The following is a 55,309-nucleotide window of genomic DNA, read 5'->3' on the forward strand; positions in this document are numbered from 1 at the left end:
TTTAGACATTTGTTCGGTCACTGCTCAGGGTTTTCCAGGCGGCCGTAGAGCGTCGCCCGCGAGATTCCCAGCAGCCGCGCCGCCTTGAGCTTGTTGCCCGCCGTGTGGGCCATGGCCGCGTCGATGGCGCGACGCTCCAGCTGGGCAACTTGCTCGGCCAGCGGGCGCAGCAGCCCACTGCCAGGCGCATCGGCCGCGGCCTCCGCGGGTGAAGGCTCCGGCGCCGCCGCCGGTGCCACCTCGCCCACGCCGGCCTCGCGCAGGATGCGCGTGAGCTGCGCCGCATCCACCCGCTGCGCGTCGCTGCGCATCGCCACCTGCTCCAGCACGTTGCGCAGCTCACGGATGTTCCCGCGCCAGTGCTGGCCCGCCAGCAGGGCCAGGGCATCGGGCAGCAGCTCGGGCGGCGCATCGCCGGTGCGCTGGGCCACCTCGTCGCCCAGCGCCTCCACCAGCGCCGGGATGTCGCTGCGACGCGCACGCAGCGGCGGCACGCGGATGGGCAGGACGTTGAGGCGGTAGTACAGGTCCTCGCGAAAGCGCCCCTGCGCCACCAGCGCCGGCAGGTCGCGCGAGGTGGCGGCGATCACCCGCGCATCGAAGGCCACCAGCTTGTTGGAGCCCAGGGGCTCGATCTCGCCTTCCTGCAGCGCGCGCAGCAGCTTGGCCTGCAGCGTGAGCGGCATGTCGCCGATCTCGTCCAGGAACAGCGTGCCGCCGTCGGCGAACTTGAACTTGCCCTCGCGCCCGCGCCGATCCGCGCCGGTGAAGGCGCCGGGCGCGAAGCCGAAGAACTCGGCCTCCAGCAGCGTGTCGGGCACGGCCGCGATGTTGACGCTGACGAAGGGCCCCGCCGCGCGCGCCGAGGCGCCGTGGATGGCATGGGCCAGCAGTTCCTTGCCGGTGCCCGTCTCGCCCAGCAGCAGCACCGGGCTGCTGGATTGCGCAGCCCGCCGGGCATGGCGCTTGACCTCCACGGCCGCCGGGCTGCTGCCGATGAAGCTGGCGAAGCTGTACTTGGCCTGGCGCGGCAGCCCACCTTCGAGGCCGTTGCGCGCCGCGCGGCTGGCCTGGCTGGCCAGCTCGCGCCGGGCCTCGTCCAGGTCGCGCTGCAGCAGCGCGAACTTGGCCACCAGCGGCTGCAGCGTGGTCTGCGGATGGTCGAACAGCACGATGCCGATGGCGCCGATCACCGGGCCCGTGCCGTCGTCGTGCTCCTCGCGCAGCGGCAGGCGGCTGACGACGAAGGTGCCGGCCTTGTTGGTCAGCAGGTCCACCAGCACCGGCTCGCCGGTCTCCAGCACGCGGCGCATCTGGGTGTTGGGGATCACCTCCTCCACCATGTGGCCCACGAACTGGTCCACGCCATCGAAGCCCAGCGCCGGCAGGAAGCGGCGGTAGCCCTCGTTGACCCACACGATGCGGCCACTGCGGTCGATCAGGAACATGCCCTGGCTGATGCTGGAGAACAGCTGGAACATCGAGCGCGCCGCCAGCGCGAGGATGCCCTGGGCGTCCTGCGGCAGCGTGGGGTCGGAGGGAGCGGCAGACATGGCGCGCGATCGTAGCGGCGCGGGCGTTCAGTCTTCGGTACCGCCCGCGTCCTTCAGCTCGGCGAACTTGGCCGCCATGGTCGGGTTGCCGCGCGTGAGCTTCTTGATCGTCAGGTCCTCGGCCTTGTCGTTGGCCAGGCGCAGGTTGTTGGCCGACTTGTAGAGCGCGTCCTTGGTCTTCTCCAGGTCCTTGATCGCCTCGTCGATGCGCTTGACGGCCTCCTCGAAGCCATCGGACGCCAGTCGCCAGTTGCGGCCGAAGGCGGTCTTGAAGTCGTCCAGCTGGGTCTCGAAGCGGGTGATGTCCAGGTTCTGCGCCTTGACCAAGGCCAGCTCCGACTTGTACGCCAGCGCCTTGGTGGCCGCATTGCGCAGCAGCGTGACCATGGGCAGGAAGAACTGCGGTCGCACCACGTACATCTTGGGATAGCGGTGGAACACGTCCACGATGCCGGTGTTGTAGAGCTCGCTCTCGGGCTCCAGCAGCGACACCAGCACCGCGTATTCGCAGCCCTTCTCGGTGCGGTCCTTGTCGAGCTCGCGGAAGAAGTCCTCGTTCTTCTTGCGCGTGGCGGTGGCGTCGCTCTCGTTCTTCATCTCGAACATGATGGAGACGATCTCGGTGCCGTCCTCGTCATGGTCGCGGAAGATGTAGTCGCCCTTGCTGCCGCTGCGCGCGTCGTTGTCCTTCTCGAAATAGGCGCGCGGAAAGGCCGTGGCGCGGATGCGGTTGAACTCGGTCTCGCAGTGCTGCTCCAGCGTCTCGCCCACCATCTTGGTCGACAGGCGCGCCTTCATGTCGCGCAGGCGCTCGATGGCGTCGTCGCGGTCGCGGATCTGCGTCTCGTACTTGTCCTTGAGCATCTGCTCGGCCACCTGCTTCTCGAGCGCCACACGCTCCAGGTTGTTGCGCAGCGCGTCGCGCTCCTTCTCGACCACGCCGACGGCCTGCGTGACGGCCAGCTGCTGGGCCATGCTGCCGGCGTCCAGGCGGGACTTGAGCGCCTGGATCTCGGCGTCCTTCGCGGCCGCCGCCTTCTGCACTTCGCTTGCCAGCCGTGCCTCGGCCAGACGGGCAGCGGACTCCCGCTCCTGCCGGGCCTGCGCCAGTTCGTGGGCCAGTTGGTCGCGCTCGCGCTCGATGCTGCCCAGCGCCTCGTTCACCGCCAGCCGGCGCGCGACCTCGCCGGCGTCGAGCTTCGCCTTGAGCGCAAGGATCTCGGCCTCCCGAGCCGATGCCTTGCGCTCCAGCTCGCTGGCGAGCTGGGCCCGCGCCAGCTCGACCGCACTGCGCTTGTCCTGCTCGGCCAGTTCCAACCGCTCGTGCAGCTGGCGGTCGAAGTCGCTGTCGCGCACCTGCTTGAGGATGTCCGCATAGCCGGACTCGTCGATCTTGAAGGCTTTGCCGCAGTGGGGGCAGAGGATGTCTTGCATGCGCACGATCCTAGCGCGGCGTCGGACAAAGGCGCGATCGCCGCCCCGACTTTAATCATTCGTTTGATTTCCATGCTCTAATCCGCCGCGCATGACCACCGCCCTGCCCAAGCCGGCCCGGGGCGACGGGGCCGAGGCCCGCCAGCGCCTGCTGCTGGCGGCCCTCGCCCTGTTCGCCGACCAGGGCTTCGCCAAGACCTCCACCCGCGCCATCGCCGCTGCCGCAGACATGAACATCGGCGCCATCAGCTACTACTTCGGCGACAAGGCGGGGCTGTATGCCGCCTGCTTCACCGAGCCCATGGGCGGCAAGGCCGAGGAAACCACCGCCCTGTGGTCCGCGCCCGGCCTGCCGCTCGGCGAGGCGCTGGCCGTGTTCATGCAGGCCTACCTGGAGCCGCTCAAGCTCGGCGAACGCGTGCGCCAGTGCATGCGCCTGCACCTGCGCGAGATGCTGGAGCCCAGCAGCCAGTGGGCCACCGAGGTCGCAAACGAAGTCAAGGGCCCGCACCAGGCCATGGTGCGCCTGCTGGCCCGCCACCTGGGCGCGCGGGTGGACGACGACATCCACCGCCTGGCCTTCGCCGTCATCGGCCTGGCCATGCAGCCCTACGTGACGCGCGACTTCATCGACGCGATCCGCCCCGGCCTGCTGCGCAGCCCCCGCGCCGTGGACCAGTGGGCCGAACGGCTGGCCGGCATGGCCCTGGCCCTGGTGGCGGACGAACGCCGCCGCCGCGCGGCCGACGCTTCCGAGGAACCTTCCGCATGACATCGACAACCGCACCGCGTCGTCGGGCGCCCGGCCGCCTGCTGGCCGCGCTGCCGCTCGCGCTGGCCCTCGCCGCCTGCGGCGTGACCCGCCCACCGGCCTCCGTGCAGGCGCCCGCTCCCGCCCAGTGGCGCAGCCCGGTGCCTGCCGAGGCCGTGCCCCACCACGGCTCGACGGCAGACCTCGCCCACTGGTGGCGCCAGGCCGGCGATCCGCTGCTGGCCGACCTGATCGAGGCCGCTCAGGCCGCCAGCCCCACGGTCGCCAGCGCCGCCGCCCGCGTGACCGAGGCCCGCGGCGCGCGCACCCAGGCCGGCGCGGCCCTGGCGCCGCGGCTGGACGGCAACCTGTCGGCCACGCGCAGCGCCTCGCCGCTCAGCGGCACCAGCACGGGCACCACCACGACCACCGGGACCGGCAGCACCAGCGTGCCGCCGGCCACCATCCTGCAGGCCACGCTGCAGCCCAGCTGGGAGATCGACCTCTTCGGCGGCCTGCGCGCCAGCCGCGATGCCGCCGATGCCCGCCTGGCGGCCGGCGAAGCCCGCTGGCACGATGCCCGCATCGCCGTGGCGGCCGAGACGGCCAATGCCTACTTCGCCGAACGGGCCTGCGCCCGCCAGCTGGCCGTGGCCGAGGCCGACACGCGCTCGCGCAGCGAGACCGCCCGTCTCACCGGCCTGTCCGCCGACGCCGGCTTCACCGCGCCGGCCGATGCGGCCCTGGCGCGCGCCAGTGCGGCCGATGCCTCGGCCCGGCTCACGCAGCAGCGCGCCCAATGCCGCGTGCTGCGACACGGGCTGGTCGCGCTGACGGGCCTGCCGGCGGAGAACCTCGACCGGCGGCTCGATGCCCAGTCCGCCATCACCGCCCTGCCCACGCCCCCGGCCGTGGACGACGTGCCGGCTCAGACGCTCCTGCAGCGCCCCGACCTGTTCGCCGCCGAGCGCGCCGTGGCCGCCGCCAGTGCCGATGCCGGCGCGGCCCAGGCGCAGCGCTATCCGCGCCTGACGCTCAGCGGCAGCGTGGGCCGGCTGCAGCTGCGCACCCAGGGCTTCCGCGCCTCGGTGGACACCTGGAGCGTGGGCCCGGTCGCGCTGTCGGTGCCGCTGTTCGACGGCGGCGTGTCGGCCGCCAATGCCGAGTCGGCGCGCGCCCGCTACGACGAGGCCGTGGTGCAGTACCGCGCTAGCGTGCGGCAGGCCGTGCGCGAGGTGGAAGAGGCGTTGACCAATCTCGACAGCACCCGCCAGCGCGCCGCCGATGCCGACACCGCCGTGCGCGGCTACCAGGCCAACCTCGACGCTGCGCAGTCGCGCTACCAGACGGGTCTGGCCAGCCTGTTCGAGCTGGAGGACGCCCGCCGCACGCTGTTCGCCGCGCAGACGGCGCGCGTCTCGCTGCAGCGCGAGAGCAACGAAGCCTGGGTCGCGCTCTACCGCGCGGTGGGTGGCGGCTGGCAACGGCCCGACGCCGACACCGCAGCCACCGCTTCGGCCACCGCTGCCGGCAGGTCGAACGCCGCCGTCGCCGCCCCAGACCCCCAGGCCGCTTCGACGGCCCTCCCGACCACGACCGGCGCCACCGCGACGCCACGTCCCTGAACCCGCCCCGCGCCCGGAAAGATCACCATGCAACGCTCCCGACGCCCGCTCCTCATCGCGATCCTGGTCGTGGCCCTCCTGGCCGTGGCCGCCTTCTTCCTGCTGCGCGGCAAGCCCGCGGAGGGCGAGGCGGTCAAGAAGGCCGACAAGCCCGCCGCCATCGCCCGCCCTGCCCTCACCGTCACGGTGGTACAGCCGCAGCCCGCCGACCTGGTGGCCGGCCTGCCGGCCAACGGCAACATCGCCGCCTGGCAGGAGGCCATCATCGGCTCCGAATCGGCCGGCCTGCGCCTGGCCGACGTGCGGGTGAACGTGGGCGATGTGGTGAAGAAGGGCCAGGTGCTGGCCACCTTCTCGGGCGACACGGTGCAGGCCGAGGTCGCCCAGGCCCGCGCCAGCCTGGCCGAGGCCGAGGCCGCCGCGGCCGATGCAGCCGCCAATGCCGAGCGCGCACGGACGCTGTCGGCCACCGGCGCGCTGAGCCAGGCCCAGATCAACCAGTACCTCACCACCGGCCAGACCGCCAAGGCCCGCGTCGAGGCCGCCCGCGCCGCGCTGCAGGCGCAGCAGGTGCGCCAGCGCAACACGCAGGTGCTGGCACCGGACGACGGCGTCATCTCCTCGCGCACGGCCACCGTGGGCGCCGTCCTGGGCTCGGGCGCCGAGCTGTTCCGCCTGGTGCGGCGCGGCCGACTCGAATGGCGGGCCGAGGTCGCCTCCAACGAGCTGCCGAAGGTGCGCGTGGGCCAGAAGGCGCGCGTGACGGCGGCCAGCGGCGTCACCGTCGAGGGTACGGTGCGCGCCCTCGCGCCCACCGTCGACCCGCAGACGCGCAATGCGCTGGTCTACGTCGACCTGCCCGCCAACGGCGACGTACGCGCCGGCATGTATGCGCGCGGCGAATTCATGCTCGGCCGCATCGAGCAGCTCACCGTGCCGCAGTCGGCCGTGGTGGTGCGCGACGGCTTCGCCAGCGTGTTCGAGGTGGGCGCCGACGGCAAGGTGGCCATGCGCCGCGTGACGACCGGCCAGCGCGCGGGCGACCGCATCGCCATCGCCGAGGGTGTCAAGCCCGACATGAAGCTGGTCGAGCGCGGCGCGGCCTTCCTCAACGACGGCGACGTGGTGCAGGTGCAGGGCCAGCCCGCGCCGGCAGCGGCCGCGCCGGCGCCCAAGCAGTGACGCGGGAGCCACGCGCATGAACCTTTCCGCCTGGTCGATCCGCAACCCCATTCCGGCGGCGATGCTCTTCGTCCTGCTGACGCTGGCAGGGCTGCTGTCCTTCAAGTCCATGAAGGTGCAGAACTTTCCGGACATGGACCTGCCGGTGGTGGTCGTCACCGCCGCCCTGCCCGGCGCCGCGCCGGGGCAGCTCGAAAGCGATGTGGCGCGCAAGATCGAGAACTCGATCGCCACCATCCAGGGCGTCAAGCACATCACCTCCACGCTGGTCGATGGGCAGGCCACCATCGCCACCGAGTTCGAGCTGGAGAAGCCCGTGCAGGAAGCCGTGGACGACGTGCGCTCGGCCGTGAGCCGCGTGCGCGCCGACCTGCCGGCCGATCTGCGCGACCCCATCGTGGCCAAGCTGGAGCTGTCCTCGCAGCCGGTGCAGGCCTATGCCATCGCCTCCGCCAACTGGGACGACGAGCAGTTGTCGTGGTTCGTCGACGACACGCTGTCGCGCCGCATGCTGGCCGTGCCCGGCGTGGGCGCCATCACCCGCGTGGGCGGCGTCACGCGCGAGGTGCGCGTCGCGCTCGATCCGGCGCGCATGCAGTCGCTGGGCATCACCGCAGCCACGGTCTCGCGCACGCTGCGCCAGGTGCAGATGGAAAGCGCCGGCGGCCGGGCCGAGCTGGGCGGCGCCGAGCAGCCGCTGCGCACCCTGGCCACCGCCAAGACCGCCGCCGAGGTGGCGGCCATGCAGATCCCGCTGGGCAACGGACGCCATGCGCGCGTGGACGAGGTCGCCACCGTCACCGACACCGTGGCCGAGCCGCGCGCGCTGGCCCTGCTGGACGGCAAGCCGGTGATCGGCTTCGAGATCTCGCGCAGCCGCGGCGCCAGCGAGGTGGAAGTGGGCGACGGCGTGGAGAAGGCGCTGGACAAGCTCAAGGCCGACTATCCGCACCTGACGCTGCAGCGCACCTTCGACTTCGTGGACATCGCCAAGGGCGAGTACGACAGCTCGATGCGGCTGCTCTACGAAGGCGCCCTGCTGGCGGTGGTGGTGGTGTGGCTCTTTTTGCGCGACTGGCGGGCGACCATCGTCTCGGCCGTGGCGCTGCCGCTGTCGGTCATCCCGGCCTTCATCGGCATGTACCTGCTGGGCTTTTCCATCAACATCATCACGCTGCTGGCGCTGTCGCTGGTGGTGGGCATCCTGGTGGACGACGCCATCGTGGAGGTCGAGAACATCGTGCGCCACCTGCGCATGGGCAAATCGCCCTATCAGGCGGCGATGGAGGCGGCCGACGAGATCGGCCTGGCGGTGATCGCCACCACCTTCACGCTGATTGCGGTGTTCCTGCCCACGGCCTTCATGAGCGGCATTCCGGGCCGCTTCTTCAAGCAGTTCGGCTGGACGGCGGCGCTGGCGGTGTTCGCGTCTCTGGTAGTGGCGCGGCTGCTCACGCCCATGATGGCGGCCTACATCCTCAAGCCGCTGGTGGGCCACGACAAGGAGCCGGGCTGGATGCGCAGCTACATGCGCGCCTCGGCCTGGTGCCTGCGCCACCGCGGGCTTACGCTGCTGGGTGCCCTGGTGTTCTTCGTCAGTTCGCTGGCGCTGATTCCGCTGCTGCCCTCGGGCTTCATCCCGCCGGACAACAACGTGCAGACCCAGGTCACGCTCGAACTGCCGCCCGGCAGCAAGCTGGCCGACACGCGCCGCGCGGTCGAGGCCGCCAGCGAGCGCATCCGCACGGTCGGCCACATCGAGAGCATCTACGTGGCCATCGGCGGCGGGGCCGCGGGCGCCGACCCGATGTCCGGCGGTGCCGGCAGCGACCCGCGCAAGGCCACGATGACGCTGCGCCTCGCGCCGCGTGGCGAGCGGCCGGTCAAGCAGGTGATCGAGCGCGAGCTGCGGCAGGTGATGGCCGAGGTGCCGGGCGTGCGCGTCAAGGTGGGCCTGGGCGGCTCCAACGACAAGTACATCCTGGCGCTGTCCAGCGAGGACCCGCAGGCCCTGGCCACCGCCTCGCGCGACGTGGAACGCGACCTGCGCACCATCCCCGGCGTGGGCAATGTCAGCTCCAACGCCAGCCTGGTGCGGCCCGAGATCGCGGTACGGCCCGACTTCGCCCGCGCCGCCGACCTGGGCGTGACCAGCAGCGACATCGCCGAGACGCTACGCGTGGCCACGGTGGGCGACTACGAGCAGTACCTGCCCAAGCTCAACCTGGCGCAGCGGCAGGTGCCGATCGTGGTGCGGCTGGCCGACAGTGCGCGCGAAAACCTGTCGACGCTGGAGCGGCTGACCGTCCCCGGCACCCGCGGCCCGGTGCGGCTGGGCGAGGTGGCCACGCTGGAGGCAGCTGGAGGCCCGGCCGTCATCAGCCGCTACGACCGCGCGCGTAACGTCAACTTCGAGATCGAACTGGGCGAACGCGGCCTGGGCGAGGTGGCCGAGGCCATCCGAGCCCTGCCCGCCATCCAGGGCCTGCCGCCCAGCGTGCGCACCATCGACGTCGGCGACGCCGAGATGATGGGCGAGCTGTTCAGCAGTTTCGGCCTGGCCATGCTGACCGGCGTGCTGTGCATCTACATCGTGCTGGTGCTGCTGTTCAAGGATTTTCTGCAGCCGGCCACCATCCTGGCGGCGCTGCCGCTGTCGCTGGGCGGTGCCTTCGTGGCGCTGCTGCTCGCAGGCAAGAGCTTCTCGATGCCCTCGCTGATCGGACTGGTGATGCTGATGGGCATCGCCACCAAGAACTCGATCCTGCTGGTGGAGTACGCCATCGTGGCCCGGCGCGGGCACGACGGCAGCGACGGCCGGCCGGCCGTCGCGCCCATGAGCCGCTGGGACGCGCTGCTCGACGCCTGCCACAAGCGGGCCCGGCCGATCATCATGACCACGCTCGCCATGGGCGCCGGCATGATGCCCATCGCCCTGGCCTGGGGCGAGGCGGACATGAGCTTCCGCTCGCCCATGGCGGTGGCGGTGATCGGCGGGCTGGTCACGTCCACGGTGCTGAGCCTGCTCGTGATCCCGGCCACCTTCACCTATGTGGACGATCTGGAGCAGTGGCTCAAGCGGCTGTTCCGGCGAGGCCGGCCGGCCTCGCCGGACGACACCGCCGAAGGCCACGACCACCCGGCGGCTACAGCACGTCCACCGGAATCTTGAGGTAGCGCACGCCGTTGGCCTCGGCCGGCGGCAGCGCCCCGGCACGGATGTTGACCTGGATGGCCGGCAGGATCAGCACCGGCATGGCCAGCGTGGCGTCGCGCGCCTGCCGCATGGCGACGAAGCCGGCCTCGTCCACGCCCGCGTGCAGGTGGATGTTGGCGCGGCGCTGCTCGGCCACCGTGGTCTCCCAGGCCGGCGCGCGGCCCTCGGGCGGGTAGTCGTGGCACATGAAGAGGCGCGTGGCCGGCGGCAGCGCCAGCAGGCGTTCCACCGAGCGGTAGAGCTGGTGCGCATCGCCGCCGGGGAAGTCGCAGCGCGCGCTGCCCACGTCGGGCATGAAGAGCGTGTCGCCCACCAAGGCCAGCTGCGCGGTGCCGGCTTCGTCCTCCAGCACATAGGCCATGTCGGCCGGCGTGTGGCCGGGCACGTGCATGGCGCGCAACCGCAACGCGCCGACGTGGAAGAGCTCGTCGGGCTCGAACAGGTGGCCGAACTGCGAGCCATCGAGCGCGAAGCCCGGCTCCAGGTTGAACACCTTCTTGAACACGCCCTGCACCGTGCGGATGGCCGAGCCGATGGCGATGGTGCCGCCCAGCGCCTTCTTCAGATACGGCGCGGCCGAGAGGTGGTCGGCATGCGCATGCGTCTCCAGCAGCCACTGCACCGTGAGGCCGTTGGCGCGGACGAAGTCGATCAGGCGGTCGGCCGAATGCGTGGCGGTGCGGCCGGACTTGGGGTCGTAGTCCAGCACCGAATCGACGATGGCGCAGGCCCCGCCCTCGCGCTCGAAGAGCACGTAGCTGATGGTGAAGGTGGCCGGGTCGAAGAAGGGCTGGACCCGGGCGGCGACAGGCTGGTCGGTCATCGGTGGCTCCTGGAAATCAGGGGATGCGGAAAGGACTGGCCAACAGTTTATTGAAAGATAGTTTGTTTTTCAATAAACTGTTGGCCATGCCCACCGCCACCACGCCTTCTGCTTCCACCGACCTGCATCACGACGCCGCCCCTGGCCCCGCCGCACTGGCCCAGTTGCGTGCTTCCGCCGGCCGCGCCTGTGCCCTGCTCAAGGCCATGGCCAACGAAGACCGGCTGCTGCTGCTGTGCATGCTGGCCGAAGGCGAGCGCAACGTCGGCGAACTGCAGGCCGCCACCGGCATCGTGCAGCCCAGCCTGTCGCAGCAGCTCGGCGTACTGCGCGAGGAAGGCCTCGTGCAGACGCGGCGCGAGGGCAAGTTCATCTACTACGCGCTGGCCAGCACCGAGGTGCTGCGGCTGATGCAGGCGCTGCATGCGAGCTTCTGTGCGCCGCAGTGAGGCGTCTTTTCTTTTTCATCCAGGACCCTTCCCATGACCCTCGACTGGCTCCACTTCACGCCCTGGCGCTCGCTCGCCGGTGGCGTCCTCATCGGCCTCTCCGCCGCGCTGCTGGTGCTGTCCAACGGCCGCATCGCCGGCATCAGCGGCATCCTGGGCACGCTGGTCGGCCGCAGCCCCGCGGGCGAACGCCCCTGGCGGCTGGCCTTCCTCGTCGGGCTGCTCGCCGCGCCCATGGTCTGGCGGATCGGCGCCGCGCTGCCGGATGCGCACATCGCAGCCAGCCCGGGCCTGCTGATCGCGGCCGGCCTGCTCGTGGGCCTGGGCACGCGCTACGCAAGCGGCTGCACCAGCGGCCATGGCGTGTGCGGGCTCTCGCGCGGCTCGGTGCGCTCGCTGGCCGCCACGCTCGCCTTCATGGCCGCGGGCTTTGCCACGGTCCTCCTGCTTCGTCACCTGATCGGATGAACCCGCCATGCCTGCATTGACCGCCTTTCTCTCCGGACTCGTCTTCGGCCTCGGCCTGCTGCTCTCCGGCATGGCCGACCCGGCCAAGGTGCTGGGCTTCCTGGACCTGGCCGGCACCTGGGACCCGTCGCTCGCCTTCGTCATGGGTGGCGCCATCGCCGTGGCCGCGCCGGCCTTCGCGCTGGCCCGTCGCCGCAGCCATGGCCTGCTGGGCGCGGCCATGCAACTGCCCAAGGCCACGCACATCGACCGCCGGCTGGTGGTGGGCAGCCTGGTCTTCGGCGCAGGCTGGGGCCTGGCGGGCTTCTGTCCCGGGCCGGCGCTGGTCAGTGCCGCCGCGGGCTACCGCGAAGCCTGGCTCTTCGTGGCAGCCATGGTGGCGGGCATGGCCTTGTTCTCTTTGCTGGAAGGCGGCTGGCGCCGTCAGCCGCGGCCGGTCTGAATTCGGACGTCTTGCCTGAAGCGCCGTGGAAGACGGACCTTGGCGCCAGTACCTCTTGCCGGGTTCAGGCGAACACCACCTCGCAGCTCGACGCCATCAGTGCGGCCATGCCCGCGCGCTGTCGCGCACGCGCATCGGTGACCAGCGTGTGCACGCTGCCGATGGGCGCATAGGCGATGCGGCTGCGCTGGCCGATCTTGCTGTGGTCGGCCAGCACGATGCAGCGGCGCGCGGCGGCCACCATGGCGCGCGCCACCTCGGCCTCGGGCCGCTCGAAGCTGCTGGCGCCCTGCTCGGCACAGATGCCCACCGGTGAGAGCAGCGCCACATCGGCGCGGTAGCGCTGGATCTCCGCCACCGTCTGCGCGCCGCAGGTGGCGGGAACCTCGGTCAACAGCTGGCCGCCCAGCAGGATCACCTCGTTGGCACGGCGGCTTTTGTCGTCGCGCGTGAGGTGCCGCGCCACTTCCAGCCCATTGGTCACGATGGTCAGGCCGCTCAGGCCGGCCAGTTCCTGCGCCAGCAGCGCCGTCGTGGTGCCGGCATCGACCAGCAGCGTCTGCCCCGGCCGCAGCAGGCGGGCGGCGGCCCGGGCGATGGCCTTCTTCTCCCGCGCCCGCGTGGCCTGGCGCACGGCCAGCGGCGCCTCGCGACCACTTTCCTCCACGCCCACGCCACCGCCATGCACGCGGCGCAGCGCGCCTTCGGCCTCCAGCGCCTGCAGGTCGCGCCGCACCGTCTCGCGCGAAACGCCCAGCTCCTGCACCAGGCGGTCGGTGCTCACGGCGCCCTGGGTGCCGAGCAGGGTGCGGATTCGGTGGATGCGCGCTTGTTGGAGCATGAAGGTCGCAGCAGAAGGATCGAGGTAAGCACAGCGCCCGCGGCTGCGCGGGAGTTCGAGCACAGGGCAGCACGGCACCGCGCGGGCATCGTACCGGCGAGTAGCTGAACCGGCCCTGTGCGAACGGCCGATCGCAGCGCCAAGCCGGGTGCCGCACCTCAGGTCACGGCACTGACACGGACTGTTGGCAAATTGTGCATTTGAGTCATTTGTTGTGAATTTCCTCCTGCCTCCTCGGGCGGGAGGCAGGCCACGGCAGATGGGGGAAAACACACGCGCCGGCCTTGGACGGCCGCGCGTCCATTCGACCGTTCGAAGAAAGAACCGGCATGCCACGCACGCACCTGTCCTCCCGACCCGCGCCCGCCTGGAAGGCGGGCCTGCTGGGCCTGGCCACCGCCCTCTCGCTCGCCGCCTGCGGCGGGGGTGGCGGCAGCAGCAACCTCGGCCTGATCGCCGCCGCAGGCAGCGGCAGCGGCACCACCACCCCACCTCCCGCCACCGGCGGCAGCACGGCGCCCGCCACACCCGGCAGCAATGCCGGCCGCAGCGGCCCGAAGGTGCTGCTGGTGCAAGTCGACGGCATGACATACGCCGCACTGCGCCAAGTGCAGGCGGCCGGTGCGCTGACCAGCCTGCGCGCCGCGCCCGCCTGGACGGGCGGGATCGCCGGCACGCCCAGCGCCCAGCCCACCACCACCGGCCCGGCCTTCGCCACGCTGCTGACCGGCACCTGGGCGCGCCACGGCGTCGCCTTCGACAGCGCCGACCAGCGCATCGACACCGCGCGTACGCCCACGCTGCTGGCCCAGCTGCGCCAGCGCACGCAGCCCTTCGCCCTTCAGAGCGGCGTGGTCACCAGCAGCACGGTCGCCGCCAGCCTGAGCGCCGACCCCGCCGTGGCGGCCGCCATCGACCGGCGCGTGGACTGCAACGGCGACGACGGCTGCGTCACCACCCGCACGCGCCAGCTCATCGAGGCCGGCATCGACCTCACAGTGGCCGAGTACGGCGCGCCCGCCCGCGCCGCCACCGACGGCCTGGGCAGCGCCGGCTACCGCGCCAGCGTCACCGCCACGGCCGCCGCCGTGCAGCAGCTGCTGGACACCATCGCCCGCCGCCAGGCCAACGACCCGAAGGAAGACTGGCTCGTGCTGCTGACCGCCGACCATGGCCTGGATGCCTTCGGCAGCACCACCGGCAGCCAGTCGCTGGACGACAAGACCAGCTTCGTCGCCAGCAACAAGGCCCTGCCCTCGCTGCCCGCGGTCAACGATGCGCCGCCGGCCGACATCGCCACCCTGCTGCAGGCCGCGGCGGCCACCGACCTCGCGCCCACCGTGCTGCAGCACCTGGGCATACTGCCCGCGCTGGAGCAGCGCGGCTACGACGGCATCGCGCTGCAGGCCGGCACCGCCGTGCGCCAGCTGCGCGCCGTGGCCGGCGCCGACAAGGCCAGCCTGGTGCTCGGCTGGACGATGGCCGGCAACACGCAGGTGCCGGTGAAGGTGTACCGCGACGGCACGCTGATCGCCACCCTGCCCGCCGCCAGTACCCGCTACACCGACAACATCCAGGCCGCCGCGGACGGGCTCTATGCCTACCGCTATACCGTGGTGGCCGGCGACTCGGCCACTGGCGTGCAGGCGCAGATCGCCTACGTCAAGCCCGCGCTGCTCGCGACCACGCTGGTGCAGGGCCTGGCCGCGTACTACCCGCTCAATGCGCTGCCCACCATCGATGCGATCGGCGCCTCGACGATGGCGCCCTGGGCGTCGGACGCCGCCGCCGGCTCGCTGGTGAGCGACGACCCCTTCGTCGCGCCGTACAAGGGCAAGGCGCTGCGCGTGGACAGCACCATCAGGAACGCCAGCGGCATGTCGGGCTACCGCCTGCTGCAGGGCACCGACGTGGCCACCGACAGCAGCGTCACGGCCTACACCCTCGGCTTCTGGCTGCGCACCGACGCCAGCTGCAGCCAGGGCGTGAGCAATGGCGGCACGGTGATCGGCAACAAGAACTACACCACCGGCGCCAACGCGGGCCTGGCCATCGGCTTGTTCGGCGGCTGCGAGATCCGCTTCAACGTCGGCGCCGGCGGCAGCCGTGCCGACAGCAATGGCTACAAGCTCAGCGCCGGCCAGTGGGCCTACGTGGCGGTGGTCATCGACAAGGCCAACCTCAGGATGACCGGCTACGTGCTCGACCCGGCCCTGGGCACGCAGACCGGCAGCGCCACGCTGACCAGCACCCTCGTCGCCCAGCTCGGCGGCCTCAAGAACGGCATCGGCCTCAACGAGGACGGCACCGGCCTGTACTACCAGCGCGAGACCAGCTCGCCGCGCGGCGCCATGGACTTCGACGACTTCGCCATCTGGCGCCGAGCCCTCACGGCCGACGAGATCGCCAGCATGTTCAAGGCGGCGCAGCCGCTGTCCACCCTGCCGCGCTGAAGGAGCCGCCCTCATGAACACCCGCCGCAACTTCCTGCGCGCCTCGGCCACCACGGCCGGTGCTGCCGCCGCCCTGGCCGCCTTTCCGCCCAGCATCCGCCGTGCGCTGGCCATTCCGGCCAACAACGTCACCGGCACCATCAAGGACGTCGAGCATGTGGTCATCCTGATGCAGGAGAACCGCTCCTTCGACCACTACTTCGGCACGCTGCCCGGCGTGCGCGGCTTCGGCGACCGCTTCACCGTGCCGCTGCCGGGCGGCCTGAACGTCTGGCAGCAGAGCGACGGCAACGGCAAAGTCATCCTGCCCTTCCACCTGGACAGCAGCAAGGGCAACGCCCAGCGCGACGGCGGCACGCCGCACGACTGGGACGACAGCCAGAAGGCCTGGGACAACGGCCGCCTGGCGCAATGGCCGCGCTACAAGACCACCAAGGCCATGGGCTACCACCAGGAAGCCGAGGTGCCTTTTCAGTTCGCACTGGCCAATGCCTTCACGCTGTGCGACGCCTACCACTGCGCGATGCACACGGGCACGGATGCCAACCGCTCCTTCCACCTCACTGGCACCAACGGCCCGACGGCGCAGAACGTGGCTTTCGTGCGCAACGAATGGGACTGGCTCGACGGCCGGGCTTCGGCCGTCACCACCGGCTACACCTGGAAGACCTATGCGGAGCGGCTGGAAGACGCCAAGGTCAGCTGGATCTCGTACCAGAACATGCCCGACGAATGGGGCGACAACATGCTGGGCGCCTTCCGCCAGTTCCGCCGGGCCAACCTGGCCTCGCCCTACCCCGTGAGCAGCGGCGGCGCGCCCAACCAGCCCTACTCCAACAGCGGCCAGGCCACACCCTACCGCGCCTACGACCCGGCCACCGACAACGCCGGCAACCCGCTCTACAAGGGCATCGCCAACACGCTGCCGGGCAGCAAGCCCGAGGACTACCTCGACGCCTTCCGACGCGACGTGCGCGAGGGCCGGCTGCCGCAGGTCTCGTGGATCAACGCGCCCTCCATCTACTGCGAGCACCCCGGCCCGTCGAGCCCGGTGCAGGGTGCCTGGTTCATCCAGGAGATCCTGGACGCGCTCACCGCCGTGCCCGAGGTCTGGAGCAAGACGGTGCTGCTGGTGAACTTCGACGAGAACGACGGCTACTTCGACCACGTGCCCTCGCCGTCGGCGCCCTCGCCCAATGGCGACGGCAGCTACGCCGGCAAGACCACGCTGCCCGATTCGGCGCTCGCCGCCGAGTACTTCACCCATGCCGCGCCCGAGGGCAGCACCGGCCAGCCCAAGCCCGACGGCCGCGTGTACGGCCCCGGCCCGCGCGTGCCCATGTACGTGATCTCGCCCTGGAGCCGTGGCGGCTGGGTCAATTCGCAGGTCTTCGACCACACCTCGGTGCTGCGCTTCCTGGAACAGCGCTTCGGCGTGGCGGAGCCCAACATCGGTCCCTTCCGCCGTGCCGTCTGCGGCGACCTCACCAGCGCCTTCAACTTCGTCAACCCCAATGGCGAGCCACTGCCCACGCTGTCGGGCCGCAAGTCGCGCGACCAGGCCGACCAGTTGCGCACGCAGCAGCAGGCGCTGGCACAGATCGTGCCGCCGGCCAACCCGCAGCTGCCACGCCAGGCCGCCGGCACGCGGCCCTCCCGCGCCCTGCCCTACGAGCTGCACACCAGCGCGCGCGTGGATGCCGCCGCCGGCACCGTGCGCCTGATCTTCAGCAACACCGGCAGGCAGGCGGCGGTGTTCCACGTCTACGACCGGCTCAACCTCGGCCGCGTGCCGCGCCGCTACATGGTGGAGGCCGGCAAGCAGCTGGACGACAGCTGGGCCGCCGCCACCGACAACGCGGGCCTGTACGACCTGTGGGTGCTCGGCCCCAACGGTTATCACCGCCACTTCCGCGGCGACCTCAACGCGAGCCGCGCGGCAGGCACGGCCAGTCCGGAACTGCGCGTCTGCTACGACGTGGCCAACGGCAACGTCTACCTGCGCATGCGCAACGACGGCACCGCCGCCTGCACGCTGACGATCCGCGCCAGGGCCTACCGCGACGACGGCCCCTGGACCGCCACCCTGGCACCCGGCGCCACCGCCGAGCAGCACTGGGACCTGGCCGGCAGCGGCCGCTGGTACGACTTCGAGGTCGGCAGCAGCACCGACCCCGCCTTCTACCGCCGCTTCGCCGGCCGCGTCGAGACCGGCGCGCCGTCGGTGAGCGACCCGGCCATGGGCCTGGCCGAACGTTGAGCCGTCCGCCCCACCTCTTCCCTTCCATCCCCGACCACGAGCAACCCACCATGTCCCACACCCTCCTCTCCCTGCGCACCGGCCTCGTCGTGCTGGCCACCTGCGCCGCCCTGTCCGCCTGCGGCGGCAGCGGTGGCGGCAGCGGCTTCGTGCCCGCCGTCGGCGGCAGCACGCCGGGTGCCGGCAACGGCAACACCGGCACCACGCCGCCCGCCACCGGCGACGGCAGCAAGGCACCCGACATGCGCTGCGCACCCTGAGCCCGCCGCCCCACGCAGAACCACGACGACACCCACACCATGAATTCCCGTCGCAAATTCCTCCAGGCCTCGGCCACCTCGGGCATCGCCGCCGCCACGCTGGCGGCCTTTCCGCCCAGCATCCGCAAGGCCCTGGCCATTCCGGCCAACAACGTCACCGGCACCATCAAGGACGTCGAGCACGTGGTCATCCTGATGCAGGAGAACCGCTCCTTCGACAACTACTTCGGCACGCTGATGGGCGTGCGCGGCTTCGGCGACCGCTTCACCATTCCGCTGCCCAAGGGCCTGAACGTGTGGCAGCAGTCCGATGCCAACGGCAAGCCGGTGCTGCCCTACTACCTGGACGGCAGCAAGGGCAACGCCCAGCGGGTGAGCGGCACGCCGCACTCCTGGACCGACGGCCAGAACGCCTGGGACGGCGGGCGCATGTACCAGTGGCCGCGCTACAAGAACACGGCCTCCATGAGCTACTACAAGGAGGCGGAGCTGCCCTTCCAGTTCGCGCTGGCCAATGCCTTCACCATCTGCGACGCCTACCACTGCGCGATGCACACGGGCACCAACTCCAACCGCATGTTCCTGTGGACCGGCACCAACGGCCCCACCGGCGCCAACGTGGCCTCGGTGGTGAACGTGTGGGACGACATCGGCCCTTCGACCCAGGGCTACAACTGGAAGACCTATCCCGAGCGGCTGGAAGCGGCCAAGGTGAGCTGGATGGTCTACCAGTTCATGCCCGACAACTTCACCGACAACCCGCTGGCCGGCTTCGTGCAGTACCGCAAGGCCAACGAGGCCTCGGGCAAGCCGGTGAGCAACGACGCCGCCTCGCCGGCCTACGACCCGGCCAGCGACAACGCGGGCAACCCGCTCTACAAGGGCATCGCCAACACCATGCCCGACGGCGGCCTGCTGGGGACCTTCAAGCAGGACATCAAGAACGGCAAGCTGCCGCAGGTGTCGTGGATCGTGGCACCGGCCACCTATTCCGAGCACCCCGGCCCCTCGAGCCCGGTGCAGGGCGCCTGGTACATCCAGGAGGTGCTGGACGCGCTCACCGCCGTGCCCGAGGTGTGGAGCAAGACGGTGCTCTTCGTCAACTTCGACGAGAACGACGGGTACTTCGACCATGTGCCCTCGCCCTCGGCCCCCTCGCCTAACGGCGACGGAACCTTTGCGGGCAAGACCACGCTGCCCGAGGCCGACGTCGCCTTCGAGCGCTTCACGCATCCGGTGGCTTCGCCCGGCCAGCCGGTGCCGGACGGCAAGGTCTACGGCCCCGGCATCCGCGTGCCCATGTACGTGATCTCGCCGTGGAGCCGTGGTGGCTGGGTCAACTCGCAGGTCTTCGACCACACCTCGGTGCTGCGCTTCCTGGAGCAGCGCTTCGGCGTGATGGAGCCCAACATCAGCGCCTACCGGCGTGCGGTGTGCGGTGACCTGACCAGCGCCTTCAACTTCGCGAACCCCAACAACGAGGCCCTGCCCACGCTGGCCGGCCGCAAGACCCAGGCCGAGGCGGACCAGCTTCGCGCCCAGCAGCAAGCGCTGGCCCAGATCGTGCCGCCCACCACGCAGCAGCTGCCGCGCCAGGCCACCGGCACGCGGCCCTCGCGCGCCCTGCCCTACGAGCTGCACACCAGCGCGCGCGTGGATGCATCGGCGGGCACCGTGCGGCTGATCTTCAGCAACACGGGCAAGCAGGCGGCGGTGTTCCATGTCTACGACAAGCTCAACCTGGACCGCCTGCCGCGCCGCTACATGGTGGAACCTGGCAAGCAGCTGGAGGACAGTTGGGCCGTCGCCACCGACAACGCGGGCCTGTACGACCTGTGGGTGCTCGGCCCCAACGGTTATCACCGCCACTTCCGCGGCGACCTGAACGCGCTGCGCGCGGGCGGCGCGGCCAACCCGGAGCTGCGCGTGTGCTACGACGTGGCCAATGGCAACGTGTACCTGAAGATGCTCAACGGCGGCAGCGGTGCGTGCAGTTTCACCATCCGCGCCAAGGCCTATCGCAACGACGGGCCGTGGACGGCGACGGTGGCCGCGGGTGCCAGCGCCGAGCAGCACTGGGACCTGTCGGGCAGTGGCCGCTGGTACGACTTCGCGGTCACCAGCAGTGCCGATCCGAGCTTCTACCGCCGCTTCGCAGGCCGCGTGGAGACCGGCGCGCCGTCGGTGAGCGATCCGGCGATGGGGCTGCAGGACCTTTGAGTCCGGCTGCGTCGGTCGCGCCGGGTTGTTGAGCTGTTGAGCTGTTGAGCTGATTGGCTGTTTGGCTCATGCGCTCCTGAGCGCTTCGAAGGCTCCTGCACGGGTGCGGTCTCCATGCGCAAGTCATGGGACGGTGACCCGGCAGAGGGCACCGGCATGCGCGCTCCCGGTGCACGCTCGCGCCGACCGGCTTGCTGCACCGGGCGGGTGCCCGCTCTCCACCGACGCGCCTTCTGCACTGCACGGCGCCGCGAATGGCACCTCCGCACGCACACCGGCACCCTCCGCCTCGACGCTGCGCCCGAACGGCCGGGTTCTGCCGCCCGGGTCCCCACTCCGTTCGCCCTGAGCTTATCGAAGGGCAGGGCGGCGCGCGGCGCAAATGCCCGGCGCCGCTTGACCCGCCCGCGTGCTGCCCACAGGGCCGAGGCTTCGACAGTCTCAGCCCGAACGGGGTGGGGTCGACTGGCCGGCATTACCTCCAGGGCCCCAACGACCCAACGCCCGAAGCGACTGAAGGACCCCAAGCCCAAGCCCAAGCCCAAGCCCAAGCCCAAGCCCAAAGGACCCAAAGGGCCAAGGCTTGAAACCGGGAGGGCTCGCGCGCAGCGTCGAGGCGGAGGATGCCGGTGTGCGTGCGGAGGTGCCATTCGCGGCGCCGTGCAGTGCCCCAAGCACGTCGGTGGAGAGCGAGCGCCTGTGTGGTGAGGCAAGCCGGTCAGCGCGAGCGTGCACCGGGAGCGCGCATGCCGGCGTCCTCTGCCGGGTTAGCGACACGCCGGTCGATCACCCGAACCAGCGATTGATCACCCGAGTCAACGGTCGATCACCAGAGTCAGCGATCGATCACCCGGCCCAGCACTTGCTCAGCCCATCGACCCACGGCCACAAAAGGCGCACCCCCTAGAATCCGCGCCCTTTGCCCGCCCCTGCCATGACCGCTCCGTCCTGCTGCGCCATCGACTTCGGCACCTCCAACTCCGCCATCGCCCTGCCCCAGGCCGACGGCAGCGCGCGGCTGGTGCTGGTGGAGGACGGGCGGCCCACCATGCCGACCACCGTCTTCTACGACGTCGAAGACCTCGAAGGCCACGAGCCGCCGCGCCAGCTGCATGGCCGGGCCGCCCTGGCCGCCTATGTGGAAGGCCGCGAGGGTCGGCTGATGCGCTCGATGAAGAGCATCCTGGGCTCGGGCCTGGCCGAGCAGTCCACCGAAGTGGGCGAAGGTCGCTCGGTGCGCTACCTCGACGTGATCGGCGACTACCTGCGGCACCTGCGCCACCTCGGCGAACAGACCGCCGGCGGGCCGCTGGCGCGCGTGGTGCTCGGCCGTCCCGTGCACTTCGTCGACGAGGACCCCGCGCGCGACGCCAAGGCCCAGGCCTCGCTGGAGGCCGCGGCGCGCGAGGTGGGCTTTGCCGAGGTCCACTTCCAGTTCGAGCCCATCGCCGCCGCGCTTGACCACGAGCAGTCGGTCTCGCAGGAAGAGCTCGTTCTGGTGGCCGACATCGGCGGCGGTACCTCCGACTTCTCGCTGGTGCGCGTGGGGCCGCAGCGGCGCGAGCGCCTCGATCGCAAGGACGACATCCTGGCCAACCACGGCGTGCACGTGGCCGGCACCGACTTCGACCGCCGGCTGGACCTGGCCGCGATCCTGCCGCTGTGCGGCTACCGGGCGCTGGGCCCGGCCCGTCCGGGCGAGCGCCCGCGCGAAGTGCCCAACGCGGTGTACTTCGACCTTGCGACCTGGCACCTGATCAACGGCGTCTACGCCACCAATCGCGTGCTCGAGCTGCAGCGCATGCGCAGCTTCTATGCCGACGCGCGGCTGCACGCCCGCCTGATGCATGTGGTGCAGGCCCGCCTGGGCCACGCGCTGCTGGCGCGCGCCGAGGCCGCCAAGATCGCCGTGGCCGAGGGCGGCGCCACCACGCTGGGGCTGGACCTGATCGAGCCCGGCCTGGCCACGCCGCTGGACGCCGCCACCGCGCTCGGCGCGCTGGACGCCGACCTGCAGCGCATCGCCGACGCCGCCGTCGAGACGCTGGCCCAGGCCGGCGTGACGGCGCAGGACGTGCGCACGCTCTACTTCACCGGGGGCTCCACTGGCCTGCGCGCGCTCACCGAACGGATCGCCCAGGTGGTGCCCGGGGCACGCGTGGTGCGCGGCGACCGGGAATCGAGCGTGGCCCGCGGCCTCGGGCTGCACGCCTTGCGCGTCTTCGGCTGAGCAGCGGGCGTCGGCGCGTCAGACGCGCAGGCCCTCCAGAGTCCGCTCTTCCCGCAGCAGGGCGGGCAAAGGCGCCAACGCCGGCAGGCCCAGGTAGCTGCGCACATGGTGGAAGTCCGGGTCGCTGTCGAACACGGCGTCCAGCTCCTGCGGCCCGAGGAACTGGCCGCAGGCCAGGCGCTCGCCGATGCGGGCGCAGAGGTAGCCGAGCGCAAGGGCGGGTGCGCGCGCTGGCGGCGCCGCCTCCAGCGGCGTGACCAGCACCGATTCGAGCGCCCAGGCATCCGCCGCCAGGTGGGCGGGCAGCTTCCATTCGCGCATCAGCAGCTGCCCGAGGGCGCCGGCCGACACGCCCCAATGGGCCTGCTGAAGCCGCAGGCGCGGCAACAGCGCGCCGGGCGCCACCGCGTCGTCGGGCGCGCGGCTCGCGTGCTGGAAGGTGGTCGCGGCCAGGTGGCCCACGAAGGAGATCACGACGCCGGTGGCCAGCGCGCCGGGATCCTCCAGCTGCAGGCGCGGTGCCAGGCGCAGGCACAGCGCGCCCGCCAGGCCGCCCGAGGCATCCAGCGTGTCCAGCACCCGGCGGCCGAAGGGCGAGCCGCTGTTGAAGGACATGCCCAGCATGTGCCGCAGGCAGATGTTGCGCACCGTGGTCAGCCCCAGGAAGGTGATGGCCTGGCTCACGCTGGCCACTGGCTGGCGTACGCCGTAGAGCGGCGAGTTGACGGCCGCCATCACCTTGGCGGCCACCAGCGGCTCGCCCATCACCAGCGCCGCCAGCTCCGAGGCGCCGGCGCGCGACACGAAGTCGGGCGACACCAGCTGCTGCAACGCGCGCGGCGGCGGCGGGATCTCGCGCAGCACCGTGCGCACGCGACGTGCCTGCTCCTCCAGCAGCGCGTCGGCGGCGGTGAGCTGGAAGCTGGCCAACTGCTCGGGCAGGCCGCCCGTGGGCGGCGGCGCGTAGGCCTGGAGTGCGGCGTCGGGGCCGGCCTCCACCTCGCGCCATTCGAACTCGGGTGCCAGCGGCGCAGGCGCGGTCGCCGTGCGGCGCGGGGCGGGCGCGGGCACGCCGGGCGCGTCGGCGCGGCCAGTCAACGAGCGCCACCAATGCTGCCAGCGGCTCGTCATGCGATGCGGCCGCCCCCATGAGCCTGCCACCCGGCCGGACGCACCGGTCCCCCGGCGATGGACCAGTGGGGGACGGACGGACACAGGCACATGGTGGCGGAGGGTCGTGAGGTGCACGGCGCACCCGGAGTGGGCGGCGCACCAGGAAATGAAACCAAAGGAATTATTAACGCTTTGTTTCAATTGGCGCAACGGGCCCGACCCAACGCTATGATCGGCGGCCCTGGAGATGGCATTCCTCCATGAACCGCCGTGGCGCCTGCCGCGGCTGATGATGCCTACATGCCCCTGACCTCGTCGGGAAGCTGTAGGCGTTCGCGTCCGCACTCGACGGCTGGGTCAGGTCCCTTTCCTTCGCATCGACGACATGACCCGACATTCCCGCTTCGAGCAGCTCGCCCTGCTGCGCTCGGTCGCCAAGTGGCTGCCCCTGGCCAGCCTGGTGGCCGCGCTGGCCGGCTCGGCCTCCGCCTTTTTCCTCTTCGCACTGGACGCCGCCACGCGATGGCGAGAGACGCATCCGGCCATCATCTGGCTGTTGCCCTTGGCCGGCGCGGCCGTGGGCTGGATCTACTGGCGCCTGGGCAAGCAGGTCGAGGCGGGCAACAACCTCATCATCGACGAGATCCACGACCCCCAGAAGACCGTGCCGCTGCGCATGGCGCCGCTGGTGCTGGGCGGCACGGTGGTGTCGCACCTGTTCGGCGCCTCGGTGGGGCGCGAAGGCACCGCGGTGCAGATGGGCGGTGCGCTGGCCGACCAGCTGACGCGCCTGTTCCGGCTGGACAACGAGGACCGGCGCATCCTGCTGATGGCGGGCATCGCGGCCGGCTTCTCGTCGGTGTTCGGCACGCCGCTGGCGGGCGCCCTCTTCGGCCTGGAGGTGCTGGCCATCGGTCGCATGCGCTACGACGCGCTCTTTCCGTGCACCGTGGCGGCCATCGTGGCCGACCAGGTCGGCCAGGCCTGGGGTGTGCACCACACGCATTACGTGGTCGGCAGCGTGGCGCCGGTGACGCTGTGGAGCGTGCTGGCGGTCACGCTGGCGGGCATCGCCTTCGGCCTCGTCGGCCGGGCGTTCGCCGTGGCCACGCACCGGCTGGGCGGCTGGGTGCGGCGCTGCATCGCCTACCCGCCGCTGCGCCCCTTCGCGGGCGGCATGGTGGTGGCGGTCGCGGTGTGGGCACTGGACGCGCACCGCTACATCGGCCTGGGCATTCCGACCATCGTGGCGGCCTTCGAGGGTCCGCTGCCACCGTGGGACTTCCTGGGCAAGATGGCCTTCACCATCGTCTCGCTGGGCACCGGCTTCAAGGGCGGCGAGGTGACGCCGCTGTTCTACATCGGCGCCACGCTGGGCAATGCGCTGGCGCCGCTTCTGCACATGCCGGTGTCGATGCTGGCGGGCATCGGCTTCGTGGCGGTGTTCGCGGGCGCGGCCAACACGCCGGTGGCGACGATCGTGATGGCGGTGGAACTCTTCGGGCCGGCCATCGGCCCACTGGCGGCCATCGGCTGCCTGGCCAGCTACCTCAGTTCCGGCCACACCGGCATCTACCACGCCCAGCGCGTGGGCAATGGCAAGTACCGGCCGGCGCTGCCCGAGGGGCTGCGACTGTCGGAGATCGCGCAGTACCGGCTGCAGGCCAAGGCCGCGCACGCCAAGGCGAGCGAGCCCCAAAAGCAGAGCTGAGCACCGGCCGGAGCCGTGCCCGCTGGCTTCGGCAGGGCCTCTCGGTCGTCGCCTCCGACTATCAGCGCCTCGGCGGCGCCCGGGCCGTATTGCCGACGAGGTGATCATCACGGGCAAGTCGCAGAGCTTAACCTCGTCAATCGGCGCCAGCCGCCTCGCGGCCGAGTACGCGCCAGACCTGGAGCTGCGCGCCGCCATCGCGGTGGTAGCGGTTAGTGGCGCCGCAGATCTGGCGATTAAGTTCAGCGATTGATGAGTGATCAGACAGCCGACCGACCCCACATCGCTCCAGGCACCACTGACCTGGAACGGGCCAGCAGGAGCCCCCGAACGGGAATCCAAAGGCGATCAAGCGGCTGCATGCAGCCGAATGCTGTTCGCGTACGCCGGGACGCCGGGCTCATTCACCTTCCGATTGGTCGAGCGGTATTTCCCTGACGGCTGCCTCCGCAAGAAGCTCGAAGACGGCCGCGCCACCGCGAAATGGACCGGCACGATAGGCGTTCAACACAAGCTGCAGCCGCTTCTGGACCTTTTCATTGGTACCTCCCGCGTGCAGTCTCTCCCGCTGAAGACAGTACTTCCTGTGCTTTTCGATGGTATCCATCTGCTGACGGGTCACCCGGAAGTGATGCAGGAGGCCAAAAGCCTGGTCGTTGAAGCCTTCGCGCTGAAGTTCGTCCAGGAGTTCGATCGTGCGTTTCGGAGATGCCATGAGTTGCATTCGGACAGTTCAGATGAATGCCGTAGCAGCAGCCGTCCAGTCAGGCGCTCGGCGCCGCCCAGGCCGCTGCCAATGGTTGACGGCAAGGGTCCCGCCTGAGCCGACAGGACTCCGAAGAATGTGACCTATCGTTATCTCGGATGCCAGCATCCATTTGCCGGATGGCAAACCGAAGCCGGCCAATAGCCCTCGCCGGCCATCAGGCCCGCATCGCCACCATCACCGAATACGCCTTCACCACGGCCGTGGCCGCCTGCCCCACCGCGATGCCGAGGGCATCGATGGCATCGTTGGTGACGCTGGCCGTGATTACCGCGCCGCCGGGCAGCGTCAGGCCCACGAGCGAGGAGACGGCGCCGCGCTCCACGCGCGAGACGGTGCCGGCGAACTGGTTGCGTGCCGAGAGCTGGTAGCCGGCGAAGTCGGTCACCAGCACCACGGCCGAGGACTTGACGAGCGCGATCGCCTCCTTGCCCACGGCCGCCTGCAGCCGCGTGGCCGCGGCGCTGGTCATGGTGGCGACGATCTCCTGGCCGCCGGCCAGGGCGATGGTCAGTTGGGTGGTGACGGGGCCGGCCTCGACGGCGCTGACGGTGCCGGCGAACTGGTTGCGGGCGGTGGTCTTCATGGCGATTCTCCGGAGAAGGCCGGCGAGGGCCGGCTGTTGGATGAGCAGGGCTTCCTGCTCGCGCAGGAAGTCGGCATGGGCGCTCTGCAGGCCACGCCAAGCGGCCAGCAGCGAATGGCCAGCCGGCGTAAGCTGCGAGCCGCCGCCGCCTTTGCCGCCAGTGGCGCGCGCCAGCAGCGGCTCGTTGGCCAGGTTGGAGGCCGTCTCCAGCAACAGCCACGCGCCCTTGTAGCTGTAGCCCGCGGTGCGGGCCGCGCGGTTGATGGAGCCGGTGCTGTCGATGGCTTCGAGCAGCGCGAAGAAGCGCGCGTCCAGCCGCCCGGCCAGGCGCAACTCGCCATGCAGCAGCGTGGCGTCAGCCATGGGCGGCTCCCAGCAGGCGGCGCACGGCGGCGGCCTGCGGCGGCTCGGCCGCGCGCGCAGGGGCGCCGAGCAGCTCCAGCTCGACGCCGGTGCCCCGCGCCACGTCCACCTGCCGCACGGCCCGGCCCTGCTCGATGAGCACCGCCTCCTCCGCCAGCGCCAGCACGTCGTCGACGTCGTGCGTGATCATCAGCACGGGCAGTTGCCAGCGGGCGCAGACGGCGGCCAGTTCCTGCCGGAGGTCGTGGCGCAACATGGGATTGAGGGCGGCGAAGGGCTCGTCGAGCAGCAGCACCTGGGGCTCGCAGGCCAGGGCGCGGGCCAGGGCCACGCGCTGCTGCTGGCCGCCGGACAACGCCGATGGACGTGCATCGGCCATGGCCTCCAGGCCGAAGCTGGCCAGCAGTTCATCCACACGCCGTGCCGCGCGCGCATCCAGCCGGCGGCGCCACCAGGTGGTCAGGCCGAAGCCGATGTTCTGCCGCACGCTCAGGTGCGGGAACAGCGCGTAGTGCTGGAACAGGTAGCCCACGCGGCGCTGCTGCGTCGGCAGGTCGATGCCCGCCTCGGCATCGAAGAGCGTACGCCCGCCGATGCACACATGGCCGCGCTCGGGCCGCAGCAGGCCGGCCACCGCCTGCAGCGTGAGCGACTTGCCCGCGCCCGAGGGGCCGTACAGCGCCACCATGCGCGCCTGGCTGCGAAAGCACGTGTGCAGCGCGAAGCGGCGCTGGCCGTCGCTCACGGCCAGTTGCAGGTCGACATCGATCAACGCCATCAGGAGGGCTGGCCGAAGCCGTACTTGTTCAGCACCTCCATCGCGGGCGGCGTCGACAGGAACTGGATGAACGCCTTCGCCAGCGCCTTCTGGCGGCTTTCGCTCACCACCACGATGGGATAGCTCACCGGCGTGTGGCCGGTGGCGGTGAAGGCGATCTTCACCTTGTCGCCGCCGATGGCGGCGTCGGTGCGGTAGACGAAGCCGGCATCGACCTCGCCGCGCGCCACATAGTCGAGCACCTGGCGCACGCTGTCGGCGTAGACGAACTTGGGCTCCAGCGTGGTCCACAGGCCGGCCGCATCCAGCGATTCCTTGGTGTAGCGGCCCACCGGCACGGTGGCGGTCTTGCCGATGGCGATGCGCTTGACGGCGGCGCCGGTCAGGTCCTTGGCCGAGGTCAGGGCCGGTCCGCCCTGCGCGGGTACCACGGCCACCACGGTGTTGAGGGCGAAGTCCCGCTTGCTGTCGGCGTCGAAGAGTTTCTTCTCGATGCCCTGCGTCACCGTGGCCTGGTCGGCACTGGCGAAGACATCCACTGGCGCGCCCTGCGCGATCTGCTGGATCAGCGTGCCCGAGGCCGCGAAGTTGAAGACCAGCTTCGCGCCCGGATGGCTGGCCTCGAACCGGGGCCCGAGTTCCTTGAAGGCATTGGTCAGGCTGGCTGCGGCCGAGACCGTGAGCTGCTGGGCCGCGGCCAGCGCCGGCAGCGCTGCCAGGGCCAGCACGGCGAGCCCTCGACGGGTAAAGCGGGCCAGGGACAAGGGACGGGACATGGTCAGACTCCTTTTCAACAGATGCGACAGACTCGACAAAGACGATGAATGGGGATGTGGTCGGCGTGCGGGGCCGCTCAACGCAGCGACAGGAAGCGGTTGGACACGACCAGCAGCGCCACCGACAGCACCGAGGTGACCAGCACCAGCAGCAGCGCCATGCGGTCCTCGCCGGCCTGGACGGCGTCGTAGATGGCCATGGACAGGGTCTGGGTCTTGCCGGGGATGGAGCCCGCCACCATCAGCGAGGCGCCGAACTCGCCCATGGCCCGGGCGAAGGCCAGCAGCGTGCCGGCCAGGATGCCGGGCCAGGCCAGCGGTAGCGTCACGCGCACGAAGCTGCTCCAGGCCGACTGCCGCAGCGTGCGGGCCGCGGCTTCCAGGCTGCGGTCTACGCCACCGAAGGCGGCGCTGGCCGACTTGAGCACCAGCGGCAGGGCGACCACCGCCGAGGCCACGACGGCGCCATGCCAGTTGAAGACGATCGTGTAGCCGAAGTACTCGTACAGCCAGCCGCCGACCACGCTGCGCCGTCCGGCCAGAACGAGGATGGCGTAGCCGATCACCGTGGGCGGCAGCACCAGGGGCAGGATGCAGATCGCCTCCAGCAGGCTGCTGCCGGCGAAGCGCCGACGGGCGAACAGCCAGCCCAGCGCCGTGCCCACCACCAGCGCCAGGACGGTCGCCACCCCCGCCACCTTGAGCGAGAGCAGCAGGGGATGCCAGTCGGTGGCCTGGAGGCTTTGGGCCAGATCCGACAGAGCGGACGGTGGGCTTTGCGACATTTGCTACGTAGTTCAGTACATAACGACCAGGGTGCAATATACGCGCCAGCGTTGTGAAGCCCGTCACACCGCGGGCGCCACGGCTTGCATGAACAGCGACAGGGCCTCGCGGGCCGCCGCTGGCGCGTGCACGGCCGGCTTGAGCAGCAGCAGGTGGGGACCGAGCTGCGCCTTCAACAGGCGCAGCCGGGCGACGCAATGGGCCGGATCGCCGATCACGGCATTGGCCAGGATGGTGTCGTCGTCGGCATCGGGCCGGAACATCGGCGGCCTGCCCTGCGCCCCGAATTCCACGCCCATCAACTGCGGATAGGCGCGCACGGCGGCCACACCGTGCGCGACGGCCCGGTCATGGTCGGGCTCGCAGTGAAAGAAGCGGGCGATGGCAAAACGCCAGTTCTGCGGCCGGGCGCCGCGCTCGGGCGCGATGGCCGCCGCCACCTTGGCCAGGTCGGCCGAGGGCGTGGCCATCAGGCCATGGCCCTCCTGCGCCGCCAGGCGCAGCGCCTCGGGGCTCAGGCTGGCCAGCCATACGGGCACCGGCTGCTGCAGCGGACGCGGATGCACCGACAGGCCGCGGCTGCGGTAATGGCGCCCGTCGAAATCGACGGCGTCCTCGCGCCACAGGCGGCGGATGAAAGCCAGCGCCTCCAGCATGCGTTCGCGCGCCTCGGCTTCCGACGGCACGCCCGCATGCCGGTACTGGGCCGGAAAGGGCCCGCCGCGCGCCACGCCGAATTCCATGCGCCCGCCGCTGAGCAGGTCCAGTGCGGCCATGTCCTCGGCCACGCGCACCGGGTCGTTCAGCGGCAGCAGCGCGGCGCCCGTGCCCAGGCGGATACGCCGCGTGCGCGCCGCCAGTTGGGCCAGCAGCACCATGAGCGCGCTGCCGATGGCGAAGCGGCTGTGGTGATGCTCGGCCACCCAGACGGAATGAAAGCCCAGGGCTTCGGCCAGCTCGCCGGTGAGCAGGGTCTGCGCCAGGGCATCGCGCGGGTCGCCGTCGGGGTCTTCCACGTTGAGGAAGACGCCGTAGCGCGAGCCCGCAGGCGCGGTGGCGGTGCCTGTGGCGGGAGCCGGGTTCGTGCTTGGCGGAAGGGCGCTCATCGCCCGCCTCCTGCTGCGGGCGCCGCTTCCAGGAACCAGCTGCGCACGGTGTCGTAGGGATAGCGGGTCAGGCCCGCATGGCGGCTGCGCGGCGCCATCAGGTGCACCGACAGGGGCTCGGCCCAGCGCCAGAAGTCGGCCCGCAGGCCGGGCGTCCAGCCGGCGTCGTCGAAGGCATGCCAGAGCTGCACCAGCCAGAGCTCGCGGCCCTCCTCGTCCAGCAGCAGCGGCAGGCCCGAGCCGGCGCGCAGCCGCGCGTGCCAGCCGCTGTAGAAGAGCGGCCCGCCGCAGGACTCGACCACGAAGTCGGCCACACGCTGCTCCACACAGCCGGCGCACCGGCCCGCGCGGGCGAAGAGCGGCGTGCGGCACAGCCGCTGCATGTGCAGGTGCACCAGCCGGCGCAGGCCCTCCTCGCTGCACTGGGCCAGCAGCCGGTGCGCCGGCTGGGGCAGCAGCGGCAGGCACGGTGCCTCGGCAAAGGCCGCCCCGGCCCCCGGCGAATCGCCGGCCGGCCAGTGGAGCGTGAGATAACAGGCCCGGTCGCAGGGCACCCAGCGGGCGCCACGGGACACAGGTTGGGCGGATTGGAAGGCGGACATGGCGGCTTCGTCGGTTTTGTCAGGACAGGCGACGTGTTATGTAGTTCACTACATCGCGTTAGCCGTCCTAGTGCAAGCCGCGTGCCCGGCGCGTCAGATCCGCGCCCGGCCGTCCTCCGGCCCGAAGCACAGGCCATGGTCGCTGCACACGCCGCAACTGGGCGACTTGCAGACGAAGACCTGCTCGCGCTCGCACAGCTGCTTGTAGAAGAACTTCTTCCACTTCATGTCGCCCGTGTTGCGGGCCGCGAGCGCGGGGAACCAGCCGCCGATCAGCGCCGAGAGTTCGCGACGCGAGGGCAGGAACAGGTCCTGCCACAGGTGGTTGCCGCCCAGGCTGGCGCAGGCCAGCGCATGGGCGACGGCCGGTCCGTCCTCGGGCGGGCCAGCCGCGGGAGACAGGTGGTCGAGCAGCAGCGCCACGAGGTCGTCCACCTCGTCCTGACGCGGCTCGGCGCGGTCGGCGCCGTCGAGCGCCAGCCAGTCCAGCCCGAGCGCCAGGTCGGCGCCGGGAAAGCGGCGGTCCATCACCGCGCGCGTGGCCGCGGCCGGCAGGCCCGCGAGGGGCAACCATTGCGTGCCATGGTCCGCGAAGGCCGCGCCGATGACACCGGCCAGCGCCAGGCTGGCCGGCTCGCCGCGCTGCGGGGCACAGGCCAGCAGCAGGGCGCGGGGATGCAGGGCCTGGGCATTCATGGCCGGGCAGCCCCTACACCTGCGCCGCGGCGTGCGTGTAGCACTTCTTGGGGCAGATCTTGGCGCAGGCCGTGCAGCCGATGCACAGCTCCTGGTGGGCGATGGTCATCACCTTGCGCTCGTACTCGTCGTCCTCGTCGTCGTCGCCGGAGAGGGCGATGTGCTCGCCCTCGTCATCCAGGCCGACGAGCTCGAGCACGCCGCGCGGGCAGACCTTGAAGCAGCGGCCGCAGCCGATGCACTTGTCTTCGTCCAGTTCGGCGACGAAGGTGGGCGTCCAGGTGGCGCCGCTGGGCAGGGTGACGTTGAAGGTGGTCATGGCTGGCTCGGGGCTGGCGGGGCGTGCGTCGTCAGGCCGCTGCGGCGGCAGAGGCCTTCCGGGCGGCCATCAGCGCGGCATGGGCCTCGTGGCAGCGCTGGGCCACCTCCAGGATGCGCTCCCAGTTGTTCGGCAGCTCTTCCGACAGGTCATGCAGGTCCATCTTGGCCTGCACGGCCTGGGCGTTGAGCTTCTTGAGGCGGGCTTTCAGTTCTTCTGCTGTTTCAGACATTCGGCGGCTCCTGGGTACTTGGTGGCACACGTCAAGCACTGTGCTCGGGCGCCCGTGGAACCGGCTTTGCCGGGCCACCGGGCGCGCCCCCTTGAGGGGGGATTCGGCTACACGAAGTGAGCAAGAAACGGGGGTGGGTCTATTTCATGCTCCGTAGTTGGCAACGTCCGGGTAGGTGCGGATCATCTGGACGGCCTCGTCCAGGAACTTGCCGCCGGCTTCCGCCAGCTTGGCCAGCGACGGAAAGCCGAAGCGGTGCACGTCGCGCAGCTGCTTGTTGACCACCACCAGCCGCCCGGCGATGAGCACCATGCGGCCGAAGCCCTCGTGGCTCATCTTCATCATGGGCGAGACCATCTGCTTCGTCTCGCGCTCGATGGCCACGGCAATGGCGTTGTAGAACAGCTCCAGGTGCCACAGCGTCTCGGGGTCGGGGTCGCCCATGATCGGAATGGCACGCCGCTCCTCGGGCGTGAGGATGTAGGGCTTGAGCAGCTGCAGGTCGCTCTTGCCCTCCCAGGTGCCGTGGGTGTCCTGGGCGCGCAGCTGCTTGATGAGCTGCTGCACGAAGGGCGACGCCAGGTGCGCCGCGTCGTTGTCGTCGGCCGCCGGGGCGGCGGCCAGGGTTGCTTCTTCAGCCATGGGGGTGGGCTTCCTCTTCGTCCTCGAAATCGAACGCACTGCCGCCGTCCTTGGCCAGTGCCTTGCGCAGCCAGGGCGGCGGCGTGCCCTTGAGCACGTCCTGCAGCTTGTCCAGGATCTGCGCGATGGGTTCGGGCTGCGGCACCTTGATCGGATGGATCTTCAGCGCCACCACCCGCGCCGCGCCCGAGCCGCCGATCGCCGCCACATACAGGATGGCGCAGTCGCGGATGGCGTCCAGCTTGGGGGCGAGCTTGTCCTCGTCGCCGTCTTCCTCCAGCTTGCCGCCGAAGTCGAAGCTTTCGACGAAGCGGTGGCCCTGGGGCGTGACCTCGTACACGACGATGGCCTTGGCCCAGCCGAAATGGGCGTCGACATGGACCTTGTCCTGGGTGGCGAATGCGATCTTCATGGGGACTCCGTGGCGTGGAAAAGAGGTCGCTCAGGCGCTGGCGGCGGCCACGGCCGCGTGGTCGCCGCAGCCGCAGCCCGTGCCGCAGCCGGCCTCCGCCTGCGGCACGGGCTGCGCCGCGCGCAGGGCCTCGGGCGTGAGCGGCCAGTCGCCTTCGTGGTGGTGCGGGATCTGCTCGATCATCAGGTTGGCGATCTCGAAGATCAGGTTCATCGTGCCGCGGTAGCCCACATAGCGGCGGTGCGAGTTGCCGATGCGGTCGAACACCGGAAAGCCCACTCGGAAGAAGGGCTTGCCCAGCCGCTCGGCCATCTGCCGGCCATGCGAGTGCGTGACCAGCAGCTCGCAGCCCGCCTCGGCCGCAGCGCGCTCCATGTCCTCCAGGTCGCCGATCACCACCTGCGCGGCCGGCAGCAGCGCGTGCGCGGCCGAGGGCGTGGTGCTGACGCACACCTTCAGCTCGGCGCCCATCTCGTGCAGCAGACTGCCCACGGCGAGCAGCAGGTCGGGCTCGGCGCCGATCGCCACCTTGGTGCCGCCGGTATAGAAGTGGCCGTCGAGCATCGCGTCCAGCAGCTGGCTGCGCTGGCGGCGGTACTTGGCCGGCACGGGACGTCCGCTGAGCTGCGCCAGCCGCTGCATCAGGCGGTCGTTGCAGGCCAGACCCGTGAGTCGCTCGTAGACCTCGAAGGGCGTGCCGGCGATGTCCTGCAGCGCCTTGGCGGCATCGCGCATCTGCTCGCCCACCGCCAGCGTGAAGGCCGAGGCGCCCGCGGCGCGGATCTCTTCCACCGTCGTGCCGCCCAGCGTGGTGCCGCGCCAGTCGGGCGCGATGTGCCCGTCGAGCGAACCCGAGATGTCGGGCAGCACCACGGCCGTGAGGCCGAAGGCCTCGACGATCTCGCGCAGCTCGTCGATGTCCGCCGGCGACAGGTGGCTGCCCGGCAGCAGCGTGAGCTGCGCGGCCACCGTGGGCAGCGGCTTGACCATCGCCCGCACGATGCCGGCGACGGCGTGGCGGTAGCCGTCCTCGAAGGCGCCCACGTAGTCGGGCGTGGAGACGTAGACGATCTCGGTGTCCGCCAGCTCGGGCTTGCGCTGGCGCACGATGGCGAGGAAGCCCTCCACGTCGTCGCCCTTGGTCTCGGTGAGGCCGGTGGAGCAGATGGCGATGATGCGCGGCGCCGCGCGCTGGTGGATGTTCATCAGCGCGGACTCGATGTTCTCGTAGCCGCCGAGGATGGTGGTCACCTCGTTCATCGCGGTGGTCTGCAGCGGAATGGCTTCCTTGAAGTGCCGCACCAGCAGCACCAGCCCGAAGGAGGTGCAGCCCTGCGAGCCGTGCATCACGGGCATGCAGGCATCCAGCCCCATGAAGGCGAAGCTCGCACCCAGCGGCTGGCTCATCTTGAGCGGATTGACCGCGCAGGCTTTCTTCGACTCGACGACCTCGGCCATGGCGCGGCTCCTCAGGCGGGCATTTCGTCGAGCGTCAGGCCCATGGCGCTGCGCGCCACGTCGGCCAGGAACGCCAGGCCCGGCAAAGGCATGCAGTCGGCCAGGGCCGCAGGCTGCGGGGCCTGCGGCGGGATGGGCGCAGGCGCCGGCACCGGCGTGCCCGCCGCCACCGCGCCCAGGCTCTCGCCGTCGTCGCCCCAGGGCGCCGGAATGCGCACCTGCTGCCACACGGGGTTGGAGAGCGCGCGGTCCACCTGGTGCACCAGCTCCACCATGCCCTCGTAGCCGCCATAGGGGTAGTAGCGCTCCTGGTTGATGTCCAGCCAGGGCATGCGGGCCTTGAGCGCCACGAACTGCGAGCGTCCGCCCGACAGCATGATGTCGGCCTTGGCATCGCGCAGCATGGTGTACATCTGCCGCGGCGTCATGTCGTCGATCATGTGGGCGTCGTCGCCCATGATCTCCTTGATCTTCTCCTTGTCTTCCTTGGTGGACTTCTTGATGCTGGTGCCCACCACCTCGATCCCCGCCTCCTGCAGGGCCGACACCACCGACCACGACTTCACGCCGCCGGTGATCAGCAGTGCCCGCTTGCCCGCCAGGCGCTCGCGGTAGGCGGCGATGCGCTTCCAGGCGCGGGCCTCCTCGACCTCGATCAGCCGCTCGGTGCGCTCGATCAGGTCCTCGGGCGCCCCCTGGCGCACCAGCAGCCGCGCGATGTTGCGCAGCGTCTCGCTCATGTCGGAAATGCCGTAGAACGAGCCTTCGAAGTACGGGATGCCCCAGCGCTGCTCCATGCGGGTGGCGATGTTGATCATCGACTTGGAGCACACCATCATGTTCACCTTGGCGCGGTGGCTGCTGGCGATCTCGTTGTAGCGGCCGTCGCCCGAGATGCACGAGAGCACGCGCACGCCCAGCGCATCGAGCAGCGGCTTGGTCTGCCACAGCTCGCCCACCAGGTTGTACTCGCCGATGATGTTGATGTCGTAGGGAGTCGTGTACTCGGGCTCGCGCGTGCCGATCACATAGTCCAGCACCGACTCGCCGCCCAGCTTGTTGCCCAGGTTCTTGGGCCCCGCGAAGCCGGGCGAGTTGACCGGAATCACCGGCTTGCCGAACTTCTCGCTGGCGCGCTTGCACACGGCCTCGATGTCGTCGCCGATCAGCGCCGTGACGCAGGTCTGGTAGACGAAGACCGCGGGCGGGTCGTACTTCTCGATGATCTCGCGCACGCTCTTGAACAGGCGCTTCTCGCCGCCGTAGATCACGTCCAGTTCGTTGATGTCGGTGGTGAAGCCGGTGCGGTAGAGCTGCGAGCCGCTGCTGGCGCTGTGCCGGTTGTCCCAGGAGTTGCCTTCGCAGGCGATGGGGCCGTGCACGAGGTGCGCCACGTCCACGATGGGCTGCAGCGCGATCTTGGCGCCATCGAAGGCGCAGCCGCCAGCCGCAGCGCCGGGCGACAGCTGCTTGGTGCAGCCCTTCTTCTTTTCCTTGGCGCCCTTGGCCTGGTTCTTGTCGCAGCCGGGCTCGTCGAACACCTGGGCGATCTTGGCTTTGAGCGAGGGGGACATCGGGAGGCTCCTTGCACGTGGCGTGGGTGAGGCCTTCATTGCAGATTCGGTGCCAGCCGCAATGCGTTGGAAAGCCAACGCAGAAGCGGCAATCGCGCCTGTCTTCAGCGCCGCCTGTGGCAGGTTTGAAGCAATCGCGACATTCGCGCTGCCGGCATGTGACACACGGGCCCGTTCCTATAATCCGCGCCTTCCGCGACGCCCTTCCGGGCCCGCATCCCGCGCCAGCCAGCCGCTGCCAGCCGCGCATCTCCTCCTCCTGGAGTCCGGCTGTGCCTACCCTGCCCTCCCGCCACCCGTCGCCGCGGCGCAAGCGCGCCCTCCCCCGTTCCACGCGCCGCACCGCCTGGCCGCTGGCCGTGGCGCTCGCCGGCCCCCTGCCGGCATGGGCCCAGGCCGCCACCACCGCCGCCGCCGATACGCAGTTGCCCGCGGTGCAGGTGGAGGACCAACGGGTGCCCGACCTGCAGCAGGACGGCTCGGCCGCCAGCGGCTACCGGGCGCGCACCGCCGCACAGATCGGTCCGCTGGACGCCCGACCGCTGCTCGATACGCCCTACTCCGTGCACGTGGTGCCGCAGGCATTGATGGAGAACCTGCAGGCCACCAAGCCCGACGATGTGCTGCGCATCAACCCCGTCACCCAGCTCACCACGCCGCAGTCGCGCTTCTTCACGGGTGTGACGGTGCGCGGCTTCAGCCTGGGTGCCACCAAGCGCATCGACGGCATGCCCAACACCAACATGGTCAGCGTCGACATGGAGGACAAGGAGCGGCTGGAGGTGCTCACCGGCCTCTCCGGCTTTCTCTGGGGTGCGGGCAACGTGGGCGGCACGCTCAACTACGTGCTCAAGCGGCCCACCTACGAGCCCCTGCGCAGCGTGACGGCGGGCGTGACGGAAGGCCGCAACGGCTATCTGCACGGCGACTTCGGCGGCCGCGTCGACGACGGCGGCAAGCTGGCCTACCGGCTCAACGTTGTCGGCCAGGACGGCGACACCGCCACCGACCACCAGTCGATCCGGCGCGGCCTTGCCAGCGGCGCGCTCGACTGGAACGTGAGCGATACGCTGCAGCTGCAGTTCGACGCCTCGCGCAGCGTCTACCGCATGCGCGGCAGCGAGGCCTACTGGAGCGCCGCCACGGGCGCCAGCTATCCCTCGGCCGACCGGGCCCGCAGCAACTTCTACGGCCAGCCCTTCACGCTGACCGACACCGCGCAGGACCATATGGCCAGCCGCCTGCGCTGGCAGCTGGGCGACAGCGTGGTGCTGCGTGCCGGCCTGGCTCGCCGCACCAGCCGCTCCGACCTGGTGGTGGCCAACAACACCTTCATCGCCGGCGGTGACGGCCGCTACCTGATGCAGACCAGCGCCTGGGAGTACCCCGATTACCTCAACCAGGGCGCCTATGCCTATGCGGGCTGGCGCTTCGCCACCGGGCCGGTGCGGCACACCCTGACCGCCGGCTGGTCGGCCGACCGCACCACCGCCACCAACTACCGCTCGTCCGCCGGCGGCTGGACCACCCTCACGAGCATGCCGGTGAGCTTCGGCCAGCCCGTCTACCTGCCCGACCCGGGCCTCACGCCCACCGGCAGCAAGTACCTGGCCCAGCGCACGCTGCGCCGCAATGTGCTGCTGGGCGACGACATCCGCGTGGGCGACCAGTGGTCCGCCCTCATCGGCGTGAACCAGGCGGGCATCCTGGACTCGGGCTACGGCGCCACCGGCGCCAGCACCAGCCACTACGACGACAGCCGCGTCACGCCGACGGCCGCGCTCATCTACAAGCCCGTGCCGTGGCTCTCGCTCTACGGCAGCACCATGCGCAGCCTGGAACAGGGCGGCGTGGCCGCGGCCACCTACAACGGCCGCCTGGTGAGCAACGCAGGCGCCGTGATGGCGCCGCTCCAGAGCAAGCAAGTCGAGATGGGCCTGAAGGCCGAAGCCCGCGACGTGCTGTGGACGGCGGCGCTCTTCAAGATCGACAAGGGCCTGCAGTACTACGACGCGAGCGGCAGCGGCCCGGTGACCTATGTGCAGGACGGCCGGCAGGTGCACCAGGGCCTGGAGTTCACCGCCACCGGCAAGCCGATGCGCGGCCTCACCGTGGTGGGCGGTCTGACGCTGCTGGACGCCAAGGTCAAGGAGAACCGTCAATCGCCCGCACTGGAAGGCAAGACGCCCATGAACGTGGCCGAGCGCACCGCCAAGCTCTACCTCGAGTACGACCTGGACGGCGTGCCCGGCCTGACGCTTACCGGTGGCGCCTTCTACACCGGCCCGCAGTACGCCGACGCGGCGAACACGCAGCGCCTGCCCGGCTTCGCCACCTTCGACCTGGGACTTCGCTACGCCCTGCGCGCGGCCGGGCTGCCGCTGACGCTGCGGCTGAACGTGGCCAACGTGGCGGACAAGCGCTACTGGCTCAATGCCAACTACCTGGGCAGCCCGCGCACGGTGGCACTGTCGGGGCAGATCAAGTTCTAGGCAGGCGGCCTTCCGCCCGCCGGGCGCCGCTCAGCGCGAACCCGACGATCCCCCCAGCGCGCGCGCCACCGCCAGGGCACGCGCCTGCGGATCGGCCCCCGCCCGTGCGAAGGCGGCCAGCGCACGCCGCATGCGCGGCGCCTTGGCGTAGTCGGCTTCACCGTGGCCGGCATAGGCCGAGAAGTCGCAGATGCACACCTGCAGCAGCTGCTCGAAGCGCTCGGGCCGCTCCACCGCCTCCACCCGTGCCAGCAGCTCGGCGATGGGACCGGCGCGCATGTCGCTGGCGCGGTGCACGCGATCGGCCTCGGCAATGGCCAGATCCGCCAGGTCCAGCACCTCGGGCGGCAGCGCCATGCGCCCGGCCAGGTCCCGCAGCCGGGCCTGGCCGCGCAGTTCGTGGCCCACATGGCTGGGCCAGCAGTGCGGCGGCGTGCCCGCCATGCCGAACTTGTGGGCCAGCACCGCGAAACGCACCGCCAGCGGTGCATGGCGCCGTGCGGCCAGGGCCAGGGCGCGCAGCTGGTGCTCGCCGACGTCCACCGGCAGGGGCTCGTCCGACAGGTGGGGCACGCCGAAGAGCGCGTCCAGCTCCGGCAGGAAGCGCCGGAGCCCGGCGCAGGCCCGCAGCGCCAGGAAGAAGCCCGCCGGGTAGGGCGACTGCAGCGCCCGCTGCAAGGCCGCGCCGGCCTGCTCGGGCGTTAGCCGCTCGATGGCGTCGCGCTGCACGGCACTCACCATCAGTGCGAGGTCCTCCGCATCCGGCGCCGCGCCCGCGCTCTGGGCGGCACCCAGCGCGAGGCGGATCAGCTGCTGCCCCACCGCGGAGGACGCGCGCGACCGGGTCATGGTCAGCGGACCCTCAATCGTCCAGCAGCGGCCGGACCTCGTCGACCATGTCGGCCAGGATGTGCTTGGCGTCGTCGAAGCCCGCGCTCATCGGCACCACGATCACGCCCAGCAGGCCGAAGCGCTCGCCCAGGTGACGCAGCGCCTGCGCCACCTCGGCATGGCTGCCGACCAGGCTGCGCGCCAGCATCGCCGGGGCTGCGTCGGCGCCGGCGCGCCAGTGCGCGAAGGGCTGTGCCAGGGCCAGCGCCGCCTCGCGCGTGGCGGCGGGGCAGGCGAAGCGTGCCAGCAGCACGCCAGGGCCGGCCGATCCGCCCGCCTCGCGGAAGGCGCCGATCAGTGCCTCCACAGCCGCCTCGTCCAGCTCGGCCGGCAGCCACAGGCCCAGCCCGCGGGCGGCGGCCTGCCGCGCGGCCTCGGCACTGTCGACCACGGCCCAGGCCGGCACCGGCACGCCCGGGGCTGCCGGGACCAGGAGTCCACCCTGCCCTGCCAGCCTGGCCTGCAGCGCAGCCAGCGACGCCGTCGCATCCGTGTGGGCGCCGCGCGCATCGGCCGCCAGCGCCAGCCGGCCCCGGCTGAGCAGCGAGGCCGTCGCCAGGCTCTGCGCCAGTGCCTCGGCCTCGTGCCGCGAGGGCTGCACCACGGCGCCGATGCGGGCCTTGGACGTCACGCCCGCCAGATGCCCCACCAGCGCCTCGACCGCCGTGCTGGGATGCGCCGGATCGTCCGCACACTCGGCCAGCCAGATGTCGTCGAAGCCCATCCGGTCGGCCTCCCGCACCAGCACGAACTGCCGGATCAGCGCCCGCCCGTCCTCGCCGGTGGGGTTCTCGAACAGGCACAAGGCACCCAGACGCAGTTTCATGGCAGGTTCCAGGATCTCAGTACGCGTTTTCGAACCACACGGGCTCGATGCGCCGCAGCTGCTCGATCAGGTGCACCGTGGTCGGCAGCAGCGAGCGCACGGCATACCACACGGCCTCCCGGCGCGGCTGGGCGTCGGCCTCGAGCAGGCCGCACAGGGCCTGCCAGCCGCGCCAGTCCACCCAGGCGAGACGCGCCTGCAGCGCCGGCGACAGGTGGGCCAGCGTCTGGGCCACCGTCAGCAGATGAGTCTCCACATGCTGCAGGGTGTTGGGGCTGGCGAAGAGCTCCGCCTCGTCCTGCATCTCGCAGGTAAGCCGGTCCACGGCGTCCGCGCACTGGCGCACGATGTCGCATTGCAGGTGAGGCAGCATGGTGTTCCTCGAAGAAGGTGCTGTGGCGATCAGGCGCCGGCCGGCGTGAGCGCACGGAACATGGCGCAGCGCAGGAAGGCCTCCTCCGTCGCCGGCACACCCTTGTGGCCGCAGTACTTGGCGACCAGCTTGGCCAGGCCCTTGATGTCGCGGCCGGTGGCCTCGGGAAAGAGCGCGGGCAGCCGCTGCAGCAGCGCGGCATCCAGCACCAGGCCGAACTGCTCGCCCATGACCTGCCAGATGCGCAGCCGCGCCGCCTCGTCCGGCGCGTGGTAGCGAATCAGCGCGATGCAGCGCGAGACGATGGCCTCGTCGATGTCGTCGATGCGGTTGGTGGTCAGGAACAGCAGGCCGCTGAAGTACTCCAGCACGCGCAGGAACACGCCCACCACCGCGTTCATGGCCAGGTCGTCGTCGCGGCGCTTGATGTAGACGTCGGCCTCGTCGATCAGCAGCACGGCGCCCCAGCGCTGGGCGCGCAGCAGCACCTCCTTGAGGGCGCTCTCCATGGTCGAGACGTTCAGGCCGAGCTGGCCCGAGTGCACCCGGTACAGCGGCCGGCGCACGATCTCGGCATAGACCTCGGCGGTGAGGGTCTTGCCCACGCCCGGCGGGCCCGCGCACAGCACGGTGGTACCGCCGGACTTGCCGGCCACGATGTCGTCCATCAGCACGTCCATCTCGGCGGTGAGGATGTCGATCAGGTCGGTCTGTTCGGGCGGCAGTACCAGCTTGTGCTTCAGGGCGGGCTGATAGGCATAGGGCTGCAGTTCGTCCACATGCACCCAGAGGTGGTGGTGCAGCTCCAGGTGGAACATCAGCATCAGCGGATGCACCGGCAGCTGGGTGAACAGCCCGGGCCGGTCGCGGCGCAGTTCCTCCGCCAGGGCCTTGACCTCGTCCTCGGCGTCGTACTGGCTGCTCTTGGCGGCCTTGCCCAGGTAGCCGGCCAGCAGCGTGCCGGGCGCCTCCAGCGTGGGGTTGCGCTGCTGCAGCACGCCTTCGTCGTTCACCAGCCGGGCCGGCTGGCCCTGGGCGCTGAGCACGATCACGTCCTTGCGCAGCCAGTCGCTGTCGCGATGGGTGGCGGTGGGGTCCTCGGCGTGGAAGCCGGTGCCGCTGCCCAGGAACTGGCTGCCGTACTCGCCGCGCCACTCGAAGTAGCGTTCGGCCGTGGCGTCGTAGGCATCCATCAGCGCCGGGGTTTCGCGCATCAGGCCGCGCGCGAGCAGCATCCGGGCGATGGTGCGGCCCTCGACGTCGGCGCCGGCCAGCCGCAGGGTCTGGGTGATGAGGCCGCCGCGCGCGTTGGCCTTCATCTCGACGAAGACCTTGCCGGTCTCGTCGTTGCTGGCGGGCACGAAGTCGATGCGGGTCGGGCACCAGGCCAGGGGTCGGCTGTCGGTGTCGGCGCTGAAAAGCCAGCCGCGCCGGGCACCGGCGGCGATGTGCCGCACCAGCGCCGGCACCACCTGCTCAAGCCTGTCGGCGGTGAAGCGCTCCGCATCGGGCTCCTCCAGTGCATCGCGCAGGCAGCGCAGCTGCACGGCACGTCGCCGCTGGTGCTCGCCGCCGGTCTGCCACAGCTCGCCCAGGCGATCGAGCGCCACGGGGTGGAGCTGGGCCAGGCCGATCTCGGCATGCGCGCCGAAGCGCAGCTGGTCGGCCAGCATCGCCAGCTCGGGAAACTCGCTGGCGAGCTGCTGGGCGTGCGGTCGTTCGATGCGCAGCTTCATGGCCCGTGTCCGGTCAGTTGTCGTCGGCGAGTATTTCCAGCTCGACCAGTTGCCGGTAGAGGGCGCGCCGGGCCCACCAGCGCGCATCGCCGGCCAGCCCCGGGTCGTGGCCCTCGAAGGCGGCCACCGCCTCGGTGTCGCTCCAGTAGATGCAGGGCCGGCCCCCGCGTGCGGCGATGGCGGCCGTCAGCGCCTCGCGCTCGGCCACCGGCGCGGACTGCAGCACACCGCGGCCCAGCAGGTGATCGGCGCGGTACAGGGGGGTGTCCCAGCCATGCTCGTCGCCCAGGCCGCAGATGGCGGGCAGCGCCGCGCGGGCCGCTTCGCCCGGCCCGTCGTGGCCATGCGCCTGCAGCAGTTCGCGCGCCGTGAGCACGTCGTGGATCTCCCAGGGCTGCAGCGTGTCGGTCGCAGCGACCTTGCGGGCCAGGTCCTCGTCGTCATAGGCAAACCAGGCATGCGGCTCGCCGGCGTCCGGCTGTTCGACGACGTAGATCATGGTGGGGCCTCAGGCAGTGCCGGACGGACGGCTCACTCCACGCCTTCGGCGTGCGCCTTGGCCCACACGGCCTTGCTGATGCGCTGGGTGATGCCGGCCGGGCTGGAATCGAACACCCGCTGCGCGGCCAGCAGCGCGCCCTGGGCGATGGCCGCCTGCTCGTGGGTCAGGGGCAGCCGGCCCGCCACATGCGTGGCACCCGGCACGGCACGCAGGATGGCCTGCCGGTTGGGGTGGTCGAGGATCTCGACCAGGTGCTCGGCCTCGCGCACCCCGTCCAGGCAGACCCAGCCATCGATCACTTCGACCTTGCGGCCGTCTTCCGTGGTCTTGACCCACACGCGTTCGGGTTCGGACATGGGCGATCCTCGATTCGGTGAAGAAGTGAAGCCAGGCGCCAGGCCGGCCGCGAAGGCCGGCCGGCGTCCTCAGCGGATGATGTCGTAGCTGTAGTCCGTCTTGCCCGGCACGATGGTGTTCGCGTCCAGGGTCTCGAAGAACTCGTCCAGCAGCATCACCAGCGTGCGCAGCGCACCGTCGTAGCCCCAGGTGGGATAGCGGTGGTAGTGGTGGCGGTCGAAGATCGGGAAGGTCATGCGCACCAGCGGCGTCTTGGTGTCGCGCTCCAGGTACTTGCCGTAGGTGTTGCCGATCAGGAAGTCCACCGGCTCGGTGAACAGCAGCGAGCGCATGTGCCACAGGTCGCGCTTGGGATAGACCTTGCAGTTGGCACCGTAGGGCGAGGCGTCGAACAGCGCCTGCACCTTGGCGGCCCAGTCGTCGTTGCCGTTGGTGGCCAGCACGTGGGCCGGCTCGGCGCCCAGTTCCAGCAGGAAACGGGTGGTGCCCAGCATCTGGTCAGGATCTCCGTACAGCGCGAAGCGCTTGCCGTGCAGGTGGGCCTGGCTGTCGGCCATGGCGTCCACCAGCTGGCCGCGCTCCTTCTCCAGCTCGGCCGGGATCGGCTTGCCGGTCAGGCGCGAGATGGCCATCAGGAATTCGTCGGTGCCGGCCACGCCCATGGGGGCATTGAGCACCACGACTTCCTGGCCGTGCTCGGCGATGAACTTGGAGGTCTTCTCGCAGCAGTATTCCTGGAAGACGATGGTCGCCTTGGCGTGCAGTGCGGCCTCGACCTCTTCCTTGGTGGTGCCGCCCTCGTACATGCGGAACTCGCCGTCGGTGGGCGTGTTCCAGGTCTCGGATGGGTCGCAGATGATGTTCGCCTTCACGCCGAACAGGCTGAAGATGCGACGGATCTCCTTCATGTTGCCCACGACGAAGCCGTCGAAGCCGCCGATGAAGTTGATGCTGTCGTTGGGCACGCGCTCCAGCTTGGGCGCCGTGCCGGCCTTGCCGTCCCAGAAGTGCTTGAGGATGCCCAGCAGCGCGTTGTCGTAGCCGGTGATGTGGCTGCCGACGAAGGCCGGGGTGTGCGCGAAGGGCACGTCGTAGGCCTCGGGCACGCTGCCCTTCTGCTTGCTGTTCTTGATGAAGGCGTCCAGGTCGTCGCCGATCACTTCCGCCATGCAGGTGGTGCTGACGGCGATCATCTCGGGCTTGTACAGGTTATAGGCGTTGGCCAGGCCGTCGATCATGTTGTTCAGGCCGCCGAACACCGCCGCGTCCTCGGTCATCGAGGAACTGACGCAGGAGGTGGGCTCCTTGAAGTGGCGGCTGAAGTGGCTGCGGTAGTAGGCCACGCAGCCCTGCGAGCCGTGCACGAACGACAGCGTCTTGTGGAAGCCGTTGGCCACATACACCGCACCCAGCGGCTGGCAGGCCTTGGCCGGATTGACGGTCAGCGAATCGCGGGCGAAGTTCTTCTCTTTGTAGTCCTCGGTCTTGGTCCACTCGATGACCTGCTTGATCTTGTCGTCGGGGTGGTTGAACTCGAACTCTTCCTTCTTGCGTTTGAAGATGTCCTGGTATTCCGGCTCGCGGAACAGCAGTTCGTGGTCGAGGATCTTGTCGGCGGATTGGGGCATGGCGGGCTCCGATGGAAAAGAGGTCGTGGGGCGGCTCGGACGGCCCGCGCACGGGGTGCGCGCGGGCCGCGGCGTTGCGCAGGCGGGGATCAGGACTTCCAGGGCGCCTTGGTCAGGCCCCAGATCGGCGAGCTGATCGCCATGTCCATGTCGCGGGCGAAGATGGCGAAGCCGTCATAGCCGTGGTAGGGGCCCGAGTAGTCCCAGCTGTGCATCTGGCGGAAGGGCACGCCCATCTTCTGGAAGACGTACTTCTCCTTGATGCCGGAGCCGATCAGGTCGGGCTTGATCTTGTCGACGAAGTGCTCGAACTCGTAGCCGGTCACGTCGTCGTAGATCAGCGTGCTGTCCTTGATGTAGTGCGTGGTGCGCTGGTAGTCGTCGTTGTGGCCGAACTCGTAGCCGGTGCCCACCACGTCCATGCCCAGGTCCTCGTAGGCGCCGATCACGTGGCGCGGACGCAGGCCGCCCACGTACAGCATGACCTTCTTGCCCTGCAGGCGCGGCTTGTAGCGCGCGATGACGGCATCCATCAGCGGACGGTACTTGGCGATGACCTTCTCGGCGTTGGCCTTGATGGTGTCGTCGAAGTGGCTGGCGATCTCGCGCAGGCTCTTCTCGATCATCGTGGGGCCGAAGAAGTTGTACTCCACCCATGGGATGCCGTACTTCTCTTCCATGTGCCGGCTGATGTAGTTCATCGAGCGGTAGCAGTGCAGCACGTTGAGCTTGGCGCGGGGCGTGTTCTCCAGCTCGGCGATGGTGCCGTCGCCCGACCACTGGGCGATCACGCGCAGGCCGATCTCTTCCAGCAGGATGCGGCTGGACCAGGCATCGCCGCCGATGTTGTAGTCACCGATGATGGCCACGTCGTAGGGCGTGGAGACGAAGTCGGGCCGCTTGTCGGGGTCGGCCTTGTCGAACACCCAGTCGCGGATGGCGTCGTTGGCCAGGTGGTGGCCCAGCGACTGGCTCACGCCACGGAAGCCTTCGCAGCGCACGGGCACGATGGTGTGGCCTTCGTACTCCTTGCTCTTCTTCTTGCTGACGGCCTCGATGTCGTCGCCGATCAGGCCGATGGGGCATTCGGACTGGATCGAGATGCCCTTGTTCAGCGGGAACAGCTCTTGGATCTCGTCGATGATCTTGTCGAGCTTCTTGTCGCCGCCGAAGACGATGTCCTTCTCCTGGAAGTCGGAGGTGAACTGCATCGTGACGAAGGTGTCCACGCCGGTGACGCCGATGTAGTAGTTGCGGCGCGCGGCCCAGCTGTACTGGCCGCAGCCCACCGGGCCGTGGCTGATGTGGATCATGTCCTTGATCGGGCCCCAGACCACGCCCTTGGAGCCGGCGTAGGCGCAGCCGCGGATGGTCATCACGCCCGGCAGGGATTTGATGTTGGACTTCACGCCGCAGTCGGGCTTGCCTTCTTCGAAGGTGCCCAGGTGCTTGGCGCGCCGCTTGGCCATCTTCTCGGGATAGGCCTTCAGCACTTCATCGATCAGGGCCTTGTTCGCGGCCTTGCGCTCTTCAACGGTGGCGGTCATGGGGGATGCTCCGTAAGGATGGGAAGGGGGCGGCGCCGGGCCCCGCCGCGCGGGGCCCGGGCTTGCACGCCTGGAATCAGGCGGCCAGTTCGGCCGCGGCCTTGCCGACCTGCGACTCGTCGATCTGCTTCATGATCCCGTGCTCCATCAGCAGGTCTTCCAGCTGGTCCATGGTGATGGGCGTGGGGATGGTGCCGTTGCCGGCGTTGTTGTGGACCTTGCGGGCCAGCTGGCGGTATTCCTCGGCCTGCTTGGACTCGGGTGCGTACTCGATCACCGTCATGCGGCGCAGCTCGGCGTGCTGCACGATGTTGTCGCGCGGCACGAAGTGGATGAGCCGGCTGCCCAGCATCTTGGCCAGCGACTCGGCCAGTTCCAGTTCCTTGTCGGTCTGGCGCTCGTTGCACACCAGGCCGCCCAGGCGGACGCCGCCGCTGTTGGCGTACTTCAGGATGCCCTTGGAGATGTTGTTGGCCGCGTACATGGCCATCATCTCGCCGGACATGACGATGTAGATCTCCTGCGCCTTGTTCTCGCGGATGGGCATGGCGAAGCCGCCGCACACCACGTCGCCGAGCACGTCGTAGGAGACGTAGTCCACGCCGTCATAGGCGCCGTTCTCTTCGAGGAAGTTGATCGAGGTGATCACGCCGCGGCCGGCGCAGCCGACGCCCGGCTCCGGGCCACCGGACTCCACGCAGCGGATGTCCTTGTAGCCGATCTTCATCACGTCCTCGAGCTCCAGGTCCTCCACCGAACCGGCTTCCGCCGCCAGCGAGAGGATGGTGTCCTGGGCCTTGGCGTGCAGGATCAGGCGGGTGGAGTCGGCCTTGGGATCGCAGCCGACGATCAGGATCTTCTGGCCCAGCTCGGTGAGCGCGGCCAGCGTGTTCTGGGAGGTGGTGGACTTGCCGATGCCGCCCTTGCCGTAGAAGGCGATTTGCCGAAGTTTGGACATTGCGATTACTCCAGTGAGAGTGAAGGGTTGAAAGGTTGCGTTGCAGAAAGCCGCGCCCATGTCAGCCTGTCGTGGTCCTGCTGTAGCTCTTCTTGTCGGGGTCACGCATCGGCCGGACTTGTGTCCGCGCACCCCCTCTTCGCAGCTTCCATGCCATGCCCCTTCGACCGGCATGGAATCCCTCCGAAAGTCCACTCTCCAGAGGGAGAAAGGCCCATTCGCCCCCTGCGTCGGCGGCCGACGCGGGGCTTGTACGGTTCGCGACAAACCCTGCATCGCGCGTCGCGAAAACGGCGGCGTTGCGCCGCACACCGCCCAGCAGCCTGTCGCATTTGGCTGCCTTGTCGCGCGCCAGGGCGCTGGTACGCCGATTGCAGAACGCAGACCATGACCCCGTCCATTCCCACGGCCCCGTCGCCGCACAACACGCACTACGAGCGCCTGGGCGGCGATGCAGCCATCGCGCGGCTGGTGGAGGCCTTCTACCGCCACATGGACACCTCGCCCGGCGCGCAGCGAATCCGCGCCATGCACGAGCCCGACCTGAGCGCGACGAAGGCGGTGCTGGTGCTCTACCTGCGCGAATGGCTGGGCGGCCCCAAGGACTATTCCGCCCGGCGCGGCCATCCGCGGCTGCGCATGCGGCACGCCGGCTTCGCCATCGGCGCGGCGGAGCGCGACGCCTGGCTGGCCTGCATGCAGGCCGCCCTGCAGGCCGTGGGGGCCGACGCCGCGCTGCAGGCCGAGCTGATGGCCGCCTTCTTCAAGACCGCCGACTGGATGCGCAACACCGACACCCGGACCGCGCCCCAGCACCCCCTTTCCCTCACCACCCTCAAGGAAGCCCCATGACCGCCACGGCCACCCAGACCGAGATCCAGGACACCGCCTTCGCGCGCCTCGAAGCCGAAGGCCGCCTGCTGAACCCGGTGCTCAAGGCGCCCACCCACAAGCTGGGCCGCTTCGGCTTCCGCGGCGAACTGGCGCTGCGCTTCTCGGCCAAGCTGGCCGACGAGGCCCGCCCGCCCGAGCTGACCTGCGACCAGGTGATGGCCGTGGCCACCACCGGCGACAAGCACCTGCCCTTCTTCTGCGGCTGGCTGCTGTCCTTCGAGTCGCTCAAGGACGTGGCCGAGACGCTGGGCGACACGCTCAGCGCCGGCGGCAAGTACTTCCTCTTCTGCGACAACATCGACCTGTCGAAGAAGTACCAGGTGCCCTACAAGGGCGCCATGTTCTACGTGCTGCCCATCCTGGAGAACACGGTCTACAACGAGATGCTGGAACTGCTCTACCTGGAGAAGGGCGACCTCAAGAAGAAGGACACCGCCGGCAAGCTCGACGCCGTGGCCGATGCCGCGCTGAAGTTCGACGTCACCTTCGACACCATCACCTACGCCGAGGGCCTGGCGCTGATGGGGCCGGTGCGCAACCCCAACGAGAACCGGCCGGTCTGAACCCGCACGGCACCGCCATGCCTGCCCCGCTTCCTGCCCACGGGCCCTGCGTCCTCGCGGACGAGGCGCCCATCGCCCGCCTGCATCCGCGGCGGGCCGGGTCTGCCTCCGTCGCTGCGCTGTCCAACTGGCTTGCGCAGCAGGGCTTTCCAGGCCCCTTCGCGCGCGCCGAGGACGGCGAGACCGCCCTCATGCGCGCCGCCTGGCTGGGCGACGCGTCGGCCACCGCCGTCCTGCTGGGCCGCGGCGTGCCGGTGGATGCCGAGGACGACCAGGGCCGCACCGCCCTCTGGTACGCCTGCCTGCAGGGCTGGCCCGCCACCATCGTGCAGTTGCTGGAGGCCGGGGCCGACATCGACCACGCGGACGACGACGGCCTCACCTGCCTGATGCAGGCCGCCGCCAGCGGCCGCGCCGAGCTGATGGCCCTGCTGCGCCGGATGGGCGCCAGCGCCGTACCCTGCGCGCCCGATGGCCGAGCCGCGGCGGACATGGCGGCCGACCGCGCGCGCGAGCTGCTGCGCCATGCGCGGCGGCTGAGCGCCTGAAGACCCTGCGCGCGAGACACCCATGCCCCTCCTGGCCTACCACGCGCGCACCAAGCACCGGCCGCAGCGCTATGCGGCCGGCCCCGAGACGCTGGACTGGGACGCGCAGCCCGACCCCTTCCGCCGCTATGCCGGCGCCCCGCAGGTGGCGCTGCCGCTGCCCGCCGCCCGGCGGCAAACGCCCTGGGCCGCGCTCTTCGCGCCCGGCGCCCTCCCGCCCGCCGCTCCCACGCTGGAGAGCCTGGGCCTGCTCTTCGAGCTGAGCCTGGCGCTGTCGGCCTGGAAGCAGGCCGGCCCTGACCGCTGGGCCGTGCGTTGCACACCCTCCAGCGGCAACCTGCATCCCACCGAGGGCTACCTGCTGGCGCGCGGCGTGGCGGGCCTGCCCGACGGCCTGCACCACTACACCCCCGAGCTGCATGCGCTGGAGCAGCGCGCCAGCCTGGCCGCTGCGCCCGGCACGGCCCCCGCCCTTGCGGTGGGCCTGTCCTCCATCCACTGGCGCGAAGCCTGGAAGTACGGCGAGCGCGCCTTCCGCTACTGCCAGCTCGATGTCGGCCATGCGCTGGGCGCCCTGCGCTACGCCGCCGCCCTGCTGGGCTGGCGCCTGCACGACCTGCGCCCCGGCCACGAGGCCATCGCCCGCTGCCTGGGCCTGGACCGGCCCGGGGACTTCGGCGACGCCGAGCTCGAAGAGCCCGAGCTGCTGCTGGCCCTGGACTTCGGCGCGCCGCTGGAAGCGCACTGGCACGGCCTGGACGACTGGCAGGGCCGCGCCAACCGGCTCGACGCGTACCCCATGTACCGCTGGCCCGTGATCGGCGAAGCCGCCCGCGCGTCGCGCGCGCAGGCCGCACCGCCTGCGCCGACCGGCAAGGCCGCGCCAGACGCGGCAGTCCCTGCGCCGACCGCAGTGCAGAGGGCCCCGGCGGACGCCGAATCGCTGATCCGCCGTCGCCGCAGCGCGCAGCGCTTCGACCCTACGGCCCGGCTGCCGGCGCAGCGGCTCTGGCCCCTGCTGGGCGCCCTGCAGCCCCGCCATGGCGACACGGCCGTGCTCCCCTGGGACGCCGTGGCGCAGCCGCCGGCCGTGCAGGCCGTGCTCTTTGCCCATCGTGTCGACGGGCTCGCGCCCGGCGCCTACCTTCTGCCACGCGGCGCCGATGGCGCTGGCGATGACGCGCCGCCCGCGCTGCACGCCGCCCTGCCCCACCTGGACTGGCAGCGCGTGGACGCGGCACCGCTGCCCCTGTGGCGCCTGGCCCTGCACGACGGCCTGCCGGCCGCGCTGCGCACCCTCAGCTGCCACCAGGCCCTGGGCGCGCACGCGGTGTTCGTCATCGCCCTGCTGGCCGACCTGGCCCCCTTGCGCACCGAGCCCGCCCGCTACCGCGCCCTGCTGCGAGAAGCCGGCCTGGCCGGCCAGGTGCTGTACCTGGAAGCCGAGGCTGCCGGCCTGGCCGGCACCGGCATCGGCTGCTATTTCGACGACGAGGTGCATGCCCTCGTCGGCCTGCCAGCCGAGCCCGTCGCCGGAGCGCAGTGGCAGGTGCTCTACCACTTCAGCGTCGGCCGGGCCCTGCACGACGAGCGCATCCGCACCGAACCGCCCTATCCCCACCGAAGCCCTGCCTCCCCGCCGCCATGACCGGACAACGCACCTACCGCCGCATCACCGCCGCCGAACTGCCCGCCTGGCGCGAGCGCCATCCCCAGGCGCTGGTGCTGGACGCCCGCGACGCCGTCCACCATGCCCAGGACGCCCTGCCCGGCGCGCTGCGCCTCAGCGGCGACAACCAGGACGCCCTGCTGCTGCGCACCGACCGCCGCCGGCCCGTGCTCATCTACTGCTACCACGGCCGCGCCAGCCAGACCTGGGCGCAGATGTTCGCGGACTTCGGCTTCACCGAAGTGGTGGACCTGATCGGCGGCCACGCGGCCTGGCTCGCCCACGCACAGGCTGCCGCACGCCCGGCCGAGCTGCACGCCGTACCCCCGGCCACATCCGCCCGCCCCGTGGCGCCGGCCCTGGCCGCCTGGCTCGCGCAGCAGGGCCTCGCCGGCCCCGAGGCCCGTGGCCCCCATGGCAACACGCCGCTGATGCTGGCCGCCTGGCGCGGCCAGGCGGATGCGGTGCAGGCCCTGCTGGCCCATGGCGTGGCGCTGGACGCCACCAATGCCGACGGCAACAACGCCCTGTGGCTGGCCTGCGTGCATGGCGAGCCGGCGTTGATCGAGCGGCTGGTGCAGGCCGGCGTGCCACTGGACCATGCCAACAAGGTCGGCGCCACCTGCCTCATGTATGCCTCCTCCGCCGGCAAGACCCAGGTGCTGCGCACCCTGCTCGCCCTCGGCGCCGACTGGCGCCCCCGTACGCAGGACGACTTCACCGCCCTGGACATGGCGGCCAACCTCGAATGCCTGCAGCTGCTGCGCGAGGTCGAACGCCGCGCACGACCCGCGCTGGCGGCCTGAGAAGCGGTGAACGAGCACGTCATGGCCCACATCGTCTTCTACGAGAAGCCCGGCTGCGGCGGCAACGCGCGCCAGAAGGCCCTGCTGCGCGGCGCCCGCCACACGCTGGAGACCCGTGACCTGCTCTCCTGGCCCTGGACGGCCGGGACGCTGCTGGACTTCCTGGCGCCGCTGCCGGTGGCCCAGTGGTTCAACCGTGCGGCACCGCGCGTCAAGTCGGGCAAGGTGGTGCCCGAGGCGCTGGGCGCCGACGCGGCCCTGGCTCTGCTGCTGGCCGAGCCGCTGCTCATCCGCCGCCCGCTGATGCAGTGGGGCGACACCCGCATGGTGGGCTTCGACACGCAGCAGGTGCACGACTGGGTGGGCCTGGGACCCAACGCCCCGGCGCCCGCGGCCCTGGAAGGCTGCGCCGCCGCGCCCCATGCCTCCGGGGGCTGTCCTGCCCCGTCGCCCTGAGATCCATTCCTTCTGCCATCTGGAGCGCCCCATGCCCCTCTACGACTACCACTGCAGCGCATGCGGCCACGGCTTCGAGGCGCTGGTGCGGGCCGGCGCCACGCCGCCCGCCTGCCCTGCCTGCGGCAGCGCCGCCGTGGACAAGGCCCTCTCGCGCATCGCGCCCGCCGGCAAGATCGAGGCGATCCGCATGTCCAACCGCCGCGCGGCCGCGGCGGCCGGCCACCTGAGCCACTTCAGCCCGGCCGAGCGCAAGAAGCTGCTGAAGTAGCAGTGGACGGCAGCGCCGCAGCCCCATCCATCGACGACAAGGAACAAGGCCATGGACATCGTCTACAAGACCACCATGCTCACCCAGGGCGGCCGCAGCGGCCAGGTGCAGAGCGAGGACGGCGGCTTCAAGCTCAAGCTGGCCGTGCCCACCGAGATGGGCGGCCCGGGCGGCGCGCCCAATCCTGAGCAGCTTTTCGCAGCGGCCTTCGCCGCCTGCTTCGAGCATTCGGTGCGCCACATCGCGCGTGCCGACAAGCTGCCGCTGCGTGGCTGCTATGCGGAGGCCACGCTGTCGATGTACGTCACCTTCGAGGGCGCCTACCGCATGGCCCTGAGCCTGACGCTGTTCATGGCCGGCACGCTGGACCAGCCCACCGCCGACAACCTGGTCGAGCGCGCGCGCGGCATCTGCCCCTATGCGGACGCCACCAAGAACAACATGACGCTGAACGTGAAGGCCGTGCTGGACACGCCGGTGGCGGCCTGAGCAACCCGCCCCACCTCTCAGGAGGCGCGGCTGCGCGCCCTGCCCCTTTCAGCCCAGCACCAGCTCGCGCGGTGCTTCGCCTTCCTCGCTCACGGTCACGCCCGCCAGGGCGCCATCGGCCGCCCAGCGGTAGTCGTGGCGCATCTCGACCGCGCCGTACACCAGCTTCTCGATGCACAGCGGACGGCCGGCTTCGTCGTAGCTGGCGCGAAAGCAGGTGTTGCGGTGGGCAATGGCCTCGGGCGGCAGCTCGCCCACCAGCCGCAGGGGCAGGCCCCGGCCGCTGTAGCTGCTGAAGTAGCGCAAGCCGGACTGGGCAGATTCGTTCATGGCATCCCTCAATCCGGCGTCATGTCCGGCTGCAGCAGCACCTCGTCCGGCTGGCCGCCGCCGGGGCTGAACAGTTCCACGCCGCCCAGCGGCGAATAGCCGCCGTCACCCTCCAGCAGCACCGTCGCCTGCGGTGGCAGGCGGCGCAGGGCTTCGATGAGCTGGAGCACGTTCATGGTCAGGCAGGCGCGGACAGGCGATGCCGCCGTGGACTGCAAGGCGCATGCCGCGCCCCTGCGCAGCCGCTGCACGCACGAACACCGGCCGGCGACCGGGGAGCGTGCCCGGCTCTGTCGCAAAGCCGACCGGCGCTGTCCGTTCTGTCGGCTTCGCGGCACGCAGACCGCCTTGAATCCGCCCTTCACGGCACCTGACGGGATGGCACACGGGTTGCAAACGCTATGTACTCGACGACATATTGAATTGCTCCCTTCCATGCCTGCTTCGCGTCTGCGCATCGCCCTTCTGAGTAGCCTTCTGGCCCTGCTGTGCTCTGCCTGTGGCGGCGGTGGTGGTGGGGGTGGTGGCGGGCTGGCACTGCCGGCAGCCGCCAGCGGCACGACGGCAGACGCCGGCACATCGTCCGCAACCGCCACCGGCACGACGACGACTGCGGCCTCCGATCAGCACGTGGCCACCGTCGACCTGGACGCCGCGCTGCGCGCCCAGCTCTCGGCCAACGGCATCGTCGCCCCGGCCCGGCCCGTGGTGGACGCCGCCCTGTTCGCCCTGGGCCAGAACCTCTTCTCCAGCACCCTGCTGTCGGGCAACCAGAAGGTCGCCTGCGCCAGCTGCCATGCCACCGGCAATGCCGGCGTGGACGGCCTGGCACTGGGCATCGGGGTCGACGGCACGGGCAGCCCGCCCACGCGCAGCGGCACACCGGTGATCCATCGCAACACGCCGGCCCTGGTCAACCACGGGCAGGGCAACCGACGCTTCCTGTTCTGGGACGGCCGGGTGGCCGTGCGGGCCGACGGCGGCTTCGACACACCCGCGGGCAACCGCCTGCCCGCGGGGCTGCGCGACGTGACGGCCGCGCAGGCGCTCTTTCCGCTGATCTCGCGCACCGAGATGCTCGGTGCCTACGACCCCGCGGATGGCAACGCGCTGGCCGACCTGGTCAGCGACGACGCGGTGGAGCACAACCCCCAGCCCGTGTGGGACGCGCTGATGCAGCGGCTGCGCGCCAACGCCGGCTTTGCCGCCCAGCTGGCGGCGGCCTACCCCGGCATGGCGCCCGCGGACATGGGCATCGCCCAGGCGGCCAACGCGCTGTCGGCCTTCCAGGCCCAGCGCTGGTACGAGCTGGGCAACAGCAACCGCCTGATCGCCTACGCCGCCGGCACCGGCGACCTGCCGGATGCGGCCAAGCGCGGCGGCCTGCTCTTCTTCGGCCAGGCCCGCTGCGCCCGCTGCCACACGGGGCCGCTGCTGAGCGACCAGCAGTTCCACAACCTGGCCGTGCCCCAGCAGGGCCCCGGCTTCGGCAGCGGCGCCGCGCAGACGCCGCCGCGCGACCTGGGCCGCTACGAGACGAGCGGGCTGGACGCCGACCGCTACGCCTTCCTCACGCCATCGCTGTGGGAGGTGAAGAACACCTTCCCCTACATGCACGACGGCGTGTACGCCACGCTGGAGCAGGTCGTGCGCCATCACCTGGATGCCGCGGGTGCGGCCAATGCCTTCCGCTGCCCGGCCACTGCGGCCGTGGCCGGCAACCCGGTGCCCTGCCAGGACAGCCGCAACGCCCCGGCCCTGTACGCCGACATGCTGGCCCGGCTGGCACCCGAGATGCGCACGCCGGTCGCGCTCACCGACACCGAGCTGGCCGACCTGCTGGCC

At 70.7% G+C, this 55,309-nt stretch carries 54 protein-coding genes and 1 riboswitch (1 of these 55 cut by a window edge); of the genes, 24 read left to right on the plus strand and 30 right to left on the minus strand.

Annotated elements, in window-relative coordinates:
* Positions 1-17: 17 nt before the first annotated feature.
* Both ACT54X_RS22925 and ACT54X_RS22930 read right to left on the minus strand, forming a co-directional pair.
* Positions 18-1,553, minus strand: coding sequence for a sigma-54 interaction domain-containing protein (locus ACT54X_RS22925; protein ID WP_294368575.1), 1,536 nt, complete (start codon positions 1,551-1,553; stop codon positions 18-20).
* A 27-nt stretch (positions 1,554-1,580) separates the two neighbouring features.
* Positions 1,581-2,987, minus strand: coding sequence for a DUF2130 domain-containing protein (locus tag ACT54X_RS22930; RefSeq protein ID WP_294368577.1), 1,407 nt, complete (start codon positions 2,985-2,987; stop codon positions 1,581-1,583).
* Between the two features lie 91 nt (positions 2,988-3,078).
* On the opposite strand from ACT54X_RS22930, the gene ACT54X_RS22935 reads away from it, so the two are divergent.
* From ACT54X_RS22935 to ACT54X_RS22950, 4 genes are read left to right on the plus strand one after another with little or no spacing between them, the layout of a single operon-like run.
* Positions 3,079-3,759, plus strand: coding sequence for a CerR family C-terminal domain-containing protein (locus ACT54X_RS22935; protein ID WP_294368580.1), 681 nt, complete (start codon positions 3,079-3,081; stop codon positions 3,757-3,759).
* Entirely contained in the window at positions 3,756-5,363 is a 1,608-nt protein-coding gene (locus ACT54X_RS22940; RefSeq protein WP_294368582.1) for an efflux transporter outer membrane subunit, read from the plus strand. The genes ACT54X_RS22935 and ACT54X_RS22940 overlap by 4 nt, the downstream gene beginning before the upstream one ends.
* A gap of 27 nt (positions 5,364-5,390) precedes the next feature.
* A complete protein-coding gene (locus ACT54X_RS22945) occupies positions 5,391-6,545 on the plus strand; it encodes an efflux RND transporter periplasmic adaptor subunit (protein ID WP_294368584.1) in 1,155 nt (384 codons plus the stop codon).
* Between the two features lie 16 nt (positions 6,546-6,561).
* Positions 6,562-9,717 (plus strand): efflux RND transporter permease subunit, encoded by a 3,156-nt coding sequence (locus ACT54X_RS22950; protein WP_294368587.1) that lies wholly within the window; start codon positions 6,562-6,564, stop codon positions 9,715-9,717.
* Here the strand turns inward: ACT54X_RS22950 and ACT54X_RS22955 are convergent.
* Positions 9,692-10,585, minus strand: a complete 894-nt coding sequence (locus ACT54X_RS22955) for an MBL fold metallo-hydrolase (protein ID WP_354319942.1) — start codon at positions 10,583-10,585, stop codon at positions 9,692-9,694. The two genes, ACT54X_RS22950 and ACT54X_RS22955, sit on opposite strands and share 26 nt — an antisense overlap.
* Positions 10,586-10,671: 86 nt before the next feature.
* Between ACT54X_RS22955 and ACT54X_RS22960 the strand changes: the two genes are divergently transcribed.
* The 3 genes from ACT54X_RS22960 to ACT54X_RS22970 are packed head-to-tail and all read left to right on the plus strand — an operon-like array spanning position 10,672 to position 11,944.
* Complete coding sequence (locus tag ACT54X_RS22960) at positions 10,672-11,034, plus strand: ArsR/SmtB family transcription factor (protein ID WP_294368597.1); 363 nt, start codon at positions 10,672-10,674, stop codon at positions 11,032-11,034.
* A gap of 33 nt (positions 11,035-11,067) precedes the next feature.
* Complete coding sequence (locus ACT54X_RS22965) at positions 11,068-11,502, plus strand: YeeE/YedE family protein (RefSeq protein ID WP_294368601.1); 435 nt, start codon at positions 11,068-11,070, stop codon at positions 11,500-11,502.
* A gap of 7 nt (positions 11,503-11,509) precedes the next feature.
* Complete coding sequence (locus ACT54X_RS22970) at positions 11,510-11,944, plus strand: YeeE/YedE family protein (protein ID WP_294368606.1); 435 nt, start codon at positions 11,510-11,512, stop codon at positions 11,942-11,944.
* Positions 11,945-12,008: 64 nt separating this feature from the next.
* Here the strand turns inward: ACT54X_RS22970 and ACT54X_RS22975 are convergent, their stop codons facing one another.
* Positions 12,009-12,785, minus strand: coding sequence for a DeoR/GlpR family DNA-binding transcription regulator (locus ACT54X_RS22975; protein ID WP_294368607.1), 777 nt, complete (start codon positions 12,783-12,785; stop codon positions 12,009-12,011).
* 329 nt (positions 12,786-13,114) lie between these two features.
* Between ACT54X_RS22975 and ACT54X_RS22980 the strand changes: the two genes are divergently transcribed.
* The 5 genes from ACT54X_RS22980 (at position 13,115) to ACT54X_RS23000 (ending at position 22,208) form a co-directional block, all read left to right on the plus strand.
* Positions 13,115-15,238: a LamG-like jellyroll fold domain-containing protein gene (locus ACT54X_RS22980; RefSeq protein WP_294368609.1), complete on the plus strand. Its 2,124-nt coding sequence runs from the start codon at positions 13,115-13,117 to the stop codon at positions 15,236-15,238.
* Positions 15,239-15,251: 13 nt separating this feature from the next.
* Entirely contained in the window at positions 15,252-17,498 is a 2,247-nt protein-coding gene (locus tag ACT54X_RS22985; RefSeq protein WP_476348795.1) for a phosphocholine-specific phospholipase C, read from the plus strand.
* Between the two features lie 50 nt (positions 17,499-17,548).
* A complete protein-coding gene (locus ACT54X_RS22990) occupies positions 17,549-17,758 on the plus strand; it encodes a hypothetical protein (protein ID WP_476348797.1) in 210 nt (69 codons plus the stop codon).
* A gap of 39 nt (positions 17,759-17,797) precedes the next feature.
* Positions 17,798-19,978 (plus strand): phosphocholine-specific phospholipase C, encoded by a 2,181-nt coding sequence (locus tag ACT54X_RS22995; protein WP_476348799.1) that lies wholly within the window; start codon positions 17,798-17,800, stop codon positions 19,976-19,978.
* 934 nt (positions 19,979-20,912) lie between these two features.
* A complete protein-coding gene (locus ACT54X_RS23000; protein WP_476348801.1) occupies positions 20,913-22,208 on the plus strand; it encodes an Hsp70 family protein in 1,296 nt (431 codons plus the stop codon).
* Between the two features lie 18 nt (positions 22,209-22,226).
* Here ACT54X_RS23000 and ACT54X_RS23005 read toward each other — a convergent pair whose 3' ends face one another.
* Positions 22,227-23,339, minus strand: coding sequence for an HDOD domain-containing protein (locus tag ACT54X_RS23005; protein ID WP_354319933.1), 1,113 nt, complete (start codon positions 23,337-23,339; stop codon positions 22,227-22,229).
* Positions 23,340-23,555: 216 nt separating this feature from the next.
* A riboswitch (Fluoride riboswitch) is annotated at positions 23,556-23,627 on the plus strand.
* 79 nt (positions 23,628-23,706) lie between these two features.
* Between ACT54X_RS23005 and ACT54X_RS23010 the strand changes: the two genes are divergently transcribed.
* Both ACT54X_RS23010 and ACT54X_RS23015 read left to right on the plus strand, forming a co-directional pair.
* Entirely contained in the window at positions 23,707-25,032 is a 1,326-nt protein-coding gene (locus ACT54X_RS23010; RefSeq protein WP_294368621.1) for a voltage-gated chloride channel family protein, read from the plus strand.
* A gap of 100 nt (positions 25,033-25,132) precedes the next feature.
* Positions 25,133-25,285 (plus strand): hypothetical protein, encoded by a 153-nt coding sequence (locus tag ACT54X_RS23015; protein ID WP_294368623.1) that lies wholly within the window; start codon positions 25,133-25,135, stop codon positions 25,283-25,285.
* Positions 25,286-25,432: 147 nt separating this feature from the next.
* On the opposite strand, the gene ACT54X_RS23020 is transcribed toward ACT54X_RS23015, so the two are convergent.
* From ACT54X_RS23020 to nifE, 14 genes are all read right to left on the minus strand, one after another.
* Positions 25,433-25,756, minus strand: coding sequence for a hypothetical protein (locus ACT54X_RS23020; protein WP_294368625.1), 324 nt, complete (start codon positions 25,754-25,756; stop codon positions 25,433-25,435).
* 199 nt (positions 25,757-25,955) lie between these two features.
* A complete protein-coding gene (locus ACT54X_RS23025) occupies positions 25,956-26,747 on the minus strand; it encodes a TOBE domain-containing protein (protein WP_294368628.1) in 792 nt (263 codons plus the stop codon).
* Complete coding sequence (locus ACT54X_RS23030) at positions 26,740-27,525, minus strand: sulfate/molybdate ABC transporter ATP-binding protein (protein ID WP_476348804.1); 786 nt, start codon at positions 27,523-27,525, stop codon at positions 26,740-26,742. The genes ACT54X_RS23025 and ACT54X_RS23030 overlap by 8 nt, the downstream gene beginning before the upstream one ends.
* On the minus strand, positions 27,525-28,301 hold the full coding sequence (gene modA, locus ACT54X_RS23035) for a molybdate ABC transporter substrate-binding protein (protein WP_354319930.1): 777 nt from the start codon (positions 28,299-28,301) through the stop codon (positions 27,525-27,527). The genes ACT54X_RS23030 and modA overlap by 1 nt, the downstream gene beginning before the upstream one ends.
* A gap of 77 nt (positions 28,302-28,378) precedes the next feature.
* Positions 28,379-29,086 carry a molybdate ABC transporter permease subunit gene (gene modB / locus ACT54X_RS23040; protein ID WP_476348807.1) on the minus strand — a complete coding sequence of 236 codons (708 nt, stop codon included), beginning with the start codon at positions 29,084-29,086 and terminating at the stop codon, positions 28,379-28,381.
* A 63-nt stretch (positions 29,087-29,149) separates the two neighbouring features.
* Positions 29,150-30,193: an LLM class flavin-dependent oxidoreductase gene (locus ACT54X_RS23045; RefSeq protein ID WP_476348809.1), complete on the minus strand. Its 1,044-nt coding sequence runs from the start codon at positions 30,191-30,193 to the stop codon at positions 29,150-29,152.
* On the minus strand, positions 30,190-30,795 hold the full coding sequence (locus ACT54X_RS23050; RefSeq protein WP_476348811.1) for a globin family protein: 606 nt from the start codon (positions 30,793-30,795) through the stop codon (positions 30,190-30,192). Before ACT54X_RS23050 ends, ACT54X_RS23045 begins: the two co-directional genes overlap by 4 nt.
* A gap of 93 nt (positions 30,796-30,888) precedes the next feature.
* The gene (locus ACT54X_RS23055; RefSeq protein WP_476348933.1) at positions 30,889-31,476 is read right to left on the minus strand and encodes a nitrogen fixation protein NifQ; all 588 of its coding nucleotides are present in this window, start codon (positions 31,474-31,476) and stop codon (positions 30,889-30,891) included.
* Positions 31,477-31,504: 28 nt separating this feature from the next.
* A complete protein-coding gene (gene fdxB, locus ACT54X_RS23060) occupies positions 31,505-31,810 on the minus strand; it encodes a ferredoxin III, nif-specific (protein WP_294368645.1) in 306 nt (101 codons plus the stop codon).
* Between the two features lie 31 nt (positions 31,811-31,841).
* The gene (locus ACT54X_RS23065; protein WP_476348813.1) at positions 31,842-32,042 is read right to left on the minus strand and encodes a CCE_0567 family metalloprotein; all 201 of its coding nucleotides are present in this window, start codon (positions 32,040-32,042) and stop codon (positions 31,842-31,844) included.
* 144 nt (positions 32,043-32,186) lie between these two features.
* A complete protein-coding gene (locus tag ACT54X_RS23070; protein WP_294368650.1) occupies positions 32,187-32,684 on the minus strand; it encodes a NifX-associated nitrogen fixation protein in 498 nt (165 codons plus the stop codon).
* Positions 32,677-33,096 carry a nitrogen fixation protein NifX gene (nifX, locus tag ACT54X_RS23075; protein WP_476348815.1) on the minus strand — a complete coding sequence of 140 codons (420 nt, stop codon included), beginning with the start codon at positions 33,094-33,096 and terminating at the stop codon, positions 32,677-32,679. The genes ACT54X_RS23070 and nifX overlap by 8 nt, the downstream gene beginning before the upstream one ends.
* A 30-nt stretch (positions 33,097-33,126) precedes the next feature.
* Positions 33,127-34,554, minus strand: coding sequence for a nitrogenase iron-molybdenum cofactor biosynthesis protein NifN (nifN, locus tag ACT54X_RS23080; protein WP_476348817.1), 1,428 nt, complete (start codon positions 34,552-34,554; stop codon positions 33,127-33,129).
* 11 nt (positions 34,555-34,565) lie between these two features.
* The gene (gene nifE / locus ACT54X_RS23085; RefSeq protein WP_476348819.1) at positions 34,566-36,128 is read right to left on the minus strand and encodes a nitrogenase iron-molybdenum cofactor biosynthesis protein NifE; all 1,563 of its coding nucleotides are present in this window, start codon (positions 36,126-36,128) and stop codon (positions 34,566-34,568) included.
* Between the two features lie 272 nt (positions 36,129-36,400).
* Here nifE and ACT54X_RS23090 point away from each other — a divergent pair, with 272 nt between their 5' ends.
* Positions 36,401-38,620 (plus strand): TonB-dependent receptor, encoded by a 2,220-nt coding sequence (locus tag ACT54X_RS23090; protein WP_476348821.1) that lies wholly within the window; start codon positions 36,401-36,403, stop codon positions 38,618-38,620.
* A 30-nt stretch (positions 38,621-38,650) separates the two neighbouring features.
* On the opposite strand, the gene ACT54X_RS23095 is transcribed toward ACT54X_RS23090, so the two are convergent.
* From ACT54X_RS23095 to nifH, 9 genes are all read right to left on the minus strand, one after another.
* Entirely contained in the window at positions 38,651-39,469 is an 819-nt protein-coding gene (locus ACT54X_RS23095) for a hypothetical protein (RefSeq protein WP_476348823.1), read from the minus strand.
* A gap of 13 nt (positions 39,470-39,482) precedes the next feature.
* Positions 39,483-40,337: an LLM class flavin-dependent oxidoreductase gene (locus tag ACT54X_RS23100; RefSeq protein WP_476348825.1), complete on the minus strand. Its 855-nt coding sequence runs from the start codon at positions 40,335-40,337 to the stop codon at positions 39,483-39,485.
* A gap of 16 nt (positions 40,338-40,353) precedes the next feature.
* The gene (locus ACT54X_RS23105; protein WP_354319918.1) at positions 40,354-40,710 is read right to left on the minus strand and encodes a hypothetical protein; all 357 of its coding nucleotides are present in this window, start codon (positions 40,708-40,710) and stop codon (positions 40,354-40,356) included.
* 29 nt (positions 40,711-40,739) lie between these two features.
* On the minus strand, positions 40,740-42,446 hold the full coding sequence (locus ACT54X_RS23110; protein ID WP_476348827.1) for an AAA family ATPase: 1,707 nt from the start codon (positions 42,444-42,446) through the stop codon (positions 40,740-40,742).
* A 13-nt stretch (positions 42,447-42,459) separates the two neighbouring features.
* Entirely contained in the window at positions 42,460-42,945 is a 486-nt protein-coding gene (locus ACT54X_RS23115) for a hypothetical protein (protein WP_476348829.1), read from the minus strand.
* Positions 42,946-42,977: 32 nt separating this feature from the next.
* Complete coding sequence (locus ACT54X_RS23120; protein WP_476348831.1) at positions 42,978-43,304, minus strand: hypothetical protein; 327 nt, start codon at positions 43,302-43,304, stop codon at positions 42,978-42,980.
* A 69-nt stretch (positions 43,305-43,373) separates the two neighbouring features.
* Entirely contained in the window at positions 43,374-44,933 is a 1,560-nt protein-coding gene (gene nifK / locus ACT54X_RS23125; RefSeq protein ID WP_354319915.1) for a nitrogenase molybdenum-iron protein subunit beta, read from the minus strand.
* 89 nt (positions 44,934-45,022) lie between these two features.
* The gene (gene nifD / locus ACT54X_RS23130) at positions 45,023-46,480 is read right to left on the minus strand and encodes a nitrogenase molybdenum-iron protein alpha chain (RefSeq protein ID WP_476348833.1); all 1,458 of its coding nucleotides are present in this window, start codon (positions 46,478-46,480) and stop codon (positions 45,023-45,025) included.
* A gap of 76 nt (positions 46,481-46,556) precedes the next feature.
* On the minus strand, positions 46,557-47,438 hold the full coding sequence (nifH, locus tag ACT54X_RS23135) for a nitrogenase iron protein (RefSeq protein ID WP_234192530.1): 882 nt from the start codon (positions 47,436-47,438) through the stop codon (positions 46,557-46,559).
* A 387-nt stretch (positions 47,439-47,825) separates the two neighbouring features.
* Between nifH and ACT54X_RS23140 the strand changes: the two genes are divergently transcribed.
* From ACT54X_RS23140 to ACT54X_RS23175, 8 genes are read left to right on the plus strand one after another with little or no spacing between them, the layout of a single operon-like run.
* Positions 47,826-48,290, plus strand: a complete 465-nt coding sequence (locus ACT54X_RS23140; RefSeq protein ID WP_476348836.1) for a group II truncated hemoglobin — start codon at positions 47,826-47,828, stop codon at positions 48,288-48,290.
* Complete coding sequence (locus ACT54X_RS23145; protein WP_476348837.1) at positions 48,287-48,895, plus strand: hypothetical protein; 609 nt, start codon at positions 48,287-48,289, stop codon at positions 48,893-48,895. Before ACT54X_RS23140 ends, ACT54X_RS23145 begins: the two co-directional genes overlap by 4 nt.
* Before the next feature lie 17 nt (positions 48,896-48,912).
* Positions 48,913-49,443, plus strand: a complete 531-nt coding sequence (locus ACT54X_RS23150; protein ID WP_476348839.1) for an ankyrin repeat domain-containing protein — start codon at positions 48,913-48,915, stop codon at positions 49,441-49,443.
* Between the two features lie 22 nt (positions 49,444-49,465).
* Positions 49,466-51,091 carry a nitroreductase family protein gene (locus ACT54X_RS23155; protein WP_476348841.1) on the plus strand — a complete coding sequence of 542 codons (1,626 nt, stop codon included), beginning with the start codon at positions 49,466-49,468 and terminating at the stop codon, positions 51,089-51,091.
* Positions 51,088-51,918, plus strand: a complete 831-nt coding sequence (locus tag ACT54X_RS23160; protein WP_476348843.1) for an ankyrin repeat domain-containing protein — start codon at positions 51,088-51,090, stop codon at positions 51,916-51,918. The genes ACT54X_RS23155 and ACT54X_RS23160 overlap by 4 nt, the downstream gene beginning before the upstream one ends.
* A gap of 21 nt (positions 51,919-51,939) precedes the next feature.
* Positions 51,940-52,374 carry an ArsC/Spx/MgsR family protein gene (locus ACT54X_RS23165; RefSeq protein ID WP_294368705.1) on the plus strand — a complete coding sequence of 145 codons (435 nt, stop codon included), beginning with the start codon at positions 51,940-51,942 and terminating at the stop codon, positions 52,372-52,374.
* A 31-nt stretch (positions 52,375-52,405) separates the two neighbouring features.
* Positions 52,406-52,645: an FmdB family zinc ribbon protein gene (locus ACT54X_RS23170; RefSeq protein WP_294368706.1), complete on the plus strand. Its 240-nt coding sequence runs from the start codon at positions 52,406-52,408 to the stop codon at positions 52,643-52,645.
* Between the two features lie 51 nt (positions 52,646-52,696).
* Positions 52,697-53,134 carry an Ohr family peroxiredoxin gene (locus ACT54X_RS23175; protein WP_294368708.1) on the plus strand — a complete coding sequence of 146 codons (438 nt, stop codon included), beginning with the start codon at positions 52,697-52,699 and terminating at the stop codon, positions 53,132-53,134.
* A gap of 48 nt (positions 53,135-53,182) precedes the next feature.
* Here the strand turns inward: ACT54X_RS23175 and ACT54X_RS23180 are convergent, their stop codons facing one another.
* Positions 53,183-53,464, minus strand: a complete 282-nt coding sequence (locus tag ACT54X_RS23180) for a DUF6156 family protein (RefSeq protein ID WP_476348846.1) — start codon at positions 53,462-53,464, stop codon at positions 53,183-53,185.
* An 8-nt stretch (positions 53,465-53,472) separates the two neighbouring features.
* Entirely contained in the window at positions 53,473-53,640 is a 168-nt protein-coding gene (locus tag ACT54X_RS23185) for a hypothetical protein (protein ID WP_294368711.1), read from the minus strand.
* A gap of 259 nt (positions 53,641-53,899) precedes the next feature.
* On the opposite strand from ACT54X_RS23185, the gene ACT54X_RS23190 reads away from it, so the two are divergent.
* On the plus strand, positions 53,900-55,309 hold the 5' portion of the coding sequence (locus ACT54X_RS23190; RefSeq protein ID WP_476348848.1) for a cytochrome-c peroxidase. It continues 45 nt past the right edge of the window; 1,410 of the gene's 1,455 nt are visible here — the first part of the coding sequence; it begins with the start codon at positions 53,900-53,902; its stop codon lies beyond the right edge, outside the window.

It is taken from the genome of Pseudacidovorax sp. DMC4 (assembly GCF_056314265.1).

Coding starts and splice junctions, on each gene's coding strand:
- ACT54X_RS22925 (WP_294368575.1), bottom strand. CDS start 1,553: ATGTCTGCCGCTCCCTCCGACCCCACGCTGCCGCAGGACGCCCAGGGC.
- ACT54X_RS22930 (WP_294368577.1), bottom strand. CDS start 2,987: ATGCAAGACATCCTCTGCCCCCACTGCGGCAAAGCCTTCAAGATCGAC.
- ACT54X_RS22935 (WP_294368580.1), top strand. CDS start 3,079: ATGACCACCGCCCTGCCCAAGCCGGCCCGGGGCGACGGGGCCGAGGCC.
- ACT54X_RS22940 (WP_294368582.1), top strand. CDS start 3,756: ATGACATCGACAACCGCACCGCGTCGTCGGGCGCCCGGCCGCCTGCTG.
- ACT54X_RS22945 (WP_294368584.1), top strand. CDS start 5,391: ATGCAACGCTCCCGACGCCCGCTCCTCATCGCGATCCTGGTCGTGGCC.
- ACT54X_RS22950 (WP_294368587.1), top strand. CDS start 6,562: ATGAACCTTTCCGCCTGGTCGATCCGCAACCCCATTCCGGCGGCGATG.
- ACT54X_RS22955 (WP_354319942.1), bottom strand. CDS start 10,585: ATGACCGACCAGCCTGTCGCCGCCCGGGTCCAGCCCTTCTTCGACCCG.
- ACT54X_RS22960 (WP_294368597.1), top strand. CDS start 10,672: ATGCCCACCGCCACCACGCCTTCTGCTTCCACCGACCTGCATCACGAC.
- ACT54X_RS22965 (WP_294368601.1), top strand. CDS start 11,068: ATGACCCTCGACTGGCTCCACTTCACGCCCTGGCGCTCGCTCGCCGGT.
- ACT54X_RS22970 (WP_294368606.1), top strand. CDS start 11,510: ATGCCTGCATTGACCGCCTTTCTCTCCGGACTCGTCTTCGGCCTCGGC.
- ACT54X_RS22975 (WP_294368607.1), bottom strand. CDS start 12,785: ATGCTCCAACAAGCGCGCATCCACCGAATCCGCACCCTGCTCGGCACC.
- ACT54X_RS22980 (WP_294368609.1), top strand. CDS start 13,115: ATGCCACGCACGCACCTGTCCTCCCGACCCGCGCCCGCCTGGAAGGCG.
- ACT54X_RS22985 (WP_476348795.1), top strand. CDS start 15,252: ATGAACACCCGCCGCAACTTCCTGCGCGCCTCGGCCACCACGGCCGGT.
- ACT54X_RS22990 (WP_476348797.1), top strand. CDS start 17,549: ATGTCCCACACCCTCCTCTCCCTGCGCACCGGCCTCGTCGTGCTGGCC.
- ACT54X_RS22995 (WP_476348799.1), top strand. CDS start 17,798: ATGAATTCCCGTCGCAAATTCCTCCAGGCCTCGGCCACCTCGGGCATC.
- ACT54X_RS23000 (WP_476348801.1), top strand. CDS start 20,913: ATGACCGCTCCGTCCTGCTGCGCCATCGACTTCGGCACCTCCAACTCC.
- ACT54X_RS23005 (WP_354319933.1), bottom strand. CDS start 23,339: ATGACGAGCCGCTGGCAGCATTGGTGGCGCTCGTTGACTGGCCGCGCC.
- ACT54X_RS23010 (WP_294368621.1), top strand. CDS start 23,707: ATGACCCGACATTCCCGCTTCGAGCAGCTCGCCCTGCTGCGCTCGGTC.
- ACT54X_RS23020 (WP_294368625.1), bottom strand. CDS start 25,756: ATGCAACTCATGGCATCTCCGAAACGCACGATCGAACTCCTGGACGAA.
- ACT54X_RS23025 (WP_294368628.1), bottom strand. CDS start 26,747: ATGGCTGACGCCACGCTGCTGCATGGCGAGTTGCGCCTGGCCGGGCGG.
- ACT54X_RS23030 (WP_476348804.1), bottom strand. CDS start 27,525: ATGGCGTTGATCGATGTCGACCTGCAACTGGCCGTGAGCGACGGCCAG.
- modA (WP_354319930.1), bottom strand. CDS start 28,301: ATGTCCCGTCCCTTGTCCCTGGCCCGCTTTACCCGTCGAGGGCTCGCC.
- modB (WP_476348807.1), bottom strand. CDS start 29,086: ATGTCGCAAAGCCCACCGTCCGCTCTGTCGGATCTGGCCCAAAGCCTC.
- ACT54X_RS23045 (WP_476348809.1), bottom strand. CDS start 30,193: ATGAGCGCCCTTCCGCCAAGCACGAACCCGGCTCCCGCCACAGGCACC.
- ACT54X_RS23050 (WP_476348811.1), bottom strand. CDS start 30,795: ATGTCCGCCTTCCAATCCGCCCAACCTGTGTCCCGTGGCGCCCGCTGG.
- fdxB (WP_294368645.1), bottom strand. CDS start 31,810: ATGACCACCTTCAACGTCACCCTGCCCAGCGGCGCCACCTGGACGCCC.
- ACT54X_RS23065 (WP_476348813.1), bottom strand. CDS start 32,042: ATGTCTGAAACAGCAGAAGAACTGAAAGCCCGCCTCAAGAAGCTCAAC.
- ACT54X_RS23070 (WP_294368650.1), bottom strand. CDS start 32,684: ATGGCTGAAGAAGCAACCCTGGCCGCCGCCCCGGCGGCCGACGACAAC.
- nifX (WP_476348815.1), bottom strand. CDS start 33,096: ATGAAGATCGCATTCGCCACCCAGGACAAGGTCCATGTCGACGCCCAT.
- nifN (WP_476348817.1), bottom strand. CDS start 34,554: ATGGCCGAGGTCGTCGAGTCGAAGAAAGCCTGCGCGGTCAATCCGCTC.
- nifE (WP_476348819.1), bottom strand. CDS start 36,128: ATGTCCCCCTCGCTCAAAGCCAAGATCGCCCAGGTGTTCGACGAGCCC.
- ACT54X_RS23095 (WP_476348823.1), bottom strand. CDS start 39,469: ATGACCCGGTCGCGCGCGTCCTCCGCGGTGGGGCAGCAGCTGATCCGC.
- ACT54X_RS23100 (WP_476348825.1), bottom strand. CDS start 40,337: ATGAAACTGCGTCTGGGTGCCTTGTGCCTGTTCGAGAACCCCACCGGC.
- ACT54X_RS23105 (WP_354319918.1), bottom strand. CDS start 40,710: ATGCTGCCTCACCTGCAATGCGACATCGTGCGCCAGTGCGCGGACGCC.
- ACT54X_RS23110 (WP_476348827.1), bottom strand. CDS start 42,446: ATGAAGCTGCGCATCGAACGACCGCACGCCCAGCAGCTCGCCAGCGAG.
- ACT54X_RS23115 (WP_476348829.1), bottom strand. CDS start 42,945: ATGATCTACGTCGTCGAACAGCCGGACGCCGGCGAGCCGCATGCCTGG.
- ACT54X_RS23120 (WP_476348831.1), bottom strand. CDS start 43,304: ATGTCCGAACCCGAACGCGTGTGGGTCAAGACCACGGAAGACGGCCGC.
- nifK (WP_354319915.1), bottom strand. CDS start 44,933: ATGCCCCAATCCGCCGACAAGATCCTCGACCACGAACTGCTGTTCCGC.
- nifD (WP_476348833.1), bottom strand. CDS start 46,480: ATGACCGCCACCGTTGAAGAGCGCAAGGCCGCGAACAAGGCCCTGATC.
- nifH (WP_234192530.1), bottom strand. CDS start 47,438: ATGTCCAAACTTCGGCAAATCGCCTTCTACGGCAAGGGCGGCATCGGC.
- ACT54X_RS23140 (WP_476348836.1), top strand. CDS start 47,826: ATGACCCCGTCCATTCCCACGGCCCCGTCGCCGCACAACACGCACTAC.
- ACT54X_RS23145 (WP_476348837.1), top strand. CDS start 48,287: ATGACCGCCACGGCCACCCAGACCGAGATCCAGGACACCGCCTTCGCG.
- ACT54X_RS23150 (WP_476348839.1), top strand. CDS start 48,913: ATGCCTGCCCCGCTTCCTGCCCACGGGCCCTGCGTCCTCGCGGACGAG.
- ACT54X_RS23155 (WP_476348841.1), top strand. CDS start 49,466: ATGCCCCTCCTGGCCTACCACGCGCGCACCAAGCACCGGCCGCAGCGC.
- ACT54X_RS23160 (WP_476348843.1), top strand. CDS start 51,088: ATGACCGGACAACGCACCTACCGCCGCATCACCGCCGCCGAACTGCCC.
- ACT54X_RS23165 (WP_294368705.1), top strand. CDS start 51,940: ATGGCCCACATCGTCTTCTACGAGAAGCCCGGCTGCGGCGGCAACGCG.
- ACT54X_RS23170 (WP_294368706.1), top strand. CDS start 52,406: ATGCCCCTCTACGACTACCACTGCAGCGCATGCGGCCACGGCTTCGAG.
- ACT54X_RS23175 (WP_294368708.1), top strand. CDS start 52,697: ATGGACATCGTCTACAAGACCACCATGCTCACCCAGGGCGGCCGCAGC.
- ACT54X_RS23180 (WP_476348846.1), bottom strand. CDS start 53,464: ATGAACGAATCTGCCCAGTCCGGCTTGCGCTACTTCAGCAGCTACAGC.
- ACT54X_RS23185 (WP_294368711.1), bottom strand. CDS start 53,640: ATGAACGTGCTCCAGCTCATCGAAGCCCTGCGCCGCCTGCCACCGCAG.